Origin of the sequence: Ruegeria marisrubri (assembly GCF_001507595.1) — a bacterium.
Classification (GTDB): Bacteria; Pseudomonadota; Alphaproteobacteria; order Rhodobacterales; family Rhodobacteraceae; genus Ruegeria; species Ruegeria marisrubri.
In genome coordinates, this window is sequence record NZ_LQBQ01000036.1 from 53,007 (window position 1) to 109,199 (window position 56,193).

A 56,193-nucleotide genomic window follows, 5' to 3' on the forward strand; every position below is an offset into this window, starting at 1 on the left:
CGAAACCGACGCGGCGATGGTTGCGCCGCTGCTCGAAGGAGCACTGTCCCGCGCCCTGGATCTGGTCGAGGCGGCAGAGGATCGCTGCTGCCTCTCCGGTCTTGAATATGTCGCGCGGGTGGATGACCCGCGCGGGGTGTCGCTGGTGCTGGACCAAGAAAGATACCGCGTGTGTGACCTGACCGTCGATTTTGCCGGGGGGCAGCGGCAAGGATCCATAACGCTGGTGCTGCCGGAATGTGCCGCGCCCGAGGCGCCGCAAGCCGATCCCGTGTCCTCGCGCCCGCGGCGGCTGGATCAGGCGTCGGCGGTGATCCGGGCAGAACTGACCGCCGTGATCGCCCAGTTGCAGATCCCTCTTTCGGCTCTTTCCGAACTCGGGGTCGGGGACAGACTTCCTCTGTCCGGCAACAGCCTGGGCCGCGTCCGCCTGTTGACGATCGAAGGCCATGCGGTTTCCACCGGGCAACTTGGTCAATGCGACGGCATGCGGGCGGTTCGCCTGAGGGAAAACCCGCCCGAGCTTGGGGCGACCCGGTCCATCAGCGGCAGTTTCAGACAGCTTGAGGCCGCGACGACGGACAAGGATGCCCCATCAGCCGTCGCCAACGCGGATGTCCCTGCGGGTCGGGATGGCGTGCCGGATGCAAACGCCTCACGAAGTTCCGGGGTTTCCATCCCGACCGGCACAGACCTGCAAGCGCCCGGGCCGGCGCCAGCCACGGATTCGTCGGCCGGGGCCGAACAGGCGGATGCCGAAAACGCCGCAGGGGATCCTGGTTGAACGGTTCAGCCCGCGGGGCTGCACAGCTGCTCGAGGGTCGGGCGCAGGTTGTCCAGTTGATAGCCCGCGGCCCGCGTTTTCCCGAGGATTTCGTCGGGGCTCATCTCGCCGCACTGTCCCAGCGCCCAGACCACCGAGCAGCGGGTGCCCGAGGCGCAATAGGCCAGAACCGGGCCGTCGCTGGCGTCAACGAGGGCGCGCTGCCGCGCCACGTTTTCGGGGGTCATGGTCTGATGCGTCAGCTCCAGGACCTCGTATTCCAGTCCCGCCGCGCGGACCGCAGCCCCGATCGCATCGGATTGCTGCTCGGGCGGGACTTCGGAATTCGGGCGGTTGCAGATGACCTTGGCAAAGCCCGCCGCGGCGATGGCCGGGACATCCTCGACCGTGATCTGGGGCGAGACGGCGTAGCGGGGGGTGATCGGGCGAATTTCCATGACGGTTCCCTTATGTCGCGGCTGCAAGCCTGTTGAGTTGCGCGTCAACCTTGGGGGCCAATAGCATTCCGGCCACCATCGCCGCAACAAACACGATGCCGCCGGGTCCTGCATAAGTGATCGACGCGATGGCCGGTCCGGGGCAAAGCCCGGCCAGACCCCAGCCCGCACCGAACATCACGGACCCGGTGACAAGGCGGCGATCCACTTCCGGTCGCGGCGGGGCGGGGAATGCACCACCGGCCACTGGCCGGCGTCCCTTGGTCAGGCGCCAGGCGAAGAACATCGGGATGACGGCTCCTCCCATGACGAAGGCAAGCGTCGGATCCCAGTCGCCGAACACGTCGAGCCAGCCCTGCACCTTGGTCGTGTCGGTCATGCCGGAAACGAAAAGGCCGCCGCCGAAAAGAGCACCTGCAATCAAAGCCAGAACGAGCCGCATCAGATCACCCCCAGAACATGACGGAAAACCGCAAGCGTAAGGCCGCCTGCAAGGATGTAGAAAACGGTGGCGACAATGCCACGCAGCGAAAGGCGCGAGATGCCGCAGACGCCGTGGCCCGAGGTGCAGCCGTTGGCAATGCGCGTGCCGACACCGACCAGCAAGCCGGCGGTGACCAGAACCACAAGGTCGTCCGTCAGGTGCGTGTCGATCTCGACATTGTAGAGCGGCCACAGAACCAGCGGTGCCACGATGACACCGAGAAGAAAGACGATCCGTTCCGCGGCGGTGTTTCTGCCGCTGCCGTCAACGAGGCCGCCGAGAATGCCGCTGGCGCCCATGATGCGCCCGTTACCGAGCAGAAAAACCGCCCCCCCGAGGCCGATCAGCCCGCCGCCGACCAGGCCCCAGATCCAATCCGTTTCCATGTGTATTATTCCCTGCTGTTCGCGCGTTTGATGTTGGTGGTCAGAGTTTGTTGACCGGAAGTTTCAGGAAAACGTCGCCCTGTTCATCCGGCGGCGGCATGTGGCCTGCGCGCATGTTCACCTGCAGCGAGGGCAGGATCAGCCGCGGCATGCCAAGCGTCGCATCGCGGGCGTCGCGCATCCGGACGAATTCCTCGATGCTCTTGCCCTGACCGATGTGAATGTTGAGCGCCTTCTGTTCGCCCACGGTCGTTTCCCAGGCGTATTCGTCCCGGCCCGGCGCCTTGTAGTCGTGGCCGACGAAAATGCGCGTTTCGTCCGGCAGGGCCAGGATCTTCTGGATCGACTTGTAGAGCGTTTCCGAAGACCCGCCCGGGAAATCGCAGCGCGCGGTGCCGAAATCGGGCATGAACAGCGTGTCGCCGACAAAGGCCGCGTCACCGACCACGTAGGTCAGGCAGGCCGGCGTGTGTCCGGGCGTGTGCAGCACGTCACCGCGCATCTGGCCGATATGAAAGCTGTCGCCTTCGGAAAACAGCGCGTCGAACTGGCTTCCGTCCCGCTGGAACTCGGTGCCTTCGTTGAAGACCTTTCCAAAGGTTTCCTGCACGATGGTTATGTTCTTGCCGATGCCAATCTTTCCGCCCAGCTGTTCCTGCAGGTAGGGGGCTGCAGACAGATGGTCGGCATGCACGTGGCTTTCGAGGATCCACTCGACCTTCAAGTCTTCGGATTTCACATAGTCGATGATCGCGTCGGCCGAAGCGGTGTCGGTCCGCGCAGCGGCATGGTCAAAGTCCAGCACGCTGTCGATGATGGCGCAGGCGCGCCCCTCTGGTTCGCGCACAAGATAGGACACCGTAAAGGTGGCTTCGTCGAAGAAGGCTTTTACAAAGGGTGTCATCCGTCTCTCCATTTCCATTCCTGCATTTCATATATAGATTTTGGAATATGGCGCAATGCCGCAAGAGTCGATTTGTTCGGACGTCTCGATTTGATGTCGGTCAAGGTTTGTCTCGAGTCAATTTGATACTCGCAATACCCAGGCGCAGCATTCTGCCGAAAATTCGATCAGAGCCGCGCGAAAACTCGCGAATGGGGCAACTGAAAACAAGTTCTTCTTACGATTGTTACTTAAACCTGTCAGGCTCGAAACAAAGGGGAGGAGCGAAATGACAGCACAGGAACTTTACCGCGAAGTAGAGCGACTGGAAAAGAAACTCGACGGTGCCGGCATCGATACGCGGCTGGAGTTGCAGCCCACCGTCAGCCAGATGGTGCAGCGCATGCGCGTGCAGGGGGTTCCGATTCCGTCCAGGCTGCTGCGGCTGGATGCGGCCCTGTGCGAAGACGCGATCGAGGCGAGTTTCGACAATCTTCCCGTGTGATCCCGGTGCTATCCCAGGGATATCCCGAGAATCACCATCATCAGCCCGATCACTGAAAGGAACAGGGATGCCAGGTTCCAGGGCAGAACGCTTTGGACGGCTTCCCGCAACTCGTCGTCCGACAGACCGGCCTTGCGCGCCTTCATGACGCGCAGGATGCACCAGACCAGCCCCGCCAAGCCGGCAAGTGACACGGCGGCCCCGCCCCAGATGATGAACTCGAACATATTGCACCCATAGCAGCCATTCGGACCGGTCTGCGGTTAGCGGATCAGTGCCGGTCGCGCAAGCCGAAGCCGATATTTCCCATTGATCGCTTGCGGCGGATGCGGCGCCGATGTATCCCGCCTCCTGCCCGTTTTCAGCCTCAGGGAGAGACGCAGATGGACGATATGACCGAAAACCAGGCCGCAGAAAACTATCGTGTGACCGCAGGCGAACTGCGCCAGTTCATTGAGCGTTTCGAGCGTCTTGACGCCGAAAAGAAAGACATCGCGGATCAGCAGAAAGAGGTCATGGCCGAGGCCAAGGCCCGTGGCTATGACACCAAGGTCATGCGCAAGGTGATCGCGCTGCGAAAGCGCGACAAGGATGACATCGCCGAGGAAGAGGCGGTGCTGGAAATGTACAAGGAAGCCTTGGGCATGTGATCCGAAACGGGCGGCCCGGACACGCGCCGCCCGCCGTCAGTCACCCGGGGCCAGGAAGGTGACACCGGGCATGGCCCGCATCTTGGCCACGTCGTTCTCGTAGAGTTCGGTGAAGGCGTCGATTACCTCGTTGCTCCAGCCGGGAAAATCCAGTTCCTCTTCGATCTTGTCCCGGTCTGCATGCCGCTGGAGGATATCCGCAACGAGCTCCTGGGTGTCCGCTTCGTCCCGCTCCGGGTTCCGGGAAACCCGGGCGCTCAGTTCCCGCCTGCCGTCCTCGGTCAGGATTTCGGCCAGCAGGGAATATTGTCCGCGCACGGGCTCGCCGGGCGTCAGGCCGGCAAGCGCGCGCAGGATCCGCCCCCAGATCATCGGGGCATCCTCGTTGCACCACAGGGTGATCTTTGCCTGCGGGGCCATTTGCAGAACCTGCTCGACCATCCGGGACCAGCTCAGCGCGCTCAGGTCGGTTGTGCCGAGAATTTTGTTGCGCCTTGTTTCCGGCAGGGCGTTCAGGGTCTTGGGGATGAAAATGCCCGGATTCTGAATGCACATGAACAGTTCGACCTGATCGCCTCGGAAGATCTCGCATAGCTGCGCCATGCGCGGGCCTGCCTGCGGATAGAATGAGCCCTCGGCGATACCTGCCCATTTCGTGCCGAAGAAATGGGTGTTCGACAGCACGACGCGTTCGGCCCTCTCGCCCCCGAGAATTCTCGTGATCAGATCGTCCCGCTGACCGGGACGGCCCGCCTCGGAAGCTGCGAAGGCTTCTCTCAACGCACCCCTGTAGATCCGCGGATCCGGGATGGCGGTTCCACGCTGACTCAAGGTCTCCCTGTTTTCGGCAAGCGTTCTCAGGAGATGGCCATTGTCCGTAAAGTGAACTCCGGCGTGGAATGCCACCTGCATCGTCGGTTCCATCCGAGTGGTCGGTTCAACAAGCTCGGGTTACAATTTGTCGGCCGGGCAGTCAAACTCGGGGAAATGCAGGAAAGTTCAAGAGCCCGTGCGTCGCCAGGGGGGCTGCGTGCCGGCCCCTGAAATTGAGACTTGCAGTCGGCGGTCAGAGACAGTAATCGAACGGCGGCGCCCCTATAGCTCAGCTGGTAGAGCAACTGATTTGTAATCAGTAGGTCCGCGGTTCGAGTCCGTGTGGGGGCACCAGATCATCCATCTAACTTATTTCTTACGTATTGGCGGCACTTGATCGCCCATCAATCCGCCTTGCTGACCACCTTTTCGCCGATGCAGGATCCTTACTCTGGCCCTGTTGGCGTTCGCCGTCGGCAGGCGCGTCCCGGACCCGCGGATGCGGGCGCAAGCCCGGGCGGGTGACGGCTTCGAACTCTTGGCGGTCGTCTCCAACCACATCGTCCGCTGAATGAGCATCGGATTTCTCGCAAGATCCTGGCTGCAACGGCATTGTTTCCTCTGCTTCGCCGTGTACCGATGGAATATTTGCAATGCGGAACAAGAGGTTGCGGATCCGGAGTGGAGAAGGGGGCGTTTCAGTCGCTCCCGTGTTCATGTCGGCAACAAGTTGCTGTATTATGTAATGCATGGATCCGCGAAATTTTTGGATCCGCAGTTTTTGATCTTCCATTTTCTGTTCGAGGTGCCCAGATGCCCTTACCCATTCCCAACGATCCCATTGAATCCGGATTCGCCGCCACGCTGGAACTAGGCCGCAACGAGGCGGAGGACATGAGCTTTGACGGCGGGTTCCAAATCCGGACGAACCCGCATGCCTCCGACGGTTCCTATTTGCAGGCCACAGGTGATGTTTCGCGCGCCGGTGGGTTATTTGCCGGTGTGTCCGGGTATTACGACCTGACGGTCGGCTATTTCGACGAGAGCGACGGTGTCTCCTACATGGAGGTTGTCGTCAACGGTGTCGTCGTTGACAGCTTCGACTGGGACAGCACGGCGGGCCAGGCAATCGTGGTGGCCGACGGGCTGCAGGAACGCGAGGTCCTCTCTGTCTGGCTGGAACCCGGAGACAGTGTCGTTCTGCGCGGCCGCCGAGACGGCGGAGAACCTTTGCGCACGGATTACCTGGACATAGCGTCTTCGGACTATGTCCCGCCACCGCCACCCCCGGGCGAAAGCTTCGTCGTCGAGGCCGAGACGCTGGACATCCTCTCCGGCTTTAGAGTTGCCGGCAATCCCAACGCCTCGGGCGACGCCTTTTTGCAGGCAAAGGCGGGTGTCGAGGCTCGCGCGCTCTACACGGTTGAAAAGGCAGGCACATTTGACCTGACGATCGGCTATTTCGACGAGACCGACGGGGTTTCGTCCATGCGTGTTCTGCTGAATGGAACAGAGATCGACAGTTTCGACTGGGACAGCGACAGCGGAACCAATCTGGCGAGCCCGGCAAGTCGCGCAGAGCACACGATCCATGATCTGACCCTCGCAAAAGGGGATCGGATCGAGTTGGTCGGCACGGCCGATGGGCGTGAACCCCTGCGCACGGATTTCCTGCGTTTCGAACCGGTGTCAACGGCGCCGCCTGAACCGACCCCTGACGTCTGGTATATCGACGACGGAGAGGTGGTGATCGGCCTGAATTACGGGACCGGCACTTTCTCGACGCGCAATACCGGGATCACGCAGGGTGAAAACGGTACCTTGGCAGCGGATTTCAATGGCGATGGGTTTGCCGATTTTCTGCGCGTGGATGTCACCGACCCGCCAGAGTTGGGTGTGACCGACGAGTTTGTCTTTGCTGCGACTCTGTTTGCCAATGATGGCACAGGGAATTTTGCCGAGACCGAGACAACGGCCATTACTACTGCGTCGCTGCACCCGTTTCTGTTCTCCGACAGTCTTTCTCTCGCGGCCAAGGATGCAGGCGACATCGACGGGGACGGTGATCAGGATGTTCTGGTTTTCGACCAAAACGGCGACACGGCCTTTCTCCTGGAAAATGACGGGACGGGGAAATTCACCCTGCTGTCGCGCAGCGAGATCTCTTCCGGGGCTTTCATGGAAGGTCTGATCGGGGATTTCGACGGCAATGCCGCGGGTGATATCGTGGCGCTGAGCTCGCCCGATGCCAGCGAGGTAAGGGTTTATGTGAACGACGGGGCCGGCAACCTGTCCCCGGCGGCAGGTATTGGCGTGACCCCAGAGGCTCATTTTGACGGGCAGATCCTGGATCTGGATGGAGACGGCGACAACGATGTGCTTTTCGTGGCCGACGGCGAAGGGCGCGGGATTTACGCGCTGCTGAACGACGGCACGGGACAGCTCGAAGCGGGAAGCATTCCTTCGGTCGTCGTGGATGAAACCGGCTCGGTGGGCTTGGTCGCAGGTGGGAATTTCGATGGTGACGCGGCTATCGAGGTCGTCAGTGCCGGCACGAGCGACGATGTCCTCGATCCAGGTCTGCGGGTCTATGAAGTCGTCGATACCGCCGGCGGCAAGGATTTCGTTCTGCAGTCCTTCGATCCGGGCATCACCGGCAACGTGCAAGCTGCGGCCGATTATGATGGTGATGGGGACCTGGACCTGTTGCTTGCGTCAGACGCACGACCTGGCACGTTGTCTTTGCTGCTGAACGACGGAAACGCGAATTTCACTGACGCAGGAGACGCGCTGCCGACGGACACCGTGGCGGACGAGACCCATTTCTTCGACGACACGGTTTTGGTCTGAGAAAAAACGTCTCTCTGAGACGATCAAGTCACTGTGGGCCGGGCCAGTGCGGTGAGTTCATGAAGCTCCGCCAAGGGCCCGGCTCCACGCGGCCCTAGGGCCCTGCGGCCACGTTCACTTGCGGATTTCGTCCGGGCCGACGCCCCAGAGGTTGGTCTTGAGCGTCCAGCCCTTGTAGCCCCCGGCCGAGATCCGGCACCACTCGACGGTGCAGCTGCCAAGGCGCGCGATCACGCCTTCCTCGAAATGGGCGTTGACCGGCGAATTGGGGTCGGGGCGTGCATGGACGGGAATCATGTCCTGCTCTACCAGCACGGTGCGCACGCCCGACAGAAGGGCGTAATGCACCCAGCCGCCGGCTCCGTCGCGGTCCTGCACCTTGCGCCAGTTGCCGTATTCGCCGGTGATCTGCAACGGCATGTCGCGGCGCTTGAAGACCCAGTCGATTCGATGCGTCAGGGACGGGCCGCGGCGCACGTTGGCCTCGCTTGCCTTCATGGACACGAAACGTGGCAAGGGCAGGTTGGTGACTGGTCCTCTTGTCTCCCCGGCGTGCACGATCGGGGGAAAGAAAGCCAGAATGAATGCGGACAGAAGCGCCAGAGACTGACGTTTCACCGATACCGAAAGCTTCACTGCCTGCCTGCTCTTGATCCTGTTGATCCGGTTTTGAAAAAAGGCTGCGTCAATTCAGCATGGGGTTCTTGTGCCCCGCCTGATCCTGCGCCACGATGCCATGGCGCGCGCCGGATTGCAAAGCAGTGGGAGGGCCAAAGTGCCGAGAGAACGTCTGAGTGTTGTCGTAACGCGACGGTTGCCCGAAGCGGTGGAAACGCGGCTGAGCGAACTATTCGACGTGCGCCTGCGCGACGATGACACGCCAATGACCCGTGAGGAACTTGTCCAGGCGGTCAAGGAGGCGGACGTTCTCGTCCCCACGCTGACCGACACCATCGATGCCAGGCTGCTGGGGCAGGCGGGCGAGCGGTTGAAGCTGATCGCCAATTATGGTTCCGGGGTGGATCACATCGACGTTGCCACGGCCCGTCAGCGCGGGATCCTTGTCTCGAACACGCCGGGCGTGGTGACGGACGACACCGCGGACATGACGATGGCGCTGATCCTGGCGGTCACGCGCCGGATCCCCGAGGGCCTGTCCATCATGCAGAAAGGCGACTGGGCCGGCTGGGCCCCGACCGCGCTGCTGGGCGGGCGGATCGGCGGGCGCCGCCTGGGCATTCTGGGCATGGGCCGGATCGGACAGGCGGTGGCCCGGCGGGCCCGCGCCTTTGGCATGCAGGTGCATTACCACAACCGCCGGCGGCTGCGGCCCGAGGTCGAGGAAGAGTTCGAGGCGACCTATTGGGACAGCCTCGACCAGATGGTCGCGCGCATGGACGTGATCTCGGTCAACTGCCCCTCGACGCCCTCGACCTTCCACCTGATGAACGCGCGGCGGCTGAAGCTGATGAAGCCCAGCGCGGTGATCGTGAACACCTCGCGGGGCGAGGTCATCGACGAAAACGCGCTGACCCGGATGATCCGGGCGGGCGAAATCGCCGGGGCCGGGCTGGACGTGTATGAACACGGGACACAGGTCAATCCACGCCTGCGGCAACTGCCGAACGTGGTGCTGCTGCCGCATATGGGCTCGGCCACGCTCGAAGGCCGGATCGAGATGGGCGAGAAGGTCATCATCAACATCAAGACCTTCGAGGACGGGCACCGTCCGCCGGACCAGGTGGTTCCGTCGATGCTGTGAGTCATGGCACCCGGCGGTTTTGCCGGGTGTTTTTTCGCGTGCCGGAATCGGGCAGTCTTGGCCGCGCGGATATCGGCCGAAAAGAGGGAAGCAATGCGTTCAGGATGGATTTCGGGTCTGGTGGTCTCCACCTTGGTACTGGCCGCGCCGGTGCTGGCGCAGGAAACGGCGGATGCGGTTGCGCCGGAACAGGCGACCGCAGGCCAGGTGCAGGCCCTGTCCGAGGCGGCCGCCGCCTCGCTGCAGGCCAAGGAGGAAGGCCGCCCGGTCGAGGCCGAGAACTGGATGGTCGCCGCGGCCAACCCGCTTGCGGTCGAGGCCGGCGCCAGGGTGCTGCGCGCGGGCGGCACGGCGGCGGATGCGATGGTGGCCGTCCAGACCGTTCTGGGCCTGGTCGAGCCGCAATCCTCGGGGCTGGGCGGTGGCGCGTTCCTGGTCTGGTATGACGCGGACACCCAAAGCCTGACGACGCTGGACGCCCGCGAAACCGCCCCGCAAGAGGCGCGCCCGACCCTGTTTCAGGACGAGAACGGCGAGCCGCTGAAATTCTTTGACGCGGTGGTCGGCGGCCTGTCGGTGGGTACCCCAGGCACCCCGGCCCTGCTGGAAGAGGCCCATCGCCGCTGGGGCAGATCACGCTGGCCCGACCTGTTCGAGGATGCCATCCGGCTGGCCGACGAGGGCTTCACCGTCTCGCCCAGGCTGGCGGCGCTGGTCGAGGCCGATGCCGAACGGCTGGCGCGCTTCCCGGCGACCGCCGCGTATTTCCTGCCCGATGGTGAACCGCTGGCCGAGGGCGCGACGCTCAAGAACCCGGCCTATGCACAAACCCTGCGGGTTCTGGCGGCTGAGGGTTCGGCGGGATTCTACGGTGGAGAGATCGCCGCCGATATCGTCAGAACCGTGCGCACCGCGCCGGGCAATCCGGGCGTCCTGTCCGGAGCCGACCTCGCGCTCTATCAGGTGATCGAGCGCGCGCCGGTCTGCGCCTCTTACCGCGCCTACGAGGTCTGCGGCATGGGGCCGCCGTCCTCGGGGGCGCTGAGTGTGGGGCAGATCCTCGGGATGCTGGACAATTACGACCTGTCGGTGCTGGGGCCGGACAGCGTCGAGGCATGGCGCCTGATCGGCGACGCCTCACGGCTGGCTTTCGCCGACCGCGGGCGCTACATGGCCGACAGCGATTTCGTGCCGGTGCCGACAAAGGGTCTGGTCGATCCGGCCTACCTGTTCGCGCGCGGCGCGCTTCTGAGCGGCGACGCGGCGCTGGAAGAGGTCGAGCCCGGCGCCCCCGAGTTCGACCATGCCCTGAACTGGGCGGATGACGAGTCCATCGAGCTGCCGTCCACTTCGCATATTTCCATCGTTGACAGCTATGGGAACGTCCTGTCGATGACCACGACGATCGAAAACGGGTTCGGCTCGCGCCTGATGACGAACGGCTTTTTGCTCAACAACGAACTGACCGATTTCTCGTTCCGCACCCACAGGGACGGCGTGCCCATCGCCAACCGGATCGAGCCGGGCAAGCGCCCCCGCTCGTCGATGAGCCCGACCATCGTGCTGAAGGACGGCAAGCCGGTGCTGGCCATCGGCTCTCCGGGCGGCAGCCGGATCATCGGCTACGTGGCCAAGTCGATCATCGCCTGGGTCGACTGGGGGTTCGACGTGCAACAGGCCGTGGCGCTGCCGCATCTCGTCAACCGCTTCGGAACCTACGACGTCGAAGAAGGGACACGGGCCACCGGCTTTTCCAAGGCCCTGACCGCGATGGGATACGAGGTCAAGGCCCGCGACCTGAACTCGGGGCTGCACGCGATCGAGATCGGCGAGCGTCTGAAAGGGGCCGCCGACCCAAGGCGCGAGGGGATCGCGCTGGGCGAATAAGGCGATACCGGCTTGTGGGTATTGCCCGCAGCCGGGAGGCCTTTTAGCTCAACATGTAAATGACCGAGGCCGAACTGCGGCCGCACGGGGGAGGAAGTCATGGTCCAAGCTACCGCATTGCCGCGCAACGACAGCGGCATCGAAACCGTCATCGGCATCCTGAAGCAACGCTTTGCCGACCGCCTGCAAACCGGCGAGTCGATCCGGCAGCAGCACGGCCACACCACGACCTGGATCAACAACCAGCCCCCTGATGCGGTGGTCTTTCCGCGCAGCACCGAAGAGGTCTCGGAAATCGTCAAGGCCTGTGCCGCCCACAAGGTTCCGGTCATCCCCTTCGGCACCGGAACCTCGCTCGAAGGGCATGTGAACGCGCCTGCGGGCGGCATTTCCGTCGATCTCAGCCAGATGAACCGCATCCTTGCCGTCAACGCCGAGGATCTGGACTGCGTCGTGCAGCCGGGGGTAACGCGCGAGGATCTGAACACGCACCTGCGGGATCAGGGCCTGTTCTTTCCCATCGACCCCGGCGCCAATGCCTCGCTGGGCGGCATGGCGGCGACGCGCGCCTCGGGCACCAACGCGGTGCGCTACGGCACGATGAAGGACAACATCCTCGGCCTTGAAGCGGTGATGCCGGACGGGCAGATCATCCGCACGGGCACGCGGGCGCGGAAATCCTCGGCGGGCTACGACCTGACGCGCCTTCTGATCGGGGCCGAGGGCACCCTGGGGATCATCACCGAAATCACCCTGCGCCTGCATGGCATCCCCGAGGCGATCAGTTCCGCGCGCTGTTCCTTCCCGTCTGTCGACGCCGCCTGCCGGGCGGTGATGATGACCATTCAGTACGGCGTCCCCGTCGCCCGGATCGAGTTGTTGGACGAACGCTCGGTCGGCGCGGCCAACGCCTATTCGAAACTCAGCCTGCCCGAAACGCCGCTGCTGCTGCTGGAGTTTCATGGCTCCGAGGCCGGGGTGGTCGAACAGGCCGAAACCTTTGGCGCCATCGCCGAGGAGTTCGGCGGCACCGATTTCGCCGCGACCACCTCGACCGAGGAACGCAGCAAGCTCTGGCAGGCGCGTCACGACATGTACTGGGCCTCGTTGCAGTTGCGGCCGGGGGCGCAGGGCATTTCCACCGATGTCTGCGTGCCGATCTCGCGCCTGGCCGAATGCGTGACCTCGGCGCAGGCGAAGACGGCGGAACTGGGCCTGCTGGCGCCGATCGTCGGCCATGTGGGGGACGGCAATTTCCACACGCTTCTGCTGATCGACACGGAGAACGCCGACGAGGTCTCCAAGGCCGAGGAATTCGTGGGGTGGCTGAATGATCTGGCCATCTCGATGGAGGGGACCTGCACCGGCGAGCACGGGATCGGTCAGGGCAAGAAACCCTATCTGGAAAGGGAACTCGGGCCTGCGGTCCGTTACATGCGGGCCATCAAGGCGGCGCTGGACCCGGACGACATCATGAACCCGGGCAAGATCGTCTGAGCGGAAAGGAAAATGCGCCTGCGGCGCATCCCTCCGGGGGGAGTATTTGGGGAAAAGATGAAGATGCATCGGCATTTCACCTTTTCTCAAATACTCAAATGACCCCGATGCCCCATTGTATTTGCTGGATATGGCGCGGCGCAGGTCGGTTTTGCGCTGTTTTGCGTCGGATGGACTTGGCGGTTTGCCATGCGCTTGGGCATAAACCTTGCCAAACAGACTCAATCCGGAGAGCGGGCACATGAAAACCCAAGTCAAAGCATTGATCGTTGGCGGCGGCGCCATCGGCACATCGATTGCCTATCACCTGGCCAAGGCGGGCTGGGACGATGTCATGCTGATCGAACGGGACGAACTCACCTCGGGTTCGACCTGGCACGCGGCGGGCCTGCTGCCTCTTTTCAACATGTCCTACGCGACGACCCACATCCACAAATACTCGGTGGATTTCTACAAGACGCTCGAGGCGGAAACGGGTCTGAACGCGGGCTTCTCGGTGGTGGGCAACCTGCGCATGGCCCAGACGCAGGAGCGCATGGACGAATACATGCTCTATGCCTCGACCGCCGAGACCTGCGGTGTGCCCTATGAATGGCTGAGCCCGGCCCAGATCAAGGAGCGCTGGCCGCTGGTGCGCACCGAGGATCTGGTCGGCGCGATCTACCACCCGACCGACGGCTACATCAACCCGGCCGACGTGACCATGGCGATGGCCAAGGGCGCCCGTCAGCGCGGCGTGATGATCGAGCGCAAGTGGCAGGCGGACGCCTTTGAGTGGAAGGGCGACCACTGGGACGTGACCCTGACCAAGATGGTCGAGAAGGGCGGCAACCTGGTGCCGTCGGACGAACAGATCGTGGTCTCGGCCGAGCATGTGGTGACTGCCTCGGGCAACCACGCACAACGCACCGCGCGGATGCTGGGGATCAAGATGCCCGCCATTCCGGTCGAGCATCAATTCATCGTCACCGAACCCGATGCCGAGCTGGTCAAGTTCCGCGAGGCCGGCAACCCCGAGCATCCGGTTCTGCGCGACGCCGACGCCAAGTGGTATGTCCGCGAGGAACGCGGCGGCTGGATCCTTGGGCCCTATGAGCGCGGCGCGCCGGCCCGGTTCGAATATGGCGTGCCCGACAGCTTCCGCGCCGACCTCTTCCCGCTGGATCTCGAGCGGATCGAAGAGGAATACATGAGCATGATCCACCGGATTCCGTCCACGGAAACGGTTGGTCTCAAGGACGATTTCAACGGCCCGATCTGCTATACCCCCGATGGCAACCCGCTGGTCGGCCCGGCGCCGGGTCTGCGCAACATGTGGCTGGCCGAAGGCTTCTCGTTCGGCATCACCGCCGCCGGCGGCACCGGCTATTACCTGGCGCAGTTGATGGTCGAGGGCGAGGCCGAGATCGACATGGCCTCGCTGGACCCCAAACGCTATTCGTCCAACTGGATGACCACCGAGTTCGCGGCCCGCAAGAACGAGGAGTGCTACGAGCACGTCTACATCCTGCACCACCCCGACGAAGAGCGCGAAGCCTGCCGCCCGCTGCGCACCGCCCCGGCCTATGACCGCCAGAAGGCGCGCGGAGCGCAGTTCGGCTGGGTCAACGGCTGGGAGCGCCCGAACTACTACGGCCCGCTGGATGCGCCCGAGAATTTCGACCACGACGCCCGCAGCTTCCGCCGCGGCGGCTGGTGGCAATATGCCGTGGAAGAGGCCAAGGCAATCCGCAATGGCGTCGGCCTGATCGACGCCACCGCCTTTACCAAGCACATCGTCAAGGGTCCGGGCGCGACCCAGTTCCTCGACTGGTTCACCTGCAACAAGCTGCCCAAGGTCGGCCGCATCAACCTGACCTATGCGCTGACCGATCACGGCACCACCCGCACCGAATACACCATCGTGCGGCTGAAAGAGCACGAGTATTACCTCGTCTCCGCCGGCGCCTGGACCGAGTATGACGCCGACTTCCTGCGCAAGGCGGCCGAGGACAAGATGGACGAGTTCGGCTACATCGAGATCCAGGACGTGACCACCCAGTGGGGCGTCTTTGCCATCGCCGGGCCGAAATCGCGCGACGTGCTGAAAGAGGTCATCAAGGACGCCGAGCCCGAAACCGCCCTGTCGAACAAGCGTTTCCCGTGGCTGTCGGCCCGCCGGATCGAGCTGGGCATGTGCCCGGTCAACGCGATCCGCGTGGCCTATACCGGCGAGCTGGGATGGGAACTGCACCACCCCGTAGAGATGCAGAACTACCTGTTCGACCTGCTGGAACAGGCCGGCGAGAAACACGGCATGAAGCTGGTCGGCGCCCGTGCCCAGAACTGGCTGCGGCAGGAGAAGTCCTATCGCGCCTTCGGCACCGAACTGGGCCGAGACGCCACCCCGCTCGAGGCCGACCTGCCGCGTTTCGTGGACCTGGACAAGGAGTTCCACGGCAAGGACAAGCTGATCGAGACCGGCGTGCGGGTGAAATGCTGCACCCTGCTGATCGACGGGCCCGAGGATGCCGACCCGTGGGGCCGCGAGGCGCTCTATACGCCCGAAGGCGAGCGTGTGGGCCGTCTGACCTCGGGCGGCTATTCGGTGGCCTTCGAAAAGTCGATCGGCATGGGCTACGTCAAGCCCGAGCTGGCGGTCGAGGGCACCAAGCTGAAGGTCAAGATGTTCGACAAGCTGTGGGATGCGGTCGTGACCTGCGACAGCCCCTATGATCCCAAGAACGAAACCATCCGCAAGGACGGCTGATCTCTGAAACGAATTCGGCCCCGCCGAGGCGGGGCCGAAACCTTTCTGCCCGGCGGATTACCCTTTCGGCTTGAAATCCGCCGCATCGACCATGCCATCTCCGGTCCGGTCGATCATCTCGAAAAACTTGACCGATTGTTCGTCGAACTCCGCTCTGGACACCGCGCCATCGCCGTCCAGATCGTTGAACTTGCGGTCCATCGCCTTGTCTACCACCTGCATCGGCCCTTTCCGGCCACCGGCATTGGCTACGATATCGGCGCGGCGCGTTTCGTCGAACAGATCGTATTCTGCCTGGTTCAGCGTGCCGTCCTCGTCCTGGTCGAACATGGTGAAGATCTCGGCGCGCTTCTCGGCCGTTTCCTCGGCCGAAACCTGACCGTCGCCGTTCAGATCCCAGTTTTCGATGAAATGCGCGCCGGGGACCTTGTGACCATCGGCCAGTGCGGCGGTTGCAGCCGCCAGAACGACGGTAGAAATCAGGAAACTGCGCATCGGGGCTCTCCTTTTCCTGTGGATGCTGGATTACAACGCAGCCGGCCGGGGTTTCCGTCGGTGCAGTTGAACGCCGCTCAGGTCCCGGCAAGCTCGTCGTAACACTCCAGCGCCTTGGCGGCATACATCATCGACGGCCCGCCGCCCATCTGGATCGACATGGCCAGAACATCCGCGACCTCTTCGCGCGTCGCACCCGCCTTGACCAGGGCTTCGACATGCAGCGAGATGCAAGGCTCACACCTGTCGGCGACCGAGATGCCGAGGGCGACGAATTCCTTGGTCTTGAAATCGAGCGTTCCGCCTTCCTTGACGGATTTTCCCAACGCACCGAAGGCGCGGGTCGTATCCGGGATCGCGCCGTTCAGGTTTCTCAGTCCCGACCGCGTGTTGGAGAGTTTTTCTTTCCAGCTCATGTGCAGCTACCTTTTGCAAACATCTCGTTGTCTGCATGTGTAGCCGGGATTCGGGCGGCCTCCTTGATCTTGATCAGGTGGCCGGTTTTTCGGCGATCAGGGCCAGATTGTTCGCGGGCATTTCGACCACCTCCACCAGTTCCAGCCCCGCGTCCTGCATCATGTCGATCGTGTCGAAATCGTCCTTGTAGCCGATCTCCGGGTCCTGCGCGGTCAGGGTCGCGTGAAATCCGGCATCGCCTTCGCTGGTCAGTTCCCCGGCCCGCATGAACGGGCCATACAGAACGAAACGCCCGCCCGGAGCCAGCGCGCGGGCGGCTTCGGCGATGATGGTCTCTGCCTCGGGCAAGCTGATGAGGTGCAGCAGGTTGATCAGCACGACCAGATCCTGCCCGCCGTGCCGGTCCGCCCATCCCCGCTCGGTCGCGTCCAGCGCGAGGGCCGGGGCCACGTTCGACAGGCCCTTGGCATAGTCGTCGATGCTGGCGCGCCGCTCGGCGTCGATCTCGGTCGGCTGCCATTCGAGCCCGGGCAGACGTTGGGCAAATGCGGCGACATGCTGGCCGGTGCCGCTGGCCAGTTCCAGCGCCTTGCCGCCCGCTGGCGCCACCTGCTCCAGCAAGTCACACAATGGCCCCGTGTTGCGCGCGGCCGACGGGGCGAACAGGCGGGCGCCTTCCGCTGGCTCGGCGACACTTGCCGTCGGAGGAAGCTTGCGTTTGCTCATGTTCTGAACCTGTCCGGGCGCAGGGCGGCCACCGTGACCGCATCCAGTTGCGGCGCGGTGCCCGTAACCAGGTCCGCCACCAGTCTGGACGCCGCCGGCGCGGTCTGAAAGCCATAGCCGCCCTGACCGGCGCACCAGACGAAACCGGGCGTCGCCGGATCGGGGCCTAGAACCAGCCGCCGGTCGGGCGAGAAACTGCGCAAGCCCGCCCAGCTGGTCTCCAGCCGGGTGACGGGCTCGGTCACCATCTCCTCATAGCGCGCCAGCCCCTCGGCCAGCACCATGTCGTCGGCCCAGGCGTCATGCGGCTCGACCGGGTCGGCATCGGCGGGGGAGACCAGCAACTTGCCGGCATCGGGCTTGGCATACCAGCTTTCGTTCACCCCCAGCAGCATCGGCCATGTCGAGACATCCTGCCCGCCGGGCGCGGGGATGCGCGCCATCGAGCGGCGGCAGGGGGTGATGCCGATCGGCTCGACCCCTGCCAGCTTCGCAACCTCATCGGCCCAGGCGCCGGCCGCGTTGACCAGCATCCGGGCTTCGAACGCCTCTGTGGCCTGAACGATCCAGTGGCCGTCACGACGGATTTCCGTGACCTTCTGCCTGGTGAGAACCTGGCCACCGTTGCCCCGGATTTCGCGGGCGAAATCCTGCAGCATCCGGTCGGTGTCGATGTCCCAGGCCGCCTCGTGCCAGGCGGCAAAGCCGACGGTTTCGGGATTCAGGACCGGCACCCGGGCGATCGCCTGATCCATCGGGATCGGGGCCAGCCCCAGGGTTTCCGTATCCGCCTCGAAATCCGCCCGCTGGTCGGGGCCGGCCACCAGCATAAGGCCCCGCGGGCTGAGATACCCGCCATTCGCGCTGTGGTGATAATCGGCGCTGGCCTTGCTGAGCTCGACGGTTTCCGGCAGCCCGTAATTCGCCTCATAGAGGGCCGCCGAGCGCCCCGAGGCGTGATACCCCAGCGCATCCTCGGCCTCGAGCACCACCACCTTGCCGTGGGGTGACAGCCGTGCGCCCGCGCTCAACCCGGCGATACCGCCGCCGATTACCAGAAAGTCGATCATGATTGCTCCTCCAGCCGGTCGGTGGCCGGCGGTGGGGTTGGACTGAAAGAGGTGATTTTCCGATACAGCTCGGGGGACAGCTCATAGGTCAACGCCGCCAGCGACGGGGCAAGCTGCTCCGCGCTGCGGGCCGAGATGATCGGCATCGGGCGATAGGGGCTTGCCGCGACCCAGGCCACCGCCAGCGTCGCCGGATGGGTGCCCAATTCGGCCGCCAGGTCCGACAGGCGTCGCGCCGCGTCATACATCCAGCCCTCGCCATAACGCGCGGCATAGCGCGTGTCGTCGACCAGCCGGCCTTGCCCGCCTTGCACATATTTCCCGGTCAACAGCCCCCCGCCCAGCGGCGAATAGGCGGCAACCGCGATGTCCTGATCCGCGCACATTGGCAGGATCTCGACCTCGGCCTGCCGCTTCACCAGGTTGTACATCGGCTGAAGGATGTCGATCGTCAGGTCGAATTGCCGGGCGATGCAGGCGGCCTTCATCACCTGCCACGCCGCAAAGTTGGACAGGCCCACATAGCGGATTTTCCCCGCCTGTTTCAGCTCGGCGAAACAGACCAGCGTTTCGGCCAGATCCGTCTCGGGATCAAAGCGGTGGAGATAGAGAACATCCACCATGTCCAGACCCAGGCGTTTGCGCGACATATCGAACTGCGCCCGGATGTTGTCGGCCCCCGCGCCGCCGGCATAGCCGGCCTTGGTCGCGATCAGCAGGCGGTCGCGATCCTCGCGGATCATCTCGCCCAGCAGGGTCTCGGATTGGCCGTCCGTATAGACAAAGGCGGTGTCGAAATGGGTGATGCCGGCCGCACGACAGGCGTCGAACATGGCGCGGCTTTCGCGGGCATCGGCACGGCCGCCGAACTGCATCGTTCCGAACACGAAGCGGCTGGCCGGGGTTCCGTCGGGGGTGGTCAGAAGGCGAGTCATGGGCGGACAATCGCACGCGCGCCGGCCATGGAAAAGAGGGAATGAACGGCGCCGCGGAGCCCGCGCCAACAAAGGGTATCCCTCAAGAAAAAGGGCCCGCGCTCTGGCGGGCCCTTTGATATGATCTGCCGAGCGGCTTACTGCGGAATCTCGCCCTCGATGCCTTCGACATAGAAGTTCATGCCGGCCAGCGTGCCGTCATCGGCCACTTCGCCCTCGGCCAGCCACGGGGTGCCGTCCTGCTTGTTCAGCGGGCCGGTGAAGGGGTGGTACTCGCCCGACGCGATCGCGTCCTTCAGGGCAAGCGCCTCGGCCTTGACCTCGGCCGGAACGGCGTCGGAAATCTCGCCGATCTCGACCATGCCTTCCTTGATGCCGTGCCAGGTGTTCACGGTTTCCCAGGTGCCGTCCATCACCGCCTTGGTGCGGGCGATGTAGTAGGGGGCCCAGTTGTCGATGATCGAGCTGACGCGCGGCAGCGGGGCGTACTCGCTCATGTCGGACGCCTGGCCGAAGGTGATCACGTTGCCGGCCTTCTGCGCGGCCGCCTGCGGCGCGGTCGAGTCGGTGTGCTGCAGGATCACGTCGGCGCCCTGTTCGATCAGCACCTTGGCGGCATCGGCCTCTTTCGCCGGGTCGAACCAGGTGTAGGCCCAGACGATCTTGAACTGCACGTCCGGGTTGGCCTTTTTCGCGTGGATGAAGGCCGAGTTGATGCCGCGGATCACTTCGGGGATCGGGTAGGACCCGATATAGCCGATGATGTTCGACTTGGTCATCTTGCCCGCGATGTGGCCCTGAACCGCGCGGCCTTCGTAGAAGCGGGCCGAATAGACCGACACGTTCGGCGCGGTCTTGTAGCCGGTGGCGTGCTCGAACTTCACGTCCGGGAACTTCTTGGCCACGTTGATGGTGGCGTCCATGTAGCCGAACGAGGTGGTAAAGATCAGGTCGGCGCCTTCCAGCGCCATCTGGGTCATCACGCGCTCGGCATCCGGGCCTTCCGGCACGGATTCGACGTAGACGGTCTCGACCTTGTCGCCGAACTCGGCTTCGACGGCTTGGCGGCCCTTGTCGTGTTCATAGGTCCAGCCACCGTCGCCCACCGGGCCGACATAGATGAAGCCGACCTTGGTCTTGTCCTCGGCGGCGGCAGCCGTCGCCAGGCCCAGCGCCATCGCGGCCGTTGCCAGAAGTGAAGTGAATTTCATCAGGTTACTCCCCAAGTTGGTCAATATGGCCCCTTCTCAGTGAGAGGCGTGGAAAATCCGGCCCAGCGAGGCGGGCGCCCTGCTCTTGTCGGCCGAAAGGATCACAAGCATAAGGATCGTGATGATGTAGGGCGACATTGCCAGATACTCGACCGGTATGGCAACGCCCGCCGCCTGCAGATTCAGCTGCACCACGGTCACGCCGCCGAACAGATAGGCACCCAGCAGAACGCGCCACGGTTTCCAGCTGGCAAAGACGACCAGGGCCAGGGCGATCCAGCCGACACCGGCGGTCATGCCCTCGGTCCACTGCGGCACGCGGATCAGGCTGATATAGGCCCCGCCCAGCCCCGCACAGGCACCGCCGAACAGGATGGCGAGGATTCGGATCCGGACCACCTTGTATCCCAGCGCGTGCGCGGCGTCGTGGTTCTCGCCCACGGCCCGCAGGATCAGGCCGACGCGGGTGTATTTCAGCACGGCCCAGACCGCAGCGGTCAGCGCGATGCCCAGATAGAGGATCGGATCGTGGCCGAACAGGATCGGCCCCACGACCGGCAGATCGCTCAGGACGGGAATGTCCAGCTCGGCCATGCCGGGCGGCTTGATGCCGACATAGCCCTGCCCCAGCAGCGCGCTCAGCCCCAGCCCGAACAGGGTCAGCGCCAGGCCGCTCGCCACCTGGTTGGCCAGCGCCACCTGGGTCAGCAGCACGAACAGCAGCGACAGCAGGGCGCCACCGATGGCCGAGGCCAGAAAGCCCAGCCACGGCGACCCCGTCTCGACCGAGATGGCGAACCCGGTGATCGCGCCGACGATCATCATGCCCTCGACGCCCAGGTTCAGCACGCCGGCCTTCTCCACCACCAGTTCCCCGATGGCCGCCAGCAGCAGCGGGGTTGCCGCGACCATCAGCGAGGCCACCAGCAGGACGGGATTGATTTGCGACAGGTCCATGATCAGGCCACCTCTTTGCGGGCCGCGCGGATGCGGTAGTTGGTCAGAAGATCCAGCGCCAGCAGGAAGAACAGCAGCATCCCCTGGAACACCTGGATCGCGGCGGCAGGCAGGCCCAGTTGCGACTGCGCGATCTCGCCGCCGATATAGGTCAGCGCCATCAGCCCGCCCGCCAGCAGGATGCCGACGGGGTGCAGGCGGCCCAGAAAGGCCACGATGATCGCGGTAAAGCCATAGCCCACGTTGAAGTCGATGCTGACCACGCCCGAGGGCCCCGAAACCTCGAACAGCCCCGCCAGACCGGCCAGCGCACCCGAAGTGCCAAGGCAGAACAGGATCAGGCGGGCCGGGTTGACGCCGGCGAACCTGGCCGCGCGCGGCGCCTCGCCGGTCAGGCGGATGTGAAAGCCCAGCATGTGCCGCTTGAGCAGGACATAGGAAAAGATCACCGCGACAAAGGCCGCGACCACGCCCCAGTGCATGCCGGTGCCGGTGATCAGCTCGGCATTGTGGGCGCTGTCATAGGATTGCAGGTTGCGCGAGCCCGGAAAGCCGAACCCCTCGGGGTTCTTCAGAAGCCCCAGCGACATCGAGGCCAGCAACTGCTCGGCCACATAGACCAGCATCAGCGAGACGAGAATCTCGTTCGTGCCGAACCGCACCTTCAGAACCGCCGGGATCATCGCCCAGATCCAGCCGCCGAACGCGCCCGCGATCACCATGAGCGGGAAGATGAACCACGCCTCATGCGGGTAGAAGGCAAGCCCGACACCGGCGCCGCAGATGGCGCCGACGATGTACTGCCCCTCGGCGCCGATGTTCCAGATTCCGGCCCGAAACCCAAGCGACAGGCCGATGGCGATCAGCACCAGGGGCGCGCCTTTCACCAGAAGCTGCGGCCGATAGTAAAAGGCGAACTCGCCGAACAGCGGCTCCCAGAAAATGGTCCGGATCGCCTCGACCGGGTCCTTGCCCATCGCGGCGAACAGCAGCCCGCCGAACACCATCGTCGCCAGCACCGCCACGACCGGCGTGGCATATGACCACGCCTGCGACGGCTGCGGCCGTTTCTCCAGCACGATCATCTGCTCATCCCCCCGCGCTCTTCATCTTTTTGCAAATACTCTCGCCGAAGGCGACACGACGCTTCACACATGCGCCACCTCCATGCCATGGGCGCCGCCCAACATCAGGCCAATCTCTTCGACCGTCAGCCCGGCGGTCGGGCGCGGCGTGCTCAGACGCCCTTCGTTGAGCGCGGCGAAGCTGTCGGAAATTTCCATCAACTCGTCCAGATCCTGGCTGATGCAGACCACCGCGGCCCCTTTTGAGGCCAGATCCAGAATCGCCTGCCGGATCGCCGCCGCCGCGGCCGCATCCACGCCCCAGGTCGGCTGGTTGACGACCAGCACCTCGGGGTTCTGCAGCACCTCCCGCCCGATCACGAATTTCTGCAGGTTGCCCCCCGACAGCGACCGGGCGGCGTTCTCGGGGCCGGGGGTGCGCACATCGAAGGCCTCGATGATCCGCTCGGCAAAGCTGCGCGCCTCGGCCCATTTGAGGAAACCCCGGTTTTCCAGGTTTTCCCGCACCGATCCGGTCAGCAGGGCGTTCTCGGTCAGGCTCATGTCGGGCGCCGCCGCATGGCCCAGCCGCTCTTCGGGCGCCGACAGCAGCCCCAGTCTCCGCCGCGCGGTCGGGCCAAGCCGGCCCACCGGCTGCCCGGCCATCTTGACCGCGTCGGCCTCCGTCAGGATTTCCCCCGACAGCACGCCCAGCAATTCATCCTGCCCGTTGCCGGCCACCCCGCCGATCCCCAGAACCTCGCCCTTGCGCACGGTCAGATGCACGTTTCTCAAAGAGGTCCCGAACTCGGTGGGCGAGGGCACGGACAACCCGATGATATCCAGCGCCACCTCTCCGAACGCGCGGCTCGCGCGCTCGGGCGTCTGCAGGGCCGAGCCCACCATCAGCTCGGCCATGTCGCGGGCCGAGGTCTCGGCCGGCACGCACTCGCCCACGTTCTTGCCCAGCCGCAGGATCGTGGCGTGGTCGCACAGGGTGCGGATCTCTTCCAGCTTGTGCGAGATATAGAGGATCGAGGTGCCTTCCGACCGCAGCTTCTTGAGCGTCTCGAACAGGATTTCCACCTCTTGAGGGGTCAGGACCGAGGTCGGCTCGTCCATGATCAGCAACTTGGGGTCCTGCAGCAGGCAGCGGATGATCTCGACCCGCTGACGCTCGCCCGCCGACAGGTCGCCGACGGTGCGATACGGGTCCAGCGGCAGGCCATAGGTCTCCGAGACCTCCCGGATGCGCGAGGCCAGGCTGCCCATCGGCGGCGGATCCTCCATCCCCAGCGCGATGTTCTCGGCCACGTTCAGCGCGTCGAACAGGGAGAAATGCTGGAACACCATCGCGATCCCGTCGGCCCGCGCCGCGCGCGGCTCGGGCGGCGCGAAAGGCTGCCCGCGCAGCAGCATCCTGCCGCTGTCGGGCTTGACCAGCCCATAGATCATCTTGACCAGCGTCGACTTGCCGGCGCCGTTTTCGCCCAACAGGGCGTGAACCTCGCCTTCACCGATGTCAAAGGAGACATTGTCGTTGGCCACGACGCCGGGATAGGCCTTGGTCAGCCCCTGCAGGCTCAGAAGTGGAGTGGTCACGCGCTCAGGTCCTTCTTCAGTTCGTTTTCCAGGCCCGGACGCAGCAGCTGCGCCGCCACACCCACCGCGATCATCTGCGGGTGCTTGCCCAGGGCCGGGTCGCCGATGGGGCAGGTGATCCGGCCGATCCGCTCGGGCGGATGCCCCAGCGCGGCAAGACGGGACCGGAATCGCGCCCATTTCGTAGCCGAGCCGATCAGCCCCGCAAAGCGGAAATCATGCAAAAGCAGCCTGTTGCACAACTCGAGGTCCAGACTGTGCGAATAAGTCAGCACCAGATGCTCGGCGTCGCGCGGGGCGTGGCGCACCAGTTCGGCCGGTTTCGCCGCAGGCACCACCGTCACGCCCGCCGGGACCGTGTCGGGAAACCGCTCCGGCGCGGTGTCAATCCAGGTGATCGCCAGATCGGGCAGCGGGGCCAGCACATCGGCCAGGGCCCGCCCGACATGCCCCGCCCCCCAGATCCACAGACCGCGCGCCGGCTTGTGCACCGGTTCCACCATCCAGCCGTCGATCAGTTGCGGCTCGGGCGCGATGCCCTGTCCGCGGGAACGGGCCAGCAGCCGCTTGATTGACAGAGGCATTTGCGCCCCCGCCACCGGCCGCGCGACCACCATGTCGTCCAGCGCCGCGACCGCCTCGGCGTCATAGACCTCGCTCACCAGCGTTATCGCTCCGCCACAGCACTGCCCCAGGTCGGGGCCAAGCGCGTGATGGCTCAGGCGCGCCGGGTCTGTTTGCCGCCGCGCCGCCTCGGCCGCCCGGTATTCCAGGGTGCCGCCGCCGATCGTGCCCGACTGCCCGTCCCGCCAGACCAGCATCGCCGCCCCCACCTCGCGCGGAGACGACCCCTTGATCGCCGCGATCACCACGCGCACCACGCGCCCATGTTCGGCGACCGCCGTTTTCAGTGCCTCAAGGTCAAACCCCATGTCGCACCCTCCGTATGGCCCGCCAGACCTCCTCGGCCGTCGCCGGGGCGTCGAGCGCCGGATACCCGTCGCCACAGGCCGCCACCGCGTTCGACAGCGCCAGCCAAGCCGAGATGCCCAGCATGAAGGGCGGCTCGCCCACCGCCTTCGAGCGATAGATCGTGTCCTCGCGGTTCGTGCCATCCCAGAGCGCCACGTTGAACACGTCCGGCCGGTCCGAACAGGCCGGGATCTTGTAGGTAGACGGCGCATGCGTCTGCAGCCGGCCCTTGTCGTCCCAGACCAGCTCCTCGGTCGTCAGCCAGCCCGCGCCCTGCACATAGCCGCCCTCGACCTGCCCGATATCCAGCGCCGGGTTCAGCGAGGCGCCGGCATCATGCAGGATGTCCGCCCGCAGAATCCGGTTCTCCCCGGTCAGGGTATCGACCGCCACCTCGGTCACCGCAGCGCCATAGGCGAAATAGTAGAACGGACGCCCCTGACCCTTGATCCGGTCCCACTCGATCTTTGGCGTCTTGTAGAACCCGGTCGCCGACAGGCTGACGCGCCCCTGATAGGCCAGCGCCGCCGCCTCGGCAAAACTGTAACGGGCGTCTCCGACCTCGACGTGTCCATCGGCGAACCGCACGCTGGCCGGATCGGCCTGATGACGCTCGGCCAGAAATCCCGCCATCCGGTCACGGATCGTATCGCACGCCACCTTCACCGCCATCCCGTTCAGATCGCTGCCGGACGAGGCCGCCGTGGCCGAAGTATTGGGCACCTTGGCGGTATCGGTCGCGGTGATCTTCACCATCTCCAGCGGAATGCCGAACCGCGCGGCCGCCACCTGCGCCACCTTCTGAAACAGCCCCTGGCCCATCTCGGTGCCGCCATGGTTCAGATGCACCGAGCCGTCCTGATACACATGCACCAGCGCCCCGGCCTGGTTCAGATGCGTCAGCGTAAAGGAAATCCCGAACTTCACCGGCGAAAAGGCGATGCCCTTCTTGACCACGCGGTTTTCGGCATTCCACGCCGCGACCGCCGCCTTGCGCGCGGCATAGTCACTCGACGCCAGCAGGGCCTCGGTCAGCCCGTGCAGCTCGAAATCCTCGACCACCTGCCCGTAAGGCGTGGTATTCCCCTTCATCTTTTCGGAAATACTCCGGGGGGAGGCCGCAGGCCGGGGGGCAGCGCCCCCCTCGACGGCAGCCGCATAATAGTTCCGCCGCCGCAACTCGACCGGGTCCAGCCCCAGCTCATGCGCCGCGTGATCCATCACGCGCTCGATCCCCACCATGCCCTGCGGCCCGCCGAATCCGCGAAAGGCCGTGGCCGATTGCGTGTTGGTCTTCAACCGGTGGCTCTCGATCCGCGCGTTGGGCAGCAGATAGGCATTGTCCGAATGCAGCATCGCCCGGTCGGCCACCGGCAGCGACAGGTCCTGCGCCCAGCCGCAGATCGCGTAGTGCCTGAACGAGACACCCTGAATGCGCCCCTCCGCGTCGAACCCCGCCTTGTAGCTGATGCGGAAGGCGTGCCGCTTGCCGGTGATGACCATGTCATCATCCCGGTCATAGCGCATCTTGCAGGCCCGCCCGGTCGCCCGCGCGGCTACGGCGCAAGCCACCGCCAGCGCATTGCCCTGGCTTTCCTTGCCGCCAAAGCCGCCGCCCATCCGCCGGGTCTCGACCCGCACGGCATTCATGGGAACACCCAGCGCCTCGGCCACCTTGTGCTGGATCTCGGTCGGGTGCTGGGTCGAGGAATGCACCAGCATGTCCCCGCCTTCGTTCGGCACCGCCAGCGCCGCCTGACCTTCCAGGTAGAAATGCTCCTGCCCGCCGATCTCGAACGTGCCCTCGATCACATGCGCCGCCTGCGCGATGGCCGCATCGGCGTCACCCTTGGTGTAAATCCGAGGGCCATCCTCGAACCGGCTGTCAGCGGCCAAGGCGTCCTCGATCGTCAGGATCGGCGTTTCCTCGGCATAATCGACCTTGCCCAGCCGTGCGGCCTTGCGCGCGGCCAGATGGCTGGTGGCCACCACCAGGAAAACCGGCTGGCCGACATAGTGCACCGTCCCGTCCGCCAGCAGCGGCTCGTCATGGACCGAGGGCGAGACGTCATTGGCAAAGGGCAGGTCATCCGCGGTCATCACCGTCACGACGCCCTCGGCGGCCTTCACCGCCGACAGGTCCATCGCCGTGATCCGCCCCTTGGCGATCGGACTCAGCCCGAATGCCAGGTGCAGCGTGCCCCTGGGCGTCGGAATGTCATCCACGTAACGCGCGGTGCCCGAGACATGCAGCGGGGCGGCGTCATGGGGCAGGGGCCTGGTCACGCTCATGCCGACACCTCCAGCACGTTGGCCACCTCGCCCTGATCCTCGGCGAAATACCTCTCGAGCATCGCCCTGGCCGTCTCCAGCCGGTATTCGGCCGAGGCGCGCATGTCGGTCAGCGGCGTGAAATCCCTGTCAAACGCCGGCAGCGCGGCCTGAACGGTCTCGTGCGTCCACGCCTTGCCGACCAAGGCCGCCTCGACCGCCGCGGCGCGTTTCGGAATGCCCGCCATGCCGCCGAAGGCAATGCGCGCCTGCGCCACGACGCCATCCGCAACGGTGATGTTGAAACAGCCGCACACGGCCGAGATATCCTGATCGAACCGCTTGCTCAGCTTGTAGCATTTCAGCCGGTCCGCCTGACGCGGAAAACTCACCGCCTCGACGAACTCGCCGGGCGCGCGGTCCTGCTTGCCGTAATCGACAAAGAACGCCTCCAGCGGCATCGAGCGCCGCGCGTCCCCCTTGCGCAGATGCAGCCTGGCCCCCAGCGCGATCAGCGCGGGCGGGTTGTCCCCGATGGGCGAGCCGTTGGCGACGTTGCCGCCCACCGTGGCCGCGTGGCGCACCTGCACGCTGGCATAGCGCCGGATCATCTCGGCATAGGAGGGGTGCAGATCGGCCATCGCCGCGCCCATGCGGTTCATGTCCACCATGGCGCCGATGCGCACCTCGTCTTCGGTGATCGAGATCTCTTTCAGATCGTCGCAACCGCCCAGAAAGATCACCGGGTCAAGGTCGCGCAACTGCTTGGTCACCCACAGCCCCACATCCGTGGCCCCCGCCACCAGAGTCGCCTCGGGATGGGCGGCATAGACCTCGGCCAGTTCGTCGGACGAGCGCGGCATCATCGGCGAGGCGGGCTCGACCGCCACCGGCTTGTCCCTGACCCAGACCGGCACCGGCTGGCTTTCGACCGCCTGCGCCGCGCGGACGATCGGGGCATAGCCGGTGCAGCGGCACAGGTTGCCCGCCAGTTGCGTGTCGTGATCGGTCGCGCCATTCGCATGGCTGGCCACCATCGACATCACGAAACCCGGCGTGCAGAACCCGCATTGCGAGCCGTGATGTTCGACCACCGCCTGCTGCGCGGGGTGCATCTGGCCATCGGGGCCGCTTGCGCCCTCGACGGTGCGCACCGCCTTGCCGTGCAGCTGCGGCATAAACAGGATGCAGGCATTCAGCGCCTTGGCGCCGCCCTCATCCGTCACCATCACGGTGCAGGCCCCGCAATCGCCCTCGTTGCAGCCTTCCTTGGTGCCGGTCAGGCCGCGATCCTCGCGCAGCCAGTCCAGCAGCGTTTCGGTCGGCGAAACGTCCGCCAGTTCCACAGTCTCTCCGTTCAGAAGAAACTTGATCTTCATGGTTTAAACCCGTCGCGTTACCCTGTTGGCCCGGATGGCCCTCCTTCGATGCGACGTAGAAGGAAGAGCGGGCTTTTCTTTGCAAATCAGGTTAGGAACAGCAGGCGTGTGCTGGCAAGAAAAACCGCCCACCGGATACAGCTTTGGGGGCGTCCAGGAACTGTCGGGTGTGGTTTGCCGATAACTATCATTTTGTTTTCTATCGGTTTCCTTGAACATTATTGCGCTGACTGCCAAAGCACCTTCTGAAAAATCCGAATAATATCAGCCTATTTTTTCGTCCATCCGCCGATATCCTTCCGCCTTTTGCCCGCGCGCCGAGTGGGATAGCCTGCGCCCATGAGCAGCACTCCACGATTCATCCATCTTCGCGTTCACACCGAGTATTCGCTTCTGGAAGGGGCCGTGCGGCTGAAAAAGCTGCCCGGTCTGTGCGAGCAGATGGAGATGCCCGCGGTTGCGGTGACCGACACCAACAACATGTTCGCGGCGCTCGAGTTTTCGGTGACGGCAAGCGGCGCGGGCATTCAGCCCATCATCGGCTGCCAGGTCGATCTGGCCTATGTTCAGGCGCAGCCGGGGGAAAAGCCGAAAGCCCCCGCGCCGCTGGTGCTGCTGGCCCAGTCCGAGACCGGCTACGAGAACCTGATGAAGCTGAACACCTGCCTCTACGTGGACAAGGGCGGGCAGCTGCCGCAGGTCACGCTGGATGAACTTCAGCGCCATTCGGCGGGCCTGATCTGCCTGACCGGCGGGCCGGACGGCCCCGTGGGCCGCCTGTTGCAGCAGGGCCAGCGCCCGGCGGCCGAGGCGCTGGTCGATCGGCTGGCCGGGATGTTCCCGAACCGCCTCTATGTCGAACTGCAACGCCACCCCGGCGAGGACGGCCAGCCCGAGGCCGAACGCCTGACCGAGCGTGGCCACGTGGAGATGGCCTATGCCAAGAACCTGCCGCTGGTGGCCACCAATGACGTCTATTTCCCGACCTCGGACATGTACGAGGCGCATGACGCCCTGATCTGCATCGCCGAGGGCGCCTATGTCGACCAGCAGGAGGGCCGCCGCCGCCTGACCGCGCAGCACTATTTCAAGTCGCCGCAGGAAATGGCCACGCTCTTCGCCGACCTGCCAGAGGCGATCGAGAACACCGTCGAGATCGCCCGGCGCTGCGCCTTCATGGCCTACAAGCGCAACCCGATCCTGCCGAAATTCGCCGATGACGAGGTCGAAGAACTGCGCCGTCAGGCCAACGAGGGCCTGCAGAAGCGTCTGGCGGTGATCCCCCACGCGGTATCGCCCGAGGAATACCAGAAACGTCTGGATTTCGAACTGGGCATCATCGAAAGCATGGGGTTCCCCGGCTACTTCCTGATCGTTGCCGACTTCATCAAATGGGCCAAGGAACACAACATCCCGGTCGGGCCGGGGCGGGGGTCGGGCGCGGGCTCGCTGGTGGCCTATGCTCTGACGATCACCGACCTCGACCCGCTGCGCTACAGCCTGCTGTTCGAACGCTTCCTGAACCCCGAACGGGTCTCGATGCCCGACTTCGACATCGACTTCTGCATGGACCGCCGCGAAGAGGTGATCCGCTACGTGCAAGAGAAATACGGCCGCGACAAGGTGGGCCAGATCATCACCTTCGGCGCGCTCTTGTCCAAGGCGGCGGTGCGCGACATCGGGCGGGTGCTGCAGATGCCCTACGGGCAGGTGGACCGCCTGTCCAAGATGATCCCGGTCGAAGGCGTCAAGCCGGTCTCGATCGAAAAGGCGCTCAAGGACGAGCCGCGCCTGCGCGAGGCCGCCCGCGAGGAAGAGGTGGTGGACCGCCTGCTCACCTACGGCCAGCAGGTCGAGGGGCTGTTGCGCAACGCCTCGACCCACGCGGCGGGCGTGGTGATCGGCGACCGGCCGCTGGACGAGCTGGTGCCGCTCTATCAGGACCCGCGCTCGGACATGCCCGCGACCCAGTTCAACATGAAATGGGTGGAACAGGCAGGTCTGGTGAAGTTCGACTTTCTGGGCCTGAAAACCCTGACCGTGATCCAGAACGCGGTGGACCTGATCCGCAAGTCGGGCCGCGACCTGCACATCGCCGCTGATGGCACCCAGCTATACGACCCGCCCGAAGGCGCGGTGAACGAGATCAACGCGATCCCGCTTGATGATCCGGCCACCTACACGCTCTATTCCGCCGCCAGGACCGTGGCGGTGTTCCAAGTGGAAAGCTCGGGCATGATGGACGCGCTCAAGCGCATGAAACCCACTTGCATCGAGGACATCGTGGCGCTTGTGGCGCTCTACCGCCCCGGCCCGATGGAGAACATCCCCACCTATTGCGAGGTCAAGAACGGCCAGCGCCAGATCACCTCGGTCCACCCGCTGATCGACCACATCCTCGAGGAAACGCAGGGCATCATCGTCTACCAGGAGCAGGTGATGCAGATCGCGCAGGTCATGGCGGGCTACAGCCTTGGCGGCGCCGACCTGCTGCGCCGCGCGATGGGCAAGAAGATCAAAGAGGCGATGGACGCCGAACGCCCGAAATTCGAGGCAGGCGCGGCCAAGAACGGGGTGGACGCCAAGAAGGCCTCCGAGGTGTTCGACCTGCTGGAGAAATTCGCCAACTACGGCTTCAACAAGTCCCACGCGGCGGCCTATGCGGTGGTCAGCTACCAGACCGGCTGGCTCAAGGCGAACCACCCGGTCGAGTTCATGGCCGGGGTCATGAACTGCGACATCCACCTGACCGACAAGCTGGCGGTGTATTTCGAAGAGGTCCGCAAAGGGCTGGGCCTGCCCTATGTGCCGCCCTGCGTGAACCGCTCGCTGGCGACCTTCGACGTGGTCGATGGCCAGCTGGTCTATGCGCTGGGCGCGCTCAAGAATGTCGGCGTCGAGGCGATGAACTTGGTGGTACAGGGACGGGGCGACAAGCCTTTCGTCAACCTCTTTGACTTTGCCCGCAGGGTCGATCTGAAAAAGGTCGGCAAGCGTCCGCTCGAGATGCTGGCCCGCGCTGGGGCCTTCGATGAGCTGGACAAAAACCGCCGCCGGGTGTTCGAAAGCCTCGAACAGCTGGTGCAGTATTCGGCAGCGATCCACGAGCAGAAGAATTCGAACCAGGTGTCGCTGTTCGGCGAGGCGGGCGACGACCTGCCCGAACCGCGCCTGTCGCAGACGCCCGACTGGCTGCCCGCCGAACGGCTGAGCGAGGAATTCAAGGCCATCGGCTTCTACCTGTCCGGCCACCCGCTGGACGACTACATGCCCGCGCTCAAGCGCAAGGGCGTGCTGACGCTGGACGAGGTGACGGAAAAGGCCCGCTCGGGTCCGCTGATCGCCAAACTGGCCGGTGTCGTCGCCGGGCGACAGGAACGCAAATCCGCCCGCGGCAACCGTTTCGCCTTTGCCCAGCTGTCGGATCCGACCGGCGCCTACGAGGTCACGCTGTTCTCGGAAACGCTCGAGAAAAGCCGCGAATACCTTGAAACCGGCGCCCATGTGGTGCTGACCGCCGAAGCCACGATGGAGGCCGATCAGCTCAAGCTGCTGGGCCGCTCCGTCGGCCCCATCGACGCCGCCGTGGCCGAGGCCGGCGCGACCGGCCTGCGGGTCTTCATCGACGGGGCGGGGGCGCTGCCGACCGTCGCCAAGGTGCTCGAGGACGCCGCCAGCGCGGCGCGCGGCGCGTCAAAGGGGCCGATCCAGCTCTGCCTGATGGCGCCGGGCCTGCCGGGGGATGTCGAGATGGACCTGGGCCAGGACTTCCCCATCAACCCGCAGATCAAGGGCGCGATCAAGTCGCTGGACGGGGTGCTTTCGGTCGAGGAGATGTAGTGGGAAGCGTCAGCTTCGCGCCGGGATGACGGCCTGCGGACATCTCTGGCTGTCCGAAAAATCTTGCAGTGCGTGACTGTTGGGCAATACGCTCTCGCCACGGTAGACGCGACCAATATTCAGTCGTTTGTCTTCCGATGTATTTGAGAAGGTATTTTTGATGTCACGTTTACTGAATCTTGTCTGGCTGGCGGGTTTCGCCATTTCAACCAGCGCCGCGAGCGCCCAGGAGGCCGCCGACACGATCTATTCCGGCGGGCCGATCCTCACGATCAACGATGCGCAGCCGAATGCCGAGGCCGTGGCGGTCGAGGACGGACGTATCCTCGCCGTCGGCGCGCTTGCGGATATCATGGCGCACCGGGGTGACGCGACGGAACTGTTCGATCTTGACGGCCGGGCGATGCTGCCGGGCTTTGTCGACAGTCACGGGCACGTGGTCTTCGGTGGCCTGCAAGCCTTGTCGGCGAACCTTCTTGCGCCGCCGGACGGCGCGGTCACGGACATTGCCAGCCTGCAACAGGCGCTGCGCGACTGGATCGATGCAAACAGCGAAGCGGTCGAGAAGGCCGGCGTGATCATCGGTTTCGGCTACGACAACGCCCAGCTAGCCGAAAAGCGCCACCCGACCCGCGAAGACCTTGACGCGGTCTCGCAGGAGCTTCCCATCGTGATCGTCCACCAGTCCGGCCATCTCGGTGTGGCGAACTCGAAGACGCTCGAGGTCGTCGGCTACGATGCATCGACGCAAGACCCGGCCGGCGGCAAGATCCGGCGGGGCGCCGATGGCGCGCCGAACGGGGTTCTCGAGGAATACGCGTTTTTCGGGACGCTCGTCCCCGTCCTGAAGCAACTCGGCCCGGACGCATTCGCGGAATTTGCGGTTGCCGGTTCCGAACTCTGGGCGCGTTTCGGCTACACCACGGGGCAGGACGGCCGGTCCACGGGGTTTGCCGTCGAGGCGCTGAAGGCCATGGCGGCCGAGGGCAGGATACCGATCGACGTCGTGGCCTTCCCCGATGTCCTCGAAGCCAGGGATTACATCCGCGACAATGTTTCGAAAGAGTATGAAAACGGCATTCGCGTGGGCGGTTGCAAGCTGACGATCGACGGCTCGCCGCAAGGCTTCACCGCGCTCCGCGACCGTCCCTACTATGACCCGGTCGGCGACTATCCCGCGGGCTACAAGGGGTACTCGGCGGTGACCATCGAGCAGGTGCAGGATGCCGTGAACTGGTGTTACGAGAATGGCATCCAGATCATCACCCACTCCAATGGCGAAGGCGCGTCGGACATGCTGATTGCCGCGCTTCAGGCTGCGCAGGACAAGTATGGCGATCCGGGCAACCGCCCAGCACTGATCCACGGCCAGTTCCTGCGCGAGGACCAGGTCGACGCCTACAAGCGGATGGGTGTGTTCATGTCCCTTTTCCCGATGCACACCTTCTATTGGGGCGACTGGCACCGTGAACACACCGTGGGCCCGGTCAATGCCGAGAACATTTCGCCCACCGGCTGGGTGCTCGAACGGGGCATGATGTTCGGCTCGCATCACGACGCGCCGGTCGCCTTGCCTGACAGCATGCGCATACTGGATGCCACCGTGACCCGGCGCACGCGGTCGGGCGACATCCTTGGCCCCCATCACCGGGTCGACGTCGCGACTGCGCTCAAGGCGCTGACGATCTGGCCCGCCTGGCAGCATTTCGAGGAGAACGACAAGGGGTCGATCGAGGCAGGCAAGCTTGCCGATTTCGTGCTCCTCTCCGACGATCCCACCGCCATCGACCCCGAGACGCTGGACACGGTCAGGGTCATGGCGACGATCAAGGAAGACACGGTGATCTACGAGGCGAGCGACGAGGTGAAGAAGGGCGAAATCCGCACCTCTCCGTTCATGAGCGACCCGGTGTCGGCGCACAACTTTCTTCACGCGATGTATCAGGCAACCGGCGTAGAGAGGCCTTGGCTTCAGCAACTCAATCTTCGGTTTGAATGAATTCGGGAATCGAGCTGGACGGGGTGTTGTCGGTCGAGAAGCCGTAGGGAGAAGCGGGGGCTTTGCTTTCAGCCGCCGGGATGGCGGCTATGAGCCCAATTTACGGGATGCTGCAAGTTGGACGAATGTCGGCTTTCGCAAGAGTGCCATGAGTTTTGCAATGCTTCAATTGATGTTCTGAATTGCGGGCGTGGAAAAGAAAGGCGGCCCTGGTAATGCGGCTGCGAACCCACACGAGCCGCCAAAATATATACATCAACGAAACCACCGCTCGCAGCAGCGGTCAGATCTGCGCCTGAAGCCGGGCCACCATGTCCCGCGGCTGCGCGTCCAGCAGCGCCAGCAGTTTGAAGGCTGGTCCGCCAGGCTGGCGCATGCCCTTTTCCCACATCCGGTAACCAGATTCGCTCATTCCGATGAGCTCGGCCATCTCAGACACGCTCAGCCCGGCCTTTTCCCGCACTTCGACTGGCGTGCAGCGGTTGTTCGGGCTCGAATTGTCTATGGTTTCTTCTGTCGGATCGGCAGGTTCCTTGCTGAAATCCGATCTTATCATGGTCTGCTCCTTGTCGTTGTGTGTTCTTCTTGATTTTTGGAGCGGGATTTGGACCCCGCCCACCTTCATCCTGCGCGCACGCGTCAGATCATGGCGCGCAGCCGCTTTTCAAGCGTGCCCAGCCTACGCGTCGATTGGGACATGTCCGCCTTGAGCTTGCGGATCTCCCCCAGAATGTCGCGCAGAGCTTCGGGCTGCTCCGAAACTTCACCAGGTTCAAGCACGCCTTCGCCCTCGCCGCTCAGAAGCCATATCAGGGACACACCCAGCATACCGGACATCATCGCCACCTTGTTGGCCCTCGGTTCGGTGCGATCTTCTTCCCAGCCCTGCACGGTCTTGAGCTTGACGCCCATCCGTCGGGCAAGATCCTTTTGCGAATAACCCAGCGCTTCACGGGCGGCGACGATCCGGTCGCCCAATGTGGCTGCGTCTTCGGCATAATATGAATTTTCGTTCGAAACGGTCATGGTCACGTCCATTCTGTTCTCTTTCTTTGGAATTGTTTTCTGATGGTTTCAGACAGCCTGCCTGGCCTCGCTATGCAGATGGATCGTCACCAGATTGTCGTTTTCATGCCGACGGTGCGGTTTCAGGGCCTGGGTCACAAAGGGCTGGATATCCATTCTGGTCCGCTGCCAATGCGCAAAGCGGCGGAACAGCGTCCAAGCATGTTCGTCGCTTGACGGGATGGCTGTCTGGACACGGGTCACATCGGCACAGGCGTCCCGACGCATCAATTGCCCCAACATCAGCGAGGCCAAACCCTTGCCCTCTTCGCCTTCGGCGACAGTTACCTGCCAGATGAACAGAGTCTGAGGATCGTAGGGCAGAACGTAGGCGAGGACTGCCCCCACCACTTCACCGTTCAGTTCGGCGATGATCGACGTTTCTCCAAAATCACCGACTTCGGCAAGCGCCCCAAGTAGTTCGCCCACCACTTCCTGTTCTGCTCTTTGTGCCAGAGCGGCAATGGTTTTACCGTCCTCCGCCGTGGGCGCGCGCATGGCAGGTATCGGTTGTTCGAACAATTCAAGGGAATGTTTCATACTCTGCTCCATAAAAAACTTTGTTGAACTAAGTATCATGGGGGAGATAAAACTTCAAAGCCCTAAGCAAATTTACACCGAAACGTCACGATCCTACTTTTTTGAGTGAATTATTAGTTCGCATTGCAAACCGTATATCATGATGCAACTGCTTGAGTTATCGATGTATTTCGGACACACTCAGATATTCTTCTACGGAGTGCACCTATGGACCGTATCGACAGCAGCTTGGTTGCCTTGCGACGCATCCTGCGCGCCACCGAAATGGCGGGGCGGGAATTGGCGCAATCGGCCGGGCTGACCTCCGTTCAGCTGCGCGTGTTGCAGGTGGTTGGGGAGACCGGGCAGACAACGGCCAAGGCGATTTCGACGCGTATGCATGTCAGCCAGGCCACGGTGACCTCTCTTGTGGACAAGCTGGTGTCAGGCGGCATGGTTGTGCGCGAGAAATCCCAGATCGATCGCCGGCAGACAAATATCGTGATCACGGACCAGGGGCGCCAGACCCTCGAGGACGCTCCAGACCCACTGCAACAGCGGTATGTGCGACGTTTCAAGGACATGGAAGACTGGGAACAGGCCATGCTTGTTGCGGCCCTTGAACGCGTAGCCACAATGCTTGACGCCGAAGATCTTCAGGCTGGTGCGGTGCTGACCACAGGTGAGCTGAGCAAGCCCTAACGCATCAGAAAAGGGCCGACAAAAACAGGCACCCTCTCTCAAAGCGATCGCAAGCTTTGCACAGTGAGGATTTCACGGCCTCGACCGTCGGTGTTACAAGAATAACCTTGTTTCTATGGAGGAAGAGCATTTGCACGCGATGGGTCCGCCAGGAGCCAGTGAAATGCTGTTTTCAATGACATCGCCTTGGTGTTTTAGACTGGGATTTGAAGCCTACTAAGCAGTCACCGGCATAATCAAGCGGAACGGCGGCTCTGTCCGCATTGCTGACAATTGACCCCCATCCGGCGCCGCTCCACCAAGGTGGGTCCTTTCCGACGGCGCCGGTTCGGCCCTGAAAAATTTCGTACAAAACGGACAGACCCACCCTCCGGACCTGTACAAAACGGAAGAAACGGCCCCTCGGCCCTCAATAATGCGGCGGGCGTTCGTCGCCGAAGACCACGCCGCCCGTGCCTTCCTGCTGGCGCTCGGCCTCGCGCTGCATCAGCATCTGGACCCGGCGGGTCAGGTGGTCGATCTCGTCCTGCTGCGCCGCCACGACGGCGCTCAGTTCATCGACGGTTCGGGTCAGGTGGGCGATCTGTTCCTCGAGGTGCTGCATCGGCAGGCTCCCATTTGCGCTGTCACGCCGTTCATACAGGCGCAACGTCACGCTTGCCAGCCTTGCCTGTTGGCCCGAGGCTGCGGGCAGGGGAGAGAGACATGACCGTATCCACAGACATTCGCGACGGCATCACCACCGTCACCATCGACCGGCCCGAGGCGCGCAACGCGGTGGATCCGGCCACCGCAAAGGCGCTGTACCAGGCGTTTCTGGATTTCGAGGCGGATGAGGACCAGCGCGTCGCCATCCTTACCGGGGCGGGCGGGTATTTCTGCGCAGGTTTCGATTTGAAATCAGCAGGTTCCGGCGCCGCGGATGACTGGATTGCCGGGCTGGACATTCCCGCCGACTGGTCCGATCCGATGGCCGAACCGCGACCGGGACCGATGGGGCCGTCGCGCCTGATGCTGTCCAAGCCGGTGATCGCCGCCATCGAAGGCCCCACCGTTGCCGGCGGCATGGAGCTTGCCGCCTGGTGCGACCTGCGGGTGATGGCGCAGGGGGCGGTGACCGGCGTGTTCTGCCGCCGCTGGGGTGTGCCGCTGATCGACGGCGGCACGGTGCGGCTGCCGCGCCTCCTCGGGCAGGGCCGCGCCAACGACCTGATCCTCACCGGCCGCCCGGTCGAGGCAGAGGAGGCGCTGGCGATCGGCTTCGCCAACCGGGTCTGCCCGCGCGGCGAGGCGCTCGAGGTGGCGACCGAACTGGCCCGGGACCTGATCCGGTTCCCGCAGGCCTGCATGCTGGCCGATCACCTGTCGGCGCGGATGGAGCCCGCCGAGCTTGCCGCCGCCTTGCGCCGAGAATGGCGCTCGGCCGAAGCCTTTGCCGCCGAAGGCCGCGCGGGGGCGGCGCGCTTTGCCGGCGGCAGGGGGCGGTCTGGCGATTTCGACGATATCTGAGGAAAGCGCATCAGAGATGCGCTGCCTCCGGCGGGAGTATTTGACGAAAAGATGAAGTTTTGCGCAGGCGGGCCGGCTGCGTCAGCGCATTGCCTTGCTCATGCCGGGGCCTTGGGCTAGACCGCGCTGCGAATGCAATTCCCCTGAGGACGCCCCGAATGGCAAAGCCCAAGAAACAGCCCCGCCCCAAGGCCGTCACGCCGAAAGGGTTTCGTGACTATTTCGCCTCGGAAGTCACGCAGCGCACCGAGATGCTGCGGACCATTGCCGGTGTCTATCATCGCTACGGCTTTGACGCGCTGGAAAGCAGTGCGGTGGAGACCGTCGAGGCGCTGGGCAAATACCTGCCGGACGTGGATCGCCCCAATGCGGGCGTGTTCGCCTGGCAGGAGGCCGATGAAGAGGGCAAGGGCGACTGGATGGCGCTGCGCTATGACCTGACGGCGCCGCTGGCCCGTGTCTATGCGCAGCACCGCAACGAGTTGCCGACGCCGTATCGCCGCTACGCGATGGGCCCGGTCTGGCGCAACGAGAAGCCGGGGCCGGGGCGGTATCGCCAGTTCTACCAGTGCGATGCCGACACCGTGGGCTCTGCCTCGATGGCGGCGGATGCCGAGATCTGCGCGATGCTGTCGGACACGCTGGAAACCGTGGGGATCCCGCGCGGTGACTATCTGGTGCGGGTCAACAACCGCAAGGTTCTGAACGGCGTGCTGGAAACGATGGGGCTGGCCGAGGGGCTGGAGGCCCGTGACGCCGTGCTGCGGACCATCGACAAGTTCGACAAGGTGGGCGAGCAGGGCGTGCGCGAGTTGCTGACGACCGGGCGGCTGGATGCCTCGGGCGCGTTCATCGACGGTGTGGGGCTGAGCGCGGATCAGGCAGAGCCGGTGATCGCCTTTCTGACCTCCAAGTCCGATGACGCCGCCGCCACGCTGGCCAACCTGCGGGCCGCCGTGGGCGACAGCAGGATCGGTGCCGAGGGCATTGCCGAGCTGGAGCAGATCGGCGCGCTGCTCGAGGCTGGCGGATATGGGGCCGACCGGATCGAGATCGACCCGTCGGTCGTGCGCGGCCTGGGCTATTACACCGGGCCGGTCTACGAGGCCGAGCTGACCTTCGAGATCTTCGACGAAAAGGGCCGCAAGCGCCAGTTCGGCTCGGTCTCGGGCGGCGGGCGCTATGACGATCTGGTCAAGCGGTTCACCGGGCAGGAAGTGCCGGCGACGGGCGTTTCGATCGGTGTCGACCGTCTGCTGGAGGCGTTGCGTGAAAAGGGCCGGATCAAGGCCGAGGAACATGGGCCGGTGGTGGTGACCGTCATGGATCGCGACCGCATGGCCGACTACCAGGCGATGGTGGCCGAGCTGCGCAATGCGGGCATCCGGGCCGAGGTCTATCTGGGCAACCCCAAGAACTTCGGCAACCAGCTGAAATACGCGGACAAGCGCAACTCGCCCATCGCGGTCATCGAGGGCGGCGACGAAAAGGCCAGGGGCATCGTGCAGATCAAGGACCTGATCCTTGGCGCCAAGATCGCCCAGAGCGCGACTCTGGAAGAGTGGAAGGAACGTCCGAGCCAGTTCGAAGTGGCGCGGGGCGACCTGGTGGCCAAGGTGCGCGAGATTCTCGCGTCTCAGGACGAGCAGGGCTGATGCGGAACCGCGCCGAGACACTCGAGCTCGCGGCCCGCCTGCGGAGCCATTTCGAGCAGGCCGGGGCGGCGGCGGTGGAGACGCCGATCCTGCAACCGGCCGAAACCCTGCTGGACCTCTATGGCGAGGATATCCGGGGCCGGGCCTATGTGACGTCCGACGCCCTGCGGGGCGAGCAGATGCTGCGACCCGACTTTACCGTTCCGGTCGTGCAGAAGCACATGGAGCACGGGGCCGAGCCCGCCCGCTATACCTATGCGGGCGAGGTGTTCCGGCGGCAGGAGCATGACCCGGACCGGGCCAATGAATACATCCAGGTGGGATACGAGGTGTTCGACCGCACCAATCCCGCCGCGGCAGATGCCGAGGTTTTCGCGCTGATCTTCGAGGCGCTCGAAGGGCTGCAGTTGCGTGCGGCGACGGGCGATATCGGGGTGTTGATGGCGGCGGTGCAGGGGCTGCGGACCACCGATCGGCGCAAGGCCGCGCTGATGCGCCATATTTGGCGGCCGCGCCGGTTCCGGGCGCTGCTCGACCGGTTTGGCGGGCGCGCGCAGATGCCGCCGACGCGGGCGGCCCTGCTTGAGGCTGACGACCCGATGGCGATCGATGTGCCGTTCCTGGGCAAGCGCAGCAAGGCCGAGATTGCCGAGCGGATCGAGGCCCTGCGGGCGGATGCGGCTGCCGATCCGATCTCGGAGACGGAACTGGCGGGTCTGGAAACCCTTCTTTCGGTCCGCGAGACCATGCCCTTCGCGCTGGAACATCTGCGCGACGTGGCGGTGGACCTGCCCCAGATCAACGGCGCGCTGGACCGGGTCGAGGCGCGGATCGACGCCCTTCAGGCGCGCGGCGTCAATGTCGAAAAGCTGGATTTCGAGGCCTCCTACGGGCGCACCTCGATGGAGTATTACGACGGATTCGTCTTTGGTTTCTATGCCGAGCGCCGTCCCGACCTTCCGCCCATCGCCACCGGCGGCCGCTATGATGCGCTGACCCGGATGCTGGGCAACGGCGCGGAAATCCCGGCGGTCGGGGGTGTGTTGCGGCCTGACCTGATGCTCGAGATCAAGGAGGCGGCACGATGAGCCTGAAGCTGGGAGTGCCCTCCAAGGGGCGGCTGATGGAGAAATCCTTCGCCTGGTTCGAAAAGCGCGGCATCACCCTGTCGCGCACCGGATCCGACCGGGAATACGCGGGCCATGTGGATGGCGTGGACGGCGTGTCGCTGGTGCTGTTGTCGGCGGGCGAGATCCCGCGCGAACTGGCGGCGGGGCGGATTCACCTGGGCATCACCGGCACCGATCTGGTGCATGAAAAACTGCCGCGCTGGGAACAGCAGGTTCAGGAGGTGGCGCCCCTGGGCTTCGGCCAGGCGGATCTGATCATCGCGGTTCCGGCCTGCTGGGTCGATGTGGATACGCTGGACGATCTCGATGCGGCCTCGTCGGCCTTCCGGGCCAGGCACGGCCACCGGCTGCGGATCGCGACCAAGTATCACCGGCTGGTGCGCGAGTTCCTGACCGATGCCGGGGTGGCTGATTTCGCCTTGGTCGACAGCCAGGGCGCGACAGAGGGGACGGTCAAGAACGAAACCGCCGAGGCGATTGCCGACATCACCTCGACCGGCGAGACCCTGCGGGCCAATCACCTCAAGATCCTCAGCGACGGGGTGATCCTGAAATCTCAGGCGACCCTGTGGCGCAGCCGCACGGCAGCGTACGGACCATCCGAGAAAAAAGCCCTCGACGCGATCATGGAGCGGTTGGGGTAACGGCGCGTCGGGGCGCGGCCCGGATCACAGGACGCCGATTTCCGCCAGTGCCCGGTTCAACTCGTCCGGCAGCGTGTCGTCCTGCGCCCGCTCTTTCGGCAGGTCCGGCGGAGAGTCCTCGGGCTTGAGATAGCGCCAGCCCTGAAAGGGGCGTTTCTGCGCGCCCTGGGTGCGGTGAATCTCGGGGTCCAGCACGATGGCGCAGCGGCGGATGCCGTCCTGCCCTGTCACCTCGTCCAGACGCAGGATGCGCTGGCGGCACTGCACCACGCCCTTGATGACCCAGTAGATGGACCCTCCGTTCAGGATTTCGGCCTCGCGCTTGGGCCACATCCGGGTGATGTGGCGCGGCAGGTGGTCGTCAAAGCGCAGCCGGTAGCTGTCCTGCCACGCGGCGAGGCTGTCGACGCTCTCCGAGCCGACCGAAAGTTTGATCAGGTTCACGTAGTTATCCACAACTCCCCCACAGAGTCGTCCCAAGGGTCATCTTGATATTGTAGTTCCCTGGTGCCTTTCATCAAGCTGTTGTGGCGGCAGGCGCAATGGGTTTAATATGACCGTCTCTTTCAAGACAGGGAATCACCGAATGAGCCGCTTTGCCGCCCCCATCGCCGAGCAGATCTGGGACATGAAATACCGCTTCAAGAAAGCGGATGGCAGCCCGATCGATCTGACGGTCGAGGATACGTGGCGGCGCATCGCGCGGGATCTGGCGCGGATCGAACAGGATCCGGACCACTGGGAAGAGAAGTTCTATGAGGCGCTGGAGGACTTCAAGTTCCTGCCCGCCGGGCGGATCACCGCAGGAGCGGGCACCGCGCGGCAGGTGACCCTGTTCAACTGTTTCGTGATGGGCACGATCCCCGACAGCATGGGCGGCATTTTCGACATGCTGAAAGAGGCCGCGCTGACCATGCAGCAGGGCGGGGGGATCGGCTATGATTTCTCGACCATCCGGCCGCGCGGCGCAGACGTGCATGGGGTGGCCGCCGACGCCTCGGGGCCGCTGTCGTTCATGGATGTGTGGGACGCCATGTGCCGCACCATCATGTCCGCCGGCTCGCGCCGGGGCGCGATGATGGCGACCATGCGCTGCGACCACCCGGATATCGAACAGTTCATCACCGCCAAATCCGACCCGGCCCGCCTGCGCATGTTCAACATGTCGGTGCTGGTGACCGATGCCTTCATGGATGCGGTCAAGGCCGATGGCCCGTGGGAACTGGTCTTTGACGGCAAGGTCTATCACACGGTGCAGGCCCGCGATCTGTGGAACAAGATCATGCAGGCCACCTATGACTATGCCGAACCGGGCGTGATCTTCATCGACCGGATCAACCAGGCCAACAACCTGAGCTATTGCGAGACCATCGCCGCCACCAACCCCTGCGGCGAACAGCCCCTGCCGCCTTATGGCGCCTGCCTGCTGGGCTCGATCAACCTGACCCGTCTGGTGGCCGACCCGTTCGAAAAAGGCGCGCGTCTCGATCTGGACGCGCTGAAGGAACTGGTCGCGACCGCCGTGCGCATGATGGACAACGTGGTCGATGTCTCGAAATTCCCGCTGCCCGAGCAGAAGAACGAGGCGCAGAACAAGCGCCGGATCGGTCTGGGCGTCACCGGACTGGCGGACGCGCTGCTGATGCTGGGCCTGCGCTATGGCTCGGACGAGGCGGCCCGCCAGACCGAGGAATGGCTGCACCAGATCGCCCGCGCGGCCTATCTGGCGTCGGTCGATCTGGCGCGCGAGAAGGGGGCCTTTCCGCTGCTGGATACGGAAAAATACCTGGCCAGCGGCACCATGCAGCAGATGGACGAGGACGTGCGCGCGGCGATCCGCGAACACGGCATCCGCAACGCGCTCTTGACCTCGATCGCGCCCACGGGGACGATTTCGCTCTATGCCGGAAACGTCTCGTCGGGGATCGAGCCGGTCTTTGCCTATACCTACACCCGCAAGGTGCTGCAGAAGGACGGCTCGCGCACCGAGGAAGAGGTGGTGGACTACGCGGTGCAGATGTGGCGCGACAAGTTCGGCGACAAGGCTCTGCCCGACTACTTCGTCAACGCCCAGACGCTGACCCCGGCCGAGCACGTCAAGATGCAGGCGGCGGCCCAGAAATGGGTCGACAGCTCGATCTCGAAAACGATCAACTGCCCCGAGGACATCTCGTTCGAGGAGTTCAAGGACGTTTACATGCAGGCCTGGGATCAGGGGTGCAAGGGCTGCACCACCTATCGCCCGAACGACGTGACCGGCTCGGTCCTGAGCGTGTCGGAAAGCGCGGACAAGGCGCCGGGCGAGAGCGCCGACGCACCGCATGAACTAGATGGTGGCGACGTCATCTACATGTCCGAACCGCTGGACCGCCCGCAATCGCTGGAGGGGTCGACCTACAAGCTGAAATGGCCCGACAGCGAGCACGCGATCTATCTGACCATCAACGACATCATCATCGGCGGGCGGCGGCGCCCGTTCGAGGTGTTCATCAACTCCAAGAACATGGAGCACTACGCCTGGACGCTGGCCCTGACCCGCATGATCTCGGCCGTGTTCCGCCGGGGCGGTGACGTTTCTTTCGTCGTCGAGGAACTCAAGGCCGTGTTCGACCCGCGCGGCGGTGCCTGGGTGAAGGGGAAATACATCCCCTCGATCCTGGCGGCCATCGGCGGTGTGATCGAGCAGCACCTGATCGCCATCGGTTTCCTCGAGGGTGAGGGAATGGGCCTCAAGTCCGACCCGCAGGCGCAGCAGGTGGTGAATGCCGACCTGCCCCGCGGCAAGGCCTGCCCGAGCTGCGGCCAATACGAGATGCGCATGGTCGAGGGCTGCATGACCTGCGCCAGCTGTGGCCATTCAAAATGCGGGTGATGGAGCTGACCTGCTGTTGATGAAGCGACTGGCAATTCAGTGCCATTTGGCCTGAATTGCCTTGTGTCAACGCATCCTGATTGGGTTGCGCCATCGAACCCGGCCGGAATGAACGAACCGCTACACGACACACGAGCTGTTGAAAGAACTGCGCTAAAAGGAAGGTAGATTCGAGGGCAATTCAAAAAACCGTTTTTGTCGTAAAAACGGACTTTGGATGTCGAACGTCAACTTGCAAAAATGGTGGCGATCCCGGAAGGACTCGAACCCTCAACCTGCTGATTAGAAGTCAGCTGCTCTATCCAGTTGAGCTACGGGACCGCTGCGCCCTTTCTTGCTGGTTTTAACGGCCGGGTTCAAGAGCCAAGCGCATGAATGCGCTGTTGGGATCTTCGGCGTAACCGTAAATCGGGTCGCAATAGGAATATCCCAGCGCCTCATACAGTTTGCGCGCCGCGTCATATTCGGCAAGGTGGGCGGCGCCCGTCTCAAGAACAAGGGCGCTTGCGCCGCTCTCGCGGGCCTGTTCGGCCAGGTGATCCATCATCACGCGCGCCAGTCCGCGCCCCCGGGCCGCGGCCAGAACGTGAACCGATTTCACCTCGGCGGTCCCGTCCGGCAGCGCCTTGAGCGCTCCGCAGCCGAGGGGCACGCCATCGTCATAGAGGGCCCAGAACCGCACGCCCGGTTCGCGCAGGGCGTCGGCATCCATCGTGTGATTGCTCTCGGCCGGACCAGCCTGGGCGCTGTGCGCCAGATGCGCCTGAAGGATCGGGCGCAGGTCATCCGAGGCCGGGTCGGCCTCGCGAATCTCGATCATTCAGTGGGTCCAGGGACCGCGGCGGTCGGTTGCGAAATTCTCGCCATAGCCACGGGGCCGCAGGTTGGGCTTGCGCTTGTGCGGCTCGGTGACCAGCGCGTCGATGCCGTGCGCCTTGGCGTAGTCCAGCGCCTCTTCCTTGGTGTCAAAGCGCAGACGCACCTGGGTCTGCGTATCCCGCGATGAGGTCCACCCCATCAACGGGTCCACCTCGCGCGCCGAGGCGGGCGCATATTCCAGAACCCATTTCCGGGTCTTGGCCATACCCGAAGTCATCGCGTTTCTTGCAGGTTGATAAATCCGTGCGCGCATGGGGTGTCTCCGCAAAGGCTTTGGCTTCGCCCCTATATGCGCCAGAGCGTGCGCCTCGGCAAGGCCGGAAAGGTCGCAGGGCGGCCGTTGCGCCACCAGCTTGCTTGCGACGGTGAGGTGGCCCGGATATACCGTCGGACAACAATCTGCATGAGGGTTCCGTGTCCGTCGACCTCCTTTCCCGCATCAAGAGCGACCTGGCCGTCGGCAAAACCGCCGCGGCCCTGAAGCGCGCCCAGAAAGAAGCCAAGAAGCAGCCCAAGAACGCTGCCCTGCAAAACGCGGCCGGCATCTGCATGACCCACGCCAAGGGCAACCGCGACGCCATCCCGTATTTCCAGAAGGCGGTGAAGCTGGCGCCCGGAAATCTCGAGTTCAATTTCAACTATGTCCAGGCCCTCGCGTCCGGCGGATACCCGGAAAAGGCGCGCAAGCTGGCGGACGGGCTGCTCGAGAAACATGGCGGCCAGCCCCGCCTGTATTACATCCTGGCCCATACCTGTTTCGCCCAGTCCGACTTCCTGGGCACGATTGACTGGGCGACAAGGGCAATCGCCGGGCAGAAATCGATGATCGAGGCCTATGACCTGCGCGGCAAGGCCTATACCGAGCTCAACCGCTCAGAGGATGCCCTGGCCGATTTCCGGGCGATGCTGAAACGTGATCCCCACAACCGGCAGGCGATGCTCAACGCCGCCTATCATCTCAACGAACTCGGGCGGCAGGAGGAGTCCTGCGAGATTTACAAACGGGCCTTTGCACAGAACCCCGGCAAGGTCTCGCCGCTGTTCGCCCTGTCCAAGCTGGAAAAGAAATCCGAGCTTCCGAAGATGTTGAACGTCCTGCGGGACCGGCTTCAGAATACCGACCTGGGGCGAGGCGAACGCATGACCTTGCTCTTCGCGACCGCGAATGTACTCGACCGGCTCGGCGAAAAGGTCGAATCCATGGAGATGTTCGACCAGGCGCAAGCCATTGCGACCCGGATGCGGCCCTATGACATGGGTCCGTGGCGACGTGAACTTGAACGCACAAAGGCGCTGTTCCCATCGGTTCCCGATTTTGACATGCCCGAAGATGAGCCCAAACCGATCTTCGTGGTGGGGCAGCCTCGGTCGGGGACGACCCTGCTCGAGATGATGCTGACCAGGCCCCAGGGCGTCGCCCCGATGGGAGAGTTGACGGCGGGCCTGCGCCTTTACGGCAAGTATTTCGCCGACGCCGAGGCCGTGAGCGCCGACATGGTGCGCAACTTTGCGGCTGATTTCAGGGCCGAACTGCCGCCCGTGCCCGAAGGAACCATCGCCTTCGTGGACAAGAACCCGTTCAACTATCGCCACATCGGCCTGTTGCTGGCGGCCTTTCCGAATGCCGCGATCATCAACCTTGCACGCGATCCGCGCGACGTGGCCCTGTCCATGTGGAAGCAGAACTTCAGCTCCGACACGATGAACTTTGCGCGGCGGATGAAGGGCATCGCCGAGCACGCGAACCTGTATCGCGAGTATATCCGGCACTGGGAAAGCGTCTGCGCCGATCGTTTCATCACGGTGAACTATGCCGATCTGGTGTCGGACCCGCAGGACCAGACGCGCCGGATATCCGAGTTCGTCGGCCTGGACTGGTCCGAAGAGATGGTCCACCCCGAAGCCAACACCGCGCGCGTTCGGACCGCCTCGATCAACCAGGTGCGCCAGAAGGTGCATACCAAGTCGATCGGTGCTTGGCAGGCCCATGCCGACCGGCTGCGCGAGATGGTCCGGGAACTGGACCCGGCGCTCTGGCCCGAGGTCGAGGGCGCCGGCGGTCGGGGGTAACGCCCCGAGCGCCCCACGGCCCAAGTCGGTGCCATTCTAGAGTTCAATGCCTTCGAGGCGCCCCTGGGGGCTGCGTATCGCGGCCGCCAGACTGTTCCTGAACCTGTCCTGCGATGGTGGAAGCACAGGGCACCGGGAACATACGTTCGGAGTGGGGTCCAGGCTCGCCGCCCGTGCAAAGGCCGTCTTGGCGGCCCCCTGATCCCCGGCCTCGCGCAGGGCAAGGGCGTGCATCAGGTGCATCGCGCGCTCTTTCGGGCGGGTGTCGGCGGCCATGCGGGCCTCGGACGCAGCCATGTCATACCGGCCCGCGCAGTACAGCGCCGCCGCCCGCAGAAAGCGCCGATAGGGGATCATCGGGTTGTGGACCTGCCGTTGCAGCAACAGGCCGAACCTGTCGGCGGCCCCGGCAAAGTCCTCCTCGGTCATCAGGATGTGACCATCAAGCTCGTGGTTCTCGGCATAGGCCGGGTTCAGGTCGCGGCTGCGCTGCAGGTCCGCCCGCGCGCCCTCGGCATCCTGCAGGCAGTTGATCCGGAAATAGCCTCGCGCCCAAAAGACGTAATCGCTGCTGGGGCTCTGCTCGACCGCCGTGTCCAGATCGGTTTCGAGCGTGTCGCGCAACTCGTCGGGCAGAGGCTCGTACCTGGCGGCACTCAGCATGATTTCCGCCTCGGCCCGCATCGCCAGCGCCACCCCGTCCTTGGGATTCATCCGTTTCGCCCGCTTCATCAGCCGCAGCCCCTCTGACCAGTCGTCATAGGTCAGCCGATAGAACGCGTTCGCGGCCCGCGCCCGCAGTTCGGAAATGCTGAGGTCCTCTTCGGGGATATGGGCCAGCCGGTCGCCGTCAAACGCGTTCGTCTGGATCCGCAGGTCGGCCTCGGCCCGTTCCAGAACGACATCGCAGAAATCAAAGATGTCATCCGTTTCCCGGTCATAGCTTTCCGACCAGACGGGCCGCCCTTCCGACCTTAGCACCAGCGTCAGGCTGAGCCGCCCCTTGCCGCCCGCCACGCGCAGGCGGCTGCGCAGGTCATAGGTCGCATCCTCGACCGGCATTGCCGCCGCGTCCAGAATGACGACCCCCACCCGCCGCGACATCCGGATCACCAGCTGATCATGCAGATCCCCGGCCAAGGCCGCCGTTTCCGCATCCAGCGGCGCATATTCGATGGCGCCGACCGCGATCGAGGTGATCCCGCCGGGATCGTTGCCGCGTTGCCGGCTGGCGCGCCATTGATAAAGCCGAACCGGTTGCGCGATGTTCTTGAGCCGGAATATCCCCGCATCCTTGAGTTCCGACGCCACCGGCCCCGAAAGCTGGCGAAACAGGTCCTCCGACACCATCAAGCCTCCGGGCGGGGCCTCGGCCTCGATCCGCTGGGCGATGTTCAGTCCCGAGCCATAGATGTCATCCCCATCCGAGACGACCTCGCCGATATGCGCCCCGATGCGCAGTTTCAGCGCGCTTGCCGTTTGCAGCGCCGACTGGATCTCCATGGCGCCTTCGACGCAGGAGGCGACGCTGCCAAAGGATATGATCCAGCCATCCCCGAGCCGCTTGAGAATCGTGCCCTCATGAGCATTCACCAAGGGTTCCAGCAGGTCGGCGTGCAGCTTGCGCACGGCCTCGATGGTGGCCGCCTGATCGCTTTCCATCATCGCCGTGTATCCGACGATGTCCGCGAACATCAGAACGGCCAACCGGCTCTCCATTCCCCCTTCTCCCTGCTGATGCCAACCACTCTAGAGCAGGGCGGCCGTTCAAGAAACCTTGATGCGGGGACGGCTTTCCGCAGGAAATGCCGCCACAATCGCCCCGGGGGGTTGAACCCTGCTGCGAAGGGATCAATCTTGGCAGATCGAGGAGCCGACCAGACATGCCCTATGCCCATTCCGACAAGACCCAGTTGACCGCCGACGACGTGCGCGCCCGCCTGAAACTCGAAGGCGGCAAGCGCTTCGTGATGCACACCGAGTTTGCCCCCGCCGGTGACCAGCCCACCGCGATCAGCGAGCTGGCGCAGGGCATATTGGAGGGCGAGCGCAACCAGGTGCTGCTGGGCGCCACCGGCACCGGCAAGACCTTCACCATGGCCAAGGTGATCGAGGAAACCCAGCGCCCCGCCATCATCCTGGCCCCCAACAAGACGCTGGCCGCCCAGCTTTACGGCGAGTTCAAGGGCTTCTTCCCGGACAACGCGGTCGAGTATTTCGTCTCGTACTACGACTACTACCAGCCCGAGGCCTATGTGCCGCGCAGCGACACCTATATCGAGAAGGAATCCCAGATCAACGAACAGATCGACCGGATGCGCCACTCGGCCACGCGGGCGCTGCTGGAACGTGACGACGTGATCATCGTGGCCTCGGTCTCGTGCATCTATGGCATCGGCTCGGTCGAGACCTACGGGGCGATGACGCAGGATCTGAAGGTCGGGAACGAATACGACCAGCGGCAGGTGATGGCCGATCTGGTGGCCCAGCAATACCGCCGCAACGATCAGGCGTTTCAGCGCGGCAGCTTCCGGGTGCGGGGCGACAGCTTGGAAATCTGGCCTGCCCACCTCGAGGACCGGGCGTGGAAACTCTCGTTCTTCGGCGAAGAACTGGAACAGATCACCGAATTCGATCCCCTGACCGGCGAGCGCACCGACACGATGGAGCAGATCCGGGTCTATGCCAACTCGCACTACGTCACGCCGAAGCCGACGATGCAGCAGGCGATCCTCGGCATCAAAAAGGAGCTGCGCCAGCGGCTGGATCAGTTGGTGGGCGAGGGCAAACTGCTGGAAGCGCAGCGGCTGGAACAGCGCACCAATTTCGACCTCGAGATGCTCGAGGCCACCGGCGTCTGCAACGGGATCGAGAACTACTCGCGCTATCTGACCGGACGCGCGCCGGGCGAGCCGCCCCCGACGCTCTTCGAATTCATCCCCGACAACGCCATCGTCTTTGCCGACGAATCCCACGTTTCCGTGCCGCAGATCGGCGGCATGTATCGCGGCGACTACCGGCGCAAGTTCACGCTGGCCGAACACGGCTTCCGCCTGCCGTCCTGCATGGACAACCGCCCCCTCAAGTTCGAGGAATGGGACGCCATGCGCCCGCAATCCATCTTCGTCAGCGCCACCCCCGCGGCGTGGGAGCTGGAACAGACCGGCGGCGTCTTCACCGAACAGGTGATCCGCCCCACGGGCCTGCTGGACCCCGAGGTCGAGATCCGCCCCGTCGAGATGCAGGTGGACGACCTGCTGGACGAGGTGCGCAAGGTCGCCGCCAAGGGCTATCGCACGCTGGTCACCACGCTGACCAAACGCATGGCCGAGGACCTGACCGAATACCTGCACGAGCAGGGCATCAAGGTCCGCTACATGCATTCCGACATCGACACGATCGAGCGGATCGAGATCCTGCGCGACCTGCGGCTGGGCGCCTTCGACGTGCTGGTGGGCATCAACCTGCTGCGCGAGGGACTCGACATCCCCGAATGCGGTCTGGTGGCCATTCTGGACGCCGACAAAGAGGGCTTCCTGCGCTCCGAGACCTCTCTGATCCAGACCATCGGCCGCGCCGCCCGCAACGCCGAGGGGCGCGTCATCATGTATGCCGACCGCATCACCGGCAGCATGGAGCGCGCGCTCGAGGAAACCAACCGCCGCCGCGCCAAGCAGATCGCCTATAACGAGGAACACGGCATCACCCCCGAGACGGTGAAGAAGAATGTCGAGGACGTTCTGGCCGGTCTCTACGAGGGCGACGTGGACATGAACCGCGTCACCGCCACCATCGACAAACCGATGCACGGCGCCAATCTCGAGGCCCATCTGGACGGGTTGCGCGAGCAGATGCGCAAGGCGGCCGAGAACCTGGAATTCGAAGAAGCCGCCCGCATCCGCGACGAGATCAAGCGTCTGGAAGCGGTCGACCTGGCCGTCGTCGACGACCCCATGGCGCGGCAATGGGCGGTCGAGAAAGCCTCGGAAGATGCGGTGCGGTCCAAGGGGCGCTCAACGGCCGGGCGGCCCGGGCAGCGCGGTGGGAATGTGAAGCGGCGGAAAAGGTGACGCGCAGGGTAAATTTCGCATTCCCGGCGCGACGGACTGCACAAGCCAGACAGTGAAAACCAACCGAAAACTGCTGCATTCAGCGCCGCACCATTTTTTGCACGATCAGTAAGGGAATTTACGATTTCTTTACACGATTGTATTTTCTGAATGAATTGTAAGTATCTGAAATGCTTGCAATTTTTAGGAGATGCAAAAAACGTGCTTGAAACTCGAATTTGCCCATTTTGGGTGTATGTATCCGTCATTTCCCTTGCTGTTATCAATCTTTTCGTTCTGACATTCACGCGAGCTTCCCTCGAATACACTGCGGCTTGGCCTCAGTTTATCGTGATACTCGTTCTGGGCTCGGTGGTTTGTTACTGGAAACGCCAACTGGTCGAGCTCCACCAATTACCATATTGGCGTGTCGTCCTCATGCGGCTTTGTGATGGTCTCCTGTTCCTGCAAGTCGCATGGATGAATATTCGGGTGTTCAACCACCTGACGATGATGGCGCCCTTTCCCTACGTCGACGACCTGTTGCTCGGTTGGGATCGCCTTCTCGCCCTGCCGTGGCGCGAATACTTCGAGTTCATTCACTCCAAGCCGTTCCTGATCGCCCTGCTTGACGCAAGCTACACGTCTCTATCAACGCTCAGTTTGGTCGCCTTGGTCGTTCTATGCGCGATGAAGGATGGTCGCAGGGCGAGGTTCTTCGTCGAAGCCTTTTTTGCCACTGCATTGATATGCACCGCAGTTGGTGCAGCTTTTCCCGCCAAAGCCGCTGTCGCCATGTTGGTGCCCGATATCGCAAGCTTCACGAATTTCATCTATGCTCCGGGTGTTTACCATCTACCGCACATGGAAGCCTTGCGTGACATCGCCGTGCCCGTGGTTTTGGACCTATATAATTTGCCAGGTCTGGTAACCTTTCCGTCGTTTCACACCGCGGCGGGCGTTCTTCTGGCAACAGCGTTCTGGCGAACACGGCTATTTGCTCCGGTGCTGGTCTATGCGATCGTGATGATCGCCTCGACCCCGATTTTTGGCGGCCACTATTTCGTGGATCTTCTGGTCGGTCTTCTGGTGGCAGCTTCGGTCAGCGCCATCGTTGCAACGCAACCTATCTACTCGGGGATGTTCGGATCAAAGGAACTCACCTATCCGAAAAAAATCGGCGGGGCGCGGAATCAAAAGCCGCTTTTGCCTGATAGACCGGGAGTGTTTCACCTTTCCAATCAACAGGGCCCGGAATCGTCTGGAAAGCAAGCGTAGTGTGGGGTTTCACCCCACCTCCGCAATCGCGCAAACGGCGGGGTAAAACCCCGCCCTACATCCTTTCCCGAAAGTATCTTCTGCCCGTAGGGCGGGGTTCACCCCGCCACCCCTCACGGCCGCACGAATTTCGCCCCGCCCAGCATCCGCTCTTTCGCCTCGCGCGCCTGCCCGTTGGCCGCGCTTTGCGGCTCTGTCTCCACCGCAACTCCACAAGCCACGCCGTCGCCATCCGGGTCGTTGCGCTCGTGATATCCCAGCCCGCCCCGATAGGCCGGCGCGATCCCCACCGCCTGCGCCGCGTCGCAGCCCGCAAGCGCCACGATGTGCAGCACCGCCTCGGCCGGCTCATAGGGCGAGGTGCGCAGGTAGACCCCCAGCGCGATGCCGAATGTGGTGACCGGCAGCATCAGCACCATCAGCAGGATGCGCAGCGGCGACAGGGCGCGCCTGCGCAGCGCCTCGGCCCGCCTCTGCCGGCGGCCGGAGCGGCGGTTCGCGGGGATTTCCTGGCTCGACTCGGGCGGCTCTGGCATGGATGCTGTGCTAACCCCGGATTATGGCAGCACGATGACCCGACAAGACCCGTTCCAGCCCGCCGACGAGACCTCCCGCGCCCTGTCTCGTCAGTTGATGCAGGGCGCCACCCACGCCGCGCTGGCGGTGCTGCAACCGGGCACGGGGCTGCCCTCGGTCACCCGCATCGCGCTGGCGCTCGACGCGGCGGGGCAGCCGGTGTCGCTGATCTCGACCCTTGCGCATCACACCGCCGCGCTCGAGGCCAACCCGGCCTGCGCCCTGCTGATCGGAGAGCCGGGCGACAAGGGCGACCCGCTGACCCACCCGCGCCTGACGCTGCACTGCACCGCCCAGCTGATCCCCCGTGACGCGCCCGGGCATCCGGCGCTGCGCGATCACTACCTGGCGCAGCGGCCCAAGGCGAAGCTCTACGCCGATTTCGCCGATTTCCGCTTTGTCCGCTTCCAGGTCACCGACGGGTTGCTGAATGCCGGCTTCGGCAAGGCCTACCGGATGGCCCCGGGCGATTTCTGAGGCCCCGGGCTTGCCCGACTCGGCCAACGGGCGCAGAATGACCCATCATTCATGACATGGCGCCCTGGTTGCGCCTGACACGCACGGCCGGGTGCCAATGGATCCACGGAGGACACCATGACCATAGCCGCGCGATTGAAACACCACCTCGAGGCGCAGGGCCTGCCCTTCAGCATGGTCCGCCACCCCTATGCCGCCACGGCCGCCGAATGTGCCGAGGCCGCGCATGTGCCGGGCGACCATCTGGCCAAGTCCGTCCTCATCCACATGGAAGAGGGGCCGATGCTGGCCGTCGTCCCCTCGAACCACCATGTCGATCTGACCAGCCTGCAGTCGATCCTGTCACGCCGGATCGGCCTGGCGCCGGAAACCGAGGTCGAAGAGGTCTTTGACGACTGCGACCTGGGCGCCGCGCCGCCGGTGGGCAGCGCCTATGACGTCCCGACCATCATCGACGACAGCCTGACCGGGCTGGACAAGGTCTGGTTCGAGGCCGGAGATCACAAGACCCTGGTCGAGATGAAGGGAAAGGACTTTGACAAGCTGATGAAGGATGCCAAACATGGCTCCTTCTGCACCCTGCACTGACGGCACGCTGATGGCCGGCCCCGCCGGGCCGGCCATCAATAAACACGTTCACCTTACGACATGCACCGCGCAGCGGGCGTGACGCACCACATGCGTCGCGGTCGATCCCAGGAAGATGTCCTGCATCCCCGGACGGTGCGAGGCGATGATGATCAGGTCGGGCTTGTTGGCCTCGGCCCAGTCCAGGATCGACCGGCCCGAGTGGCCCTCGATCACCTCGGCCTTGGCATTGGGCAGCTTGGCCGCCATTTCATCCAGTTCGGTCTGGATCGCCCGGCGCGCCTCGGTCAGGTATTCCACCGGCATGTAAGAGATCGCGTAATCCGGAATATGTTCGACCACATGCAGCAGCGTGATCTTGGCCTCTGGCGTGGCCAGGATCTTGGCCAGCTTCATAGGCGCCGTCACGTCGCGGTCAGCGTCAAAGGATATGGGCACTAGGATGTTGTGATACATGGTTCGCGTTCCCCTTTCAGACAGCGCCAGATTGTTGTGAACAGGATCGGGACACCTTGATCCAGGTCACGGTGACCCGAAAGTTTCCGCCACGTCATACATGACCGGCTCAAAGCTCTTGCACAGCTCATTGATCTTGCGGTTCCGCTCGCGCATTTCCGGCGTGCGCAACATGGCCAGAAAATCCTCGCGCCGCTCCCACTGCGAATAATTGGCGATCCGCGTCTGCGCGTCGTTCACATGCAGTCCCGCGGCGATGAAGCCCGGCTGCTTCGAGATGAAATTCGCATAGGCATCCGTCAGCGCCTCGAGAAGATCCTGACAGGTTCCGGGCGTCATCTCGAATGTGGTGATCACGGTCTGGACAGCTGCGTCCTTTGAGATTTTCGGCATCTGGCATCTCCCTTTCTTCGCTTCAGCCTAACACAGGTTTTTCGGATTGCGTCGAAATTCCTGCATCAATCCAGCGACTTCCCGTCCGGCATGGCAACCGCCAGCAAGATTGCCGGGCGGCAGTAACCAGCTGTTAACCATGAAAGCGGACGGTCCATGCCAAGGGAGATGTCATGGGTCGGTTCCTCCTTGCCTTTCTGATTGTCCTTTGGGTGGCAAGGCCGGCCCTGGCCGGCGCGTGGCTGCGAGAGCAGGGGCAGGGCTTTGCGGCATTCTCCGTCACGGCGCACAAGACGGATGAGGGGGGGCTGGAATACAAATCCTCGCTCTACGCCGAATGGGGGCTGCTCGACTGGATGACCGTGGGGCTGGACGCGAACGAAAATCAGGCGCTCCACGGTCACGCCCTGCTGTTCGCGCGGGTTCCGCTGGCGGATCTCGACAGGGCAGGGCGTGTCTCGGCCGAACTCGGCGTCGGCGTGCATCATCGGCAGATCGACTGGCGGATGATGTACAAATCCACGCTGTCTTACGGGAACAGCTTTCCGGTGCGCTGGGGCCACGCCTGGATGGCCATCGACGCCGCGCTCGAGTTCCGGACCGGGCAGGACCGCTTGCAGAAACTCGACCTCACGGCGGGCTTGTCGTCGGAGCGCAGGTTCGACCCCCTCCTGCAGATCGAAACATCCCGTGTCCCGGGCCAGCC

The 56,193-nt window shown here is 64.0% G+C and carries 53 protein-coding genes and 2 tRNA genes (2 of these 55 running past the window's edge); 23 read left to right on the forward strand and 32 right to left on the reverse strand.

Annotated features, from left to right (window positions below; genetic code table 11):
* Positions 1-784: the 3' portion of a flagellar motor switch protein FliM gene (locus AVO45_RS15840; RefSeq protein ID WP_157770182.1), read on the forward strand. Its footprint begins 350 nt before the window's first position; the window shows 784 of its 1,134 coding nt (coding positions 351-1,134); its start codon lies off the left edge, out of view; its stop codon occupies positions 782-784.
* Positions 785-789: 5 nt separating this feature from the next.
* Here the strand turns inward: AVO45_RS15840 and AVO45_RS15845 are convergent, their stop codons facing one another.
* From AVO45_RS15845 to AVO45_RS15860, 4 genes are read right to left on the reverse strand one after another with little or no spacing between them, the layout of a single operon-like run.
* On the reverse strand, positions 790-1,221 hold the full coding sequence (locus tag AVO45_RS15845) for a protein tyrosine phosphatase family protein (protein WP_068348922.1): 432 nt from the start codon (positions 1,219-1,221) through the stop codon (positions 790-792).
* Between the two features lie 10 nt (positions 1,222-1,231).
* Complete coding sequence (locus tag AVO45_RS19910; protein WP_068348925.1) at positions 1,232-1,663, reverse strand: DUF6691 family protein; 432 nt, start codon at positions 1,661-1,663, stop codon at positions 1,232-1,234.
* Positions 1,663-2,091 carry a YeeE/YedE family protein gene (locus tag AVO45_RS15855; RefSeq protein WP_068348929.1) on the reverse strand — a complete coding sequence of 143 codons (429 nt, stop codon included), beginning with the start codon at positions 2,089-2,091 and terminating at the stop codon, positions 1,663-1,665. The genes AVO45_RS19910 and AVO45_RS15855 overlap by 1 nt, the downstream gene beginning before the upstream one ends.
* Positions 2,092-2,131: 40 nt before the next feature.
* Positions 2,132-2,995, reverse strand: coding sequence for an MBL fold metallo-hydrolase (locus AVO45_RS15860; protein WP_082688834.1), 864 nt, complete (start codon positions 2,993-2,995; stop codon positions 2,132-2,134).
* A gap of 268 nt (positions 2,996-3,263) precedes the next feature.
* Here AVO45_RS15860 and AVO45_RS15865 point away from each other — a divergent pair, with 268 nt between their 5' ends.
* Positions 3,264-3,479 carry a hypothetical protein gene (locus tag AVO45_RS15865; RefSeq protein ID WP_068348932.1) on the forward strand — a complete coding sequence of 72 codons (216 nt, stop codon included), beginning with the start codon at positions 3,264-3,266 and terminating at the stop codon, positions 3,477-3,479.
* A gap of 8 nt (positions 3,480-3,487) precedes the next feature.
* Here AVO45_RS15865 and AVO45_RS15870 read toward each other — a convergent pair whose 3' ends face one another.
* A complete protein-coding gene (locus tag AVO45_RS15870; protein ID WP_068348935.1) occupies positions 3,488-3,706 on the reverse strand; it encodes a hypothetical protein in 219 nt (72 codons plus the stop codon).
* A 156-nt stretch (positions 3,707-3,862) separates the two neighbouring features.
* On the opposite strand from AVO45_RS15870, the gene AVO45_RS15875 reads away from it, so the two are divergent.
* Positions 3,863-4,129 (forward strand): DUF2312 domain-containing protein, encoded by a 267-nt coding sequence (locus AVO45_RS15875; protein WP_068348938.1) that lies wholly within the window; start codon positions 3,863-3,865, stop codon positions 4,127-4,129.
* A gap of 36 nt (positions 4,130-4,165) precedes the next feature.
* Here the strand turns inward: AVO45_RS15875 and AVO45_RS15880 are convergent, their stop codons facing one another.
* Positions 4,166-4,960, reverse strand: a complete 795-nt coding sequence (locus AVO45_RS15880) for a hypothetical protein (protein ID WP_157770184.1) — start codon at positions 4,958-4,960, stop codon at positions 4,166-4,168.
* Positions 4,961-5,220: 260 nt separating this feature from the next.
* Between AVO45_RS15880 and AVO45_RS15885 the strand changes: the two genes are divergently transcribed.
* A tRNA-Thr gene (locus AVO45_RS15885) sits at positions 5,221-5,296 on the forward strand.
* Between the two features lie 22 nt (positions 5,297-5,318).
* Here the strand turns inward: AVO45_RS15885 and AVO45_RS19805 are convergent.
* The gene (locus AVO45_RS19805; RefSeq protein ID WP_157770185.1) at positions 5,319-5,735 is read right to left on the reverse strand and encodes a hypothetical protein; all 417 of its coding nucleotides are present in this window, start codon (positions 5,733-5,735) and stop codon (positions 5,319-5,321) included.
* A 20-nt stretch (positions 5,736-5,755) separates the two neighbouring features.
* Between AVO45_RS19805 and AVO45_RS15890 the strand changes: the two genes are divergently transcribed.
* Positions 5,756-7,792, forward strand: coding sequence for an FG-GAP repeat domain-containing protein (locus AVO45_RS15890; protein WP_068348943.1), 2,037 nt, complete (start codon positions 5,756-5,758; stop codon positions 7,790-7,792).
* Between the two features lie 114 nt (positions 7,793-7,906).
* Here the strand turns inward: AVO45_RS15890 and AVO45_RS15895 are convergent, their stop codons facing one another.
* A complete protein-coding gene (locus AVO45_RS15895; protein WP_420819939.1) occupies positions 7,907-8,395 on the reverse strand; it encodes an SH3 domain-containing protein in 489 nt (162 codons plus the stop codon).
* 172 nt (positions 8,396-8,567) lie between these two features.
* On the opposite strand from AVO45_RS15895, the gene AVO45_RS15900 reads away from it, so the two are divergent.
* The 4 genes from AVO45_RS15900 to AVO45_RS15915 all read left to right on the forward strand — a co-directional run bounded on the left by AVO45_RS15900 (position 8,568) and on the right by AVO45_RS15915 (position 15,687).
* The gene (locus tag AVO45_RS15900) at positions 8,568-9,554 is read left to right on the forward strand and encodes a 2-hydroxyacid dehydrogenase (RefSeq protein WP_068349276.1); all 987 of its coding nucleotides are present in this window, start codon (positions 8,568-8,570) and stop codon (positions 9,552-9,554) included.
* Positions 9,555-9,647: 93 nt separating this feature from the next.
* On the forward strand, positions 9,648-11,441 hold the full coding sequence (gene ggt / locus AVO45_RS15905) for a gamma-glutamyltransferase (protein WP_068348949.1): 1,794 nt from the start codon (positions 9,648-9,650) through the stop codon (positions 11,439-11,441).
* Between the two features lie 99 nt (positions 11,442-11,540).
* Positions 11,541-12,938, forward strand: a complete 1,398-nt coding sequence (locus tag AVO45_RS15910; protein ID WP_068348952.1) for an FAD-binding oxidoreductase — start codon at positions 11,541-11,543, stop codon at positions 12,936-12,938.
* Positions 12,939-13,179: 241 nt separating this feature from the next.
* Entirely contained in the window at positions 13,180-15,687 is a 2,508-nt protein-coding gene (locus AVO45_RS15915) for a GcvT family protein (RefSeq protein ID WP_068348955.1), read from the forward strand.
* Positions 15,688-15,744: 57 nt separating this feature from the next.
* Here the strand turns inward: AVO45_RS15915 and AVO45_RS15920 are convergent, their stop codons facing one another.
* From AVO45_RS15920 to xdhA, 12 genes are all read right to left on the reverse strand, one after another.
* Positions 15,745-16,182, reverse strand: coding sequence for an EF-hand domain-containing protein (locus AVO45_RS15920; RefSeq protein WP_068348958.1), 438 nt, complete (start codon positions 16,180-16,182; stop codon positions 15,745-15,747).
* A 77-nt stretch (positions 16,183-16,259) separates the two neighbouring features.
* On the reverse strand, positions 16,260-16,598 hold the full coding sequence (locus AVO45_RS15925) for a carboxymuconolactone decarboxylase family protein (RefSeq protein WP_068348961.1): 339 nt from the start codon (positions 16,596-16,598) through the stop codon (positions 16,260-16,262).
* Positions 16,599-16,671: 73 nt separating this feature from the next.
* Complete coding sequence (locus tag AVO45_RS15930) at positions 16,672-17,325, reverse strand: DUF938 domain-containing protein (protein WP_068348965.1); 654 nt, start codon at positions 17,323-17,325, stop codon at positions 16,672-16,674.
* Positions 17,322-18,395 (reverse strand): NAD(P)/FAD-dependent oxidoreductase, encoded by a 1,074-nt coding sequence (locus tag AVO45_RS15935; protein ID WP_068348968.1) that lies wholly within the window; start codon positions 18,393-18,395, stop codon positions 17,322-17,324. The genes AVO45_RS15930 and AVO45_RS15935 overlap by 4 nt, the downstream gene beginning before the upstream one ends.
* The gene (locus AVO45_RS15940) at positions 18,392-19,330 is read right to left on the reverse strand and encodes an aldo/keto reductase (RefSeq protein ID WP_068348971.1); all 939 of its coding nucleotides are present in this window, start codon (positions 19,328-19,330) and stop codon (positions 18,392-18,394) included. The genes AVO45_RS15935 and AVO45_RS15940 overlap by 4 nt, the downstream gene beginning before the upstream one ends.
* A 137-nt stretch (positions 19,331-19,467) precedes the next feature.
* Positions 19,468-20,541, reverse strand: a complete 1,074-nt coding sequence (locus AVO45_RS15945) for a BMP family ABC transporter substrate-binding protein (RefSeq protein WP_068348973.1) — start codon at positions 20,539-20,541, stop codon at positions 19,468-19,470.
* 36 nt (positions 20,542-20,577) lie between these two features.
* A complete protein-coding gene (locus AVO45_RS15950) occupies positions 20,578-21,498 on the reverse strand; it encodes an ABC transporter permease (protein WP_068348977.1) in 921 nt (306 codons plus the stop codon).
* Between the two features lie 2 nt (positions 21,499-21,500).
* A complete protein-coding gene (locus tag AVO45_RS15955) occupies positions 21,501-22,583 on the reverse strand; it encodes an ABC transporter permease (protein ID WP_068348979.1) in 1,083 nt (360 codons plus the stop codon).
* Positions 22,584-22,646: 63 nt separating this feature from the next.
* Positions 22,647-24,164 carry an ABC transporter ATP-binding protein gene (locus tag AVO45_RS15960; RefSeq protein WP_068348982.1) on the reverse strand — a complete coding sequence of 506 codons (1,518 nt, stop codon included), beginning with the start codon at positions 24,162-24,164 and terminating at the stop codon, positions 22,647-22,649.
* The gene (gene xdhC / locus AVO45_RS15965; protein WP_068348985.1) at positions 24,161-25,096 is read right to left on the reverse strand and encodes a xanthine dehydrogenase accessory protein XdhC; all 936 of its coding nucleotides are present in this window, start codon (positions 25,094-25,096) and stop codon (positions 24,161-24,163) included. Before xdhC ends, AVO45_RS15960 begins: the two co-directional genes overlap by 4 nt.
* Positions 25,086-27,428 (reverse strand): xanthine dehydrogenase molybdopterin binding subunit, encoded by a 2,343-nt coding sequence (gene xdhB / locus AVO45_RS15970; protein WP_068348988.1) that lies wholly within the window; start codon positions 27,426-27,428, stop codon positions 25,086-25,088. Before xdhB ends, xdhC begins: the two co-directional genes overlap by 11 nt.
* Entirely contained in the window at positions 27,425-28,786 is a 1,362-nt protein-coding gene (xdhA, locus tag AVO45_RS15975; RefSeq protein WP_068348992.1) for a xanthine dehydrogenase small subunit, read from the reverse strand. The genes xdhB and xdhA overlap by 4 nt, the downstream gene beginning before the upstream one ends.
* 339 nt (positions 28,787-29,125) lie before the next feature.
* Between xdhA and dnaE the strand changes: the two genes are divergently transcribed.
* Both dnaE and AVO45_RS15985 read left to right on the forward strand, forming a co-directional pair.
* Entirely contained in the window at positions 29,126-32,626 is a 3,501-nt protein-coding gene (gene dnaE, locus AVO45_RS15980) for a DNA polymerase III subunit alpha (protein ID WP_068348995.1), read from the forward strand.
* Positions 32,627-32,786: 160 nt separating this feature from the next.
* Positions 32,787-34,625 (forward strand): amidohydrolase, encoded by a 1,839-nt coding sequence (locus AVO45_RS15985; RefSeq protein ID WP_068348999.1) that lies wholly within the window; start codon positions 32,787-32,789, stop codon positions 34,623-34,625.
* A gap of 283 nt (positions 34,626-34,908) precedes the next feature.
* On the opposite strand, the gene AVO45_RS15990 is transcribed toward AVO45_RS15985, so the two are convergent.
* From AVO45_RS15990 to AVO45_RS16000, 3 genes are all read right to left on the reverse strand, one after another.
* A complete protein-coding gene (locus tag AVO45_RS15990; RefSeq protein WP_068349003.1) occupies positions 34,909-35,181 on the reverse strand; it encodes a helix-turn-helix domain-containing protein in 273 nt (90 codons plus the stop codon).
* Between the two features lie 83 nt (positions 35,182-35,264).
* Positions 35,265-35,663, reverse strand: a complete 399-nt coding sequence (locus AVO45_RS15995; protein ID WP_240482157.1) for a helix-turn-helix domain-containing protein — start codon at positions 35,661-35,663, stop codon at positions 35,265-35,267.
* Between the two features lie 36 nt (positions 35,664-35,699).
* Complete coding sequence (locus AVO45_RS16000) at positions 35,700-36,230, reverse strand: GNAT family N-acetyltransferase (RefSeq protein ID WP_068349006.1); 531 nt, start codon at positions 36,228-36,230, stop codon at positions 35,700-35,702.
* A gap of 207 nt (positions 36,231-36,437) precedes the next feature.
* Here AVO45_RS16000 and AVO45_RS16005 point away from each other — a divergent pair, with 207 nt between their 5' ends.
* Positions 36,438-36,911 carry a MarR family winged helix-turn-helix transcriptional regulator gene (locus AVO45_RS16005; protein ID WP_068349009.1) on the forward strand — a complete coding sequence of 158 codons (474 nt, stop codon included), beginning with the start codon at positions 36,438-36,440 and terminating at the stop codon, positions 36,909-36,911.
* 409 nt (positions 36,912-37,320) lie between these two features.
* On the opposite strand, the gene AVO45_RS16010 is transcribed toward AVO45_RS16005, so the two are convergent.
* A complete protein-coding gene (locus tag AVO45_RS16010) occupies positions 37,321-37,515 on the reverse strand; it encodes a SlyX family protein (RefSeq protein WP_068349012.1) in 195 nt (64 codons plus the stop codon).
* Between the two features lie 101 nt (positions 37,516-37,616).
* Between AVO45_RS16010 and AVO45_RS16015 the strand changes: the two genes are divergently transcribed.
* The 4 genes from AVO45_RS16015 to hisG all read left to right on the forward strand — a co-directional run bounded on the left by AVO45_RS16015 (position 37,617) and on the right by hisG (position 41,849).
* Positions 37,617-38,420 carry a crotonase/enoyl-CoA hydratase family protein gene (locus AVO45_RS16015; protein WP_068349015.1) on the forward strand — a complete coding sequence of 268 codons (804 nt, stop codon included), beginning with the start codon at positions 37,617-37,619 and terminating at the stop codon, positions 38,418-38,420.
* A 158-nt stretch (positions 38,421-38,578) separates the two neighbouring features.
* A complete protein-coding gene (gene hisS, locus AVO45_RS16020) occupies positions 38,579-40,075 on the forward strand; it encodes a histidine--tRNA ligase (protein WP_068349017.1) in 1,497 nt (498 codons plus the stop codon).
* Positions 40,075-41,163, forward strand: a complete 1,089-nt coding sequence (locus tag AVO45_RS16025) for an ATP phosphoribosyltransferase regulatory subunit (RefSeq protein WP_068349020.1) — start codon at positions 40,075-40,077, stop codon at positions 41,161-41,163. The genes hisS and AVO45_RS16025 overlap by 1 nt, the downstream gene beginning before the upstream one ends.
* Complete coding sequence (gene hisG / locus AVO45_RS16030; protein ID WP_068349023.1) at positions 41,160-41,849, forward strand: ATP phosphoribosyltransferase; 690 nt, start codon at positions 41,160-41,162, stop codon at positions 41,847-41,849. Before AVO45_RS16025 ends, hisG begins: the two co-directional genes overlap by 4 nt.
* Before the next feature lie 24 nt (positions 41,850-41,873).
* Here hisG and AVO45_RS16035 read toward each other — a convergent pair whose 3' ends face one another.
* The gene (locus AVO45_RS16035) at positions 41,874-42,305 is read right to left on the reverse strand and encodes a DUF1489 family protein (RefSeq protein WP_068349026.1); all 432 of its coding nucleotides are present in this window, start codon (positions 42,303-42,305) and stop codon (positions 41,874-41,876) included.
* Positions 42,306-42,435: 130 nt separating this feature from the next.
* Here AVO45_RS16035 and AVO45_RS16040 point away from each other — a divergent pair, with 130 nt between their 5' ends.
* A complete protein-coding gene (locus AVO45_RS16040; RefSeq protein ID WP_068349029.1) occupies positions 42,436-44,721 on the forward strand; it encodes an adenosylcobalamin-dependent ribonucleoside-diphosphate reductase in 2,286 nt (761 codons plus the stop codon).
* A 244-nt stretch (positions 44,722-44,965) separates the two neighbouring features.
* On the opposite strand, the gene AVO45_RS16045 is transcribed toward AVO45_RS16040, so the two are convergent.
* The 3 genes from AVO45_RS16045 to AVO45_RS16055 form a co-directional block, all read right to left on the reverse strand.
* Positions 44,966-45,042 (reverse strand) — tRNA-Arg (locus AVO45_RS16045).
* A gap of 22 nt (positions 45,043-45,064) precedes the next feature.
* Complete coding sequence (locus AVO45_RS16050) at positions 45,065-45,541, reverse strand: GNAT family N-acetyltransferase (protein WP_068349032.1); 477 nt, start codon at positions 45,539-45,541, stop codon at positions 45,065-45,067.
* Positions 45,542-45,853: an ETC complex I subunit gene (locus tag AVO45_RS16055; protein ID WP_068349035.1), complete on the reverse strand. Its 312-nt coding sequence runs from the start codon at positions 45,851-45,853 to the stop codon at positions 45,542-45,544. It lies immediately after the preceding gene.
* 161 nt (positions 45,854-46,014) lie between these two features.
* Here AVO45_RS16055 and AVO45_RS16060 point away from each other — a divergent pair, with 161 nt between their 5' ends.
* Positions 46,015-47,670 (forward strand): tetratricopeptide repeat-containing sulfotransferase family protein, encoded by a 1,656-nt coding sequence (locus tag AVO45_RS16060; RefSeq protein ID WP_068349039.1) that lies wholly within the window; start codon positions 46,015-46,017, stop codon positions 47,668-47,670.
* 36 nt (positions 47,671-47,706) lie between these two features.
* Here the strand turns inward: AVO45_RS16060 and AVO45_RS16065 are convergent, their stop codons facing one another.
* Positions 47,707-49,389 carry an adenylate/guanylate cyclase domain-containing protein gene (locus tag AVO45_RS16065; protein WP_068349042.1) on the reverse strand — a complete coding sequence of 561 codons (1,683 nt, stop codon included), beginning with the start codon at positions 49,387-49,389 and terminating at the stop codon, positions 47,707-47,709.
* Between the two features lie 164 nt (positions 49,390-49,553).
* Between AVO45_RS16065 and uvrB the strand changes: the two genes are divergently transcribed.
* Entirely contained in the window at positions 49,554-51,740 is a 2,187-nt protein-coding gene (gene uvrB / locus AVO45_RS16070; RefSeq protein ID WP_068349045.1) for an excinuclease ABC subunit UvrB, read from the forward strand.
* A 201-nt stretch (positions 51,741-51,941) separates the two neighbouring features.
* Positions 51,942-52,997: a phosphatase PAP2 family protein gene (locus AVO45_RS16075; protein ID WP_205627904.1), complete on the forward strand. Its 1,056-nt coding sequence runs from the start codon at positions 51,942-51,944 to the stop codon at positions 52,995-52,997.
* Between the two features lie 113 nt (positions 52,998-53,110).
* Here AVO45_RS16075 and AVO45_RS19810 read toward each other — a convergent pair whose 3' ends face one another.
* On the reverse strand, positions 53,111-53,533 hold the full coding sequence (locus AVO45_RS19810; protein WP_157770186.1) for an excalibur calcium-binding domain-containing protein: 423 nt from the start codon (positions 53,531-53,533) through the stop codon (positions 53,111-53,113).
* Here AVO45_RS19810 and AVO45_RS16085 point away from each other — a divergent pair.
* Both AVO45_RS16085 and AVO45_RS16090 read left to right on the forward strand, forming a co-directional pair.
* Positions 53,532-54,050 carry a HugZ family pyridoxamine 5'-phosphate oxidase gene (locus tag AVO45_RS16085; protein WP_240482158.1) on the forward strand — a complete coding sequence of 173 codons (519 nt, stop codon included), beginning with the start codon at positions 53,532-53,534 and terminating at the stop codon, positions 54,048-54,050. The two genes, AVO45_RS19810 and AVO45_RS16085, sit on opposite strands and share 2 nt — an antisense overlap.
* 117 nt (positions 54,051-54,167) lie before the next feature.
* On the forward strand, positions 54,168-54,638 hold the full coding sequence (locus AVO45_RS16090) for an aminoacyl-tRNA deacylase (protein ID WP_068349049.1): 471 nt from the start codon (positions 54,168-54,170) through the stop codon (positions 54,636-54,638).
* A gap of 48 nt (positions 54,639-54,686) precedes the next feature.
* On the opposite strand, the gene AVO45_RS16095 is transcribed toward AVO45_RS16090, so the two are convergent.
* Positions 54,687-55,094, reverse strand: a complete 408-nt coding sequence (locus tag AVO45_RS16095) for a universal stress protein (protein ID WP_068349052.1) — start codon at positions 55,092-55,094, stop codon at positions 54,687-54,689.
* A 66-nt stretch (positions 55,095-55,160) separates the two neighbouring features.
* Positions 55,161-55,487, reverse strand: a complete 327-nt coding sequence (locus AVO45_RS16100) for an antibiotic biosynthesis monooxygenase family protein (RefSeq protein ID WP_068349055.1) — start codon at positions 55,485-55,487, stop codon at positions 55,161-55,163.
* A 173-nt stretch (positions 55,488-55,660) separates the two neighbouring features.
* Between AVO45_RS16100 and AVO45_RS16105 the strand changes: the two genes are divergently transcribed.
* Positions 55,661-56,193: the 5' portion of a hypothetical protein gene (locus AVO45_RS16105; RefSeq protein ID WP_068349057.1), read on the forward strand. The gene runs 133 nt beyond the window's last position; only the first 533 of its 666 coding nucleotides appear in the window; the start codon lies at positions 55,661-55,663; its stop codon lies beyond the right edge, outside the window.

What these genes read in the sequence shown, in the direction of transcription:
- AVO45_RS15845 (WP_068348922.1), bottom strand. Translation starts at nt 1,221, where the DNA reads ATGGAAATTCGCCCGATCACCCCCCGCTACGCCGTCTCGCCCCAGATC.
- AVO45_RS19910 (WP_068348925.1), bottom strand. Translation starts at nt 1,663, where the DNA reads ATGCGGCTCGTTCTGGCTTTGATTGCAGGTGCTCTTTTCGGCGGCGGC.
- AVO45_RS15855 (WP_068348929.1), bottom strand. Translation starts at nt 2,091, where the DNA reads ATGGAAACGGATTGGATCTGGGGCCTGGTCGGCGGCGGGCTGATCGGC.
- AVO45_RS15860 (WP_082688834.1), bottom strand. Translation starts at nt 2,995, where the DNA reads ATGACACCCTTTGTAAAAGCCTTCTTCGACGAAGCCACCTTTACGGTG.
- AVO45_RS15865 (WP_068348932.1), top strand. Translation starts at nt 3,264, where the DNA reads ATGACAGCACAGGAACTTTACCGCGAAGTAGAGCGACTGGAAAAGAAA.
- AVO45_RS15870 (WP_068348935.1), bottom strand. Translation starts at nt 3,706, where the DNA reads ATGTTCGAGTTCATCATCTGGGGCGGGGCCGCCGTGTCACTTGCCGGC.
- AVO45_RS15875 (WP_068348938.1), top strand. Translation starts at nt 3,863, where the DNA reads ATGGACGATATGACCGAAAACCAGGCCGCAGAAAACTATCGTGTGACC.
- AVO45_RS19805 (WP_157770185.1), bottom strand. Translation starts at nt 5,735, where the DNA reads ATGGAAGATCAAAAACTGCGGATCCAAAAATTTCGCGGATCCATGCAT.
- AVO45_RS15890 (WP_068348943.1), top strand. Translation starts at nt 5,756, where the DNA reads ATGCCCTTACCCATTCCCAACGATCCCATTGAATCCGGATTCGCCGCC.
- ggt (WP_068348949.1), top strand. Translation starts at nt 9,648, where the DNA reads ATGCGTTCAGGATGGATTTCGGGTCTGGTGGTCTCCACCTTGGTACTG.
- AVO45_RS15910 (WP_068348952.1), top strand. Translation starts at nt 11,541, where the DNA reads ATGGTCCAAGCTACCGCATTGCCGCGCAACGACAGCGGCATCGAAACC.
- AVO45_RS15915 (WP_068348955.1), top strand. Translation starts at nt 13,180, where the DNA reads ATGAAAACCCAAGTCAAAGCATTGATCGTTGGCGGCGGCGCCATCGGC.
- AVO45_RS15920 (WP_068348958.1), bottom strand. Translation starts at nt 16,182, where the DNA reads ATGCGCAGTTTCCTGATTTCTACCGTCGTTCTGGCGGCTGCAACCGCC.
- AVO45_RS15925 (WP_068348961.1), bottom strand. Translation starts at nt 16,598, where the DNA reads ATGAGCTGGAAAGAAAAACTCTCCAACACGCGGTCGGGACTGAGAAAC.
- AVO45_RS15930 (WP_068348965.1), bottom strand. Translation starts at nt 17,325, where the DNA reads ATGAGCAAACGCAAGCTTCCTCCGACGGCAAGTGTCGCCGAGCCAGCG.
- AVO45_RS15935 (WP_068348968.1), bottom strand. Translation starts at nt 18,395, where the DNA reads ATGATCGACTTTCTGGTAATCGGCGGCGGTATCGCCGGGTTGAGCGCG.
- AVO45_RS15940 (WP_068348971.1), bottom strand. Translation starts at nt 19,330, where the DNA reads ATGACTCGCCTTCTGACCACCCCCGACGGAACCCCGGCCAGCCGCTTC.
- AVO45_RS15945 (WP_068348973.1), bottom strand. Translation starts at nt 20,541, where the DNA reads ATGAAATTCACTTCACTTCTGGCAACGGCCGCGATGGCGCTGGGCCTG.
- AVO45_RS15950 (WP_068348977.1), bottom strand. Translation starts at nt 21,498, where the DNA reads ATGGACCTGTCGCAAATCAATCCCGTCCTGCTGGTGGCCTCGCTGATG.
- AVO45_RS15955 (WP_068348979.1), bottom strand. Translation starts at nt 22,583, where the DNA reads ATGATCGTGCTGGAGAAACGGCCGCAGCCGTCGCAGGCGTGGTCATAT.
- xdhC (WP_068348985.1), bottom strand. Translation starts at nt 25,096, where the DNA reads ATGGGGTTTGACCTTGAGGCACTGAAAACGGCGGTCGCCGAACATGGG.
- xdhB (WP_068348988.1), bottom strand. Translation starts at nt 27,428, where the DNA reads ATGAGCGTGACCAGGCCCCTGCCCCATGACGCCGCCCCGCTGCATGTC.
- xdhA (WP_068348992.1), bottom strand. Translation starts at nt 28,786, where the DNA reads ATGAAGATCAAGTTTCTTCTGAACGGAGAGACTGTGGAACTGGCGGAC.
- dnaE (WP_068348995.1), top strand. Translation starts at nt 29,126, where the DNA reads ATGAGCAGCACTCCACGATTCATCCATCTTCGCGTTCACACCGAGTAT.
- AVO45_RS15985 (WP_068348999.1), top strand. Translation starts at nt 32,787, where the DNA reads ATGTCACGTTTACTGAATCTTGTCTGGCTGGCGGGTTTCGCCATTTCA.
- AVO45_RS15990 (WP_068349003.1), bottom strand. Translation starts at nt 35,181, where the DNA reads ATGATAAGATCGGATTTCAGCAAGGAACCTGCCGATCCGACAGAAGAA.
- AVO45_RS15995 (WP_240482157.1), bottom strand. Translation starts at nt 35,663, where the DNA reads ATGGACGTGACCATGACCGTTTCGAACGAAAATTCATATTATGCCGAA.
- AVO45_RS16000 (WP_068349006.1), bottom strand. Translation starts at nt 36,230, where the DNA reads ATGAAACATTCCCTTGAATTGTTCGAACAACCGATACCTGCCATGCGC.
- AVO45_RS16005 (WP_068349009.1), top strand. Translation starts at nt 36,438, where the DNA reads ATGGACCGTATCGACAGCAGCTTGGTTGCCTTGCGACGCATCCTGCGC.
- AVO45_RS16010 (WP_068349012.1), bottom strand. Translation starts at nt 37,515, where the DNA reads ATGCAGCACCTCGAGGAACAGATCGCCCACCTGACCCGAACCGTCGAT.
- AVO45_RS16015 (WP_068349015.1), top strand. Translation starts at nt 37,617, where the DNA reads ATGACCGTATCCACAGACATTCGCGACGGCATCACCACCGTCACCATC.
- hisS (WP_068349017.1), top strand. Translation starts at nt 38,579, where the DNA reads ATGGCAAAGCCCAAGAAACAGCCCCGCCCCAAGGCCGTCACGCCGAAA.
- AVO45_RS16025 (WP_068349020.1), top strand. Translation starts at nt 40,075, where the DNA reads ATGCGGAACCGCGCCGAGACACTCGAGCTCGCGGCCCGCCTGCGGAGC.
- hisG (WP_068349023.1), top strand. Translation starts at nt 41,160, where the DNA reads ATGAGCCTGAAGCTGGGAGTGCCCTCCAAGGGGCGGCTGATGGAGAAA.
- AVO45_RS16040 (WP_068349029.1), top strand. Translation starts at nt 42,436, where the DNA reads ATGAGCCGCTTTGCCGCCCCCATCGCCGAGCAGATCTGGGACATGAAA.
- AVO45_RS16050 (WP_068349032.1), bottom strand. Translation starts at nt 45,541, where the DNA reads ATGATCGAGATTCGCGAGGCCGACCCGGCCTCGGATGACCTGCGCCCG.
- AVO45_RS16055 (WP_068349035.1), bottom strand. Translation starts at nt 45,853, where the DNA reads ATGCGCGCACGGATTTATCAACCTGCAAGAAACGCGATGACTTCGGGT.
- AVO45_RS16065 (WP_068349042.1), bottom strand. Translation starts at nt 49,389, where the DNA reads ATGGAGAGCCGGTTGGCCGTTCTGATGTTCGCGGACATCGTCGGATAC.
- uvrB (WP_068349045.1), top strand. Translation starts at nt 49,554, where the DNA reads ATGCCCTATGCCCATTCCGACAAGACCCAGTTGACCGCCGACGACGTG.
- AVO45_RS16085 (WP_240482158.1), top strand. Translation starts at nt 53,532, where the DNA reads ATGGATGCTGTGCTAACCCCGGATTATGGCAGCACGATGACCCGACAA.
- AVO45_RS19810 (WP_157770186.1), bottom strand. Translation starts at nt 53,533, where the DNA reads ATGCCAGAGCCGCCCGAGTCGAGCCAGGAAATCCCCGCGAACCGCCGC.
- AVO45_RS16090 (WP_068349049.1), top strand. Translation starts at nt 54,168, where the DNA reads ATGACCATAGCCGCGCGATTGAAACACCACCTCGAGGCGCAGGGCCTG.
- AVO45_RS16095 (WP_068349052.1), bottom strand. Translation starts at nt 55,094, where the DNA reads ATGTATCACAACATCCTAGTGCCCATATCCTTTGACGCTGACCGCGAC.
- AVO45_RS16100 (WP_068349055.1), bottom strand. Translation starts at nt 55,487, where the DNA reads ATGCCGAAAATCTCAAAGGACGCAGCTGTCCAGACCGTGATCACCACA.